The 57,440-nt window shown below is 68.1% G+C and carries 51 protein-coding genes (1 of these 51 running past the window's edge); 33 read left to right on the top strand and 18 right to left on the bottom strand.

All coding sequences use genetic code 11. From position 1 onward, the window contains the following. Window positions 1-341: 341 nt before the first annotated feature. Window positions 342-848: a DinB family protein gene (locus CFP71_RS30535; RefSeq protein ID WP_093937413.1), complete on the bottom strand. Its 507-nt coding sequence runs from the start codon at window positions 846-848 to the stop codon at window positions 342-344. 7 nt (window positions 849-855) lie between these two features. Beyond that, a complete protein-coding gene (locus CFP71_RS30530; RefSeq protein ID WP_093937412.1) occupies window positions 856-1,896 on the bottom strand; it encodes a DUF2891 domain-containing protein in 1,041 nt (346 codons plus the stop codon). A 10-nt stretch (window positions 1,897-1,906) separates the two neighbouring features. Between CFP71_RS30530 and CFP71_RS30525 the strand changes: the two genes are divergently transcribed. Continuing rightward, on the top strand, window positions 1,907-2,617 hold the full coding sequence (locus CFP71_RS30525; protein ID WP_093937425.1) for a class I SAM-dependent methyltransferase: 711 nt from the start codon (window positions 1,907-1,909) through the stop codon (window positions 2,615-2,617). A gap of 1 nt (window position 2,618) precedes the next feature. Here CFP71_RS30525 and CFP71_RS30520 read toward each other — a convergent pair whose 3' ends face one another. Then, window positions 2,619-3,080 carry a nuclear transport factor 2 family protein gene (locus tag CFP71_RS30520; protein ID WP_093937411.1) on the bottom strand — a complete coding sequence of 154 codons (462 nt, stop codon included), beginning with the start codon at window positions 3,078-3,080 and terminating at the stop codon, window positions 2,619-2,621. Window positions 3,081-3,166: 86 nt separating this feature from the next. On the opposite strand from CFP71_RS30520, the gene CFP71_RS30515 reads away from it, so the two are divergent. Next, a complete protein-coding gene (locus CFP71_RS30515) occupies window positions 3,167-3,745 on the top strand; it encodes a TetR/AcrR family transcriptional regulator (protein ID WP_093937410.1) in 579 nt (192 codons plus the stop codon). Here CFP71_RS30515 and CFP71_RS30510 read toward each other — a convergent pair. From CFP71_RS30510 to CFP71_RS30500, 3 genes are all read right to left on the bottom strand, one after another. Then, window positions 3,726-5,735 (bottom strand): acyltransferase family protein, encoded by a 2,010-nt coding sequence (locus CFP71_RS30510; RefSeq protein WP_093937409.1) that lies wholly within the window; start codon window positions 5,733-5,735, stop codon window positions 3,726-3,728. The two genes, CFP71_RS30515 and CFP71_RS30510, sit on opposite strands and share 20 nt — an antisense overlap. Before the next feature lie 73 nt (window positions 5,736-5,808). Then, window positions 5,809-7,095 (bottom strand): ArsB/NhaD family transporter, encoded by a 1,287-nt coding sequence (locus tag CFP71_RS30505; protein WP_093937424.1) that lies wholly within the window; start codon window positions 7,093-7,095, stop codon window positions 5,809-5,811. 136 nt (window positions 7,096-7,231) lie between these two features. Beyond that, a complete protein-coding gene (locus CFP71_RS30500) occupies window positions 7,232-7,756 on the bottom strand; it encodes a CBS domain-containing protein (RefSeq protein ID WP_208636071.1) in 525 nt (174 codons plus the stop codon). 203 nt (window positions 7,757-7,959) lie between these two features. On the opposite strand from CFP71_RS30500, the gene CFP71_RS30495 reads away from it, so the two are divergent. The 4 genes from CFP71_RS30495 to CFP71_RS30480 are packed head-to-tail and all read left to right on the top strand — an operon-like array spanning window position 7,960 to window position 11,021. After that, window positions 7,960-8,907, top strand: coding sequence for a HAMP domain-containing sensor histidine kinase (locus CFP71_RS30495; protein ID WP_093937408.1), 948 nt, complete (start codon window positions 7,960-7,962; stop codon window positions 8,905-8,907). After that, on the top strand, window positions 8,904-9,563 hold the full coding sequence (locus CFP71_RS30490; RefSeq protein WP_093937407.1) for a response regulator: 660 nt from the start codon (window positions 8,904-8,906) through the stop codon (window positions 9,561-9,563). Before CFP71_RS30495 ends, CFP71_RS30490 begins: the two co-directional genes overlap by 4 nt. Window positions 9,564-9,576: 13 nt before the next feature. Further along, window positions 9,577-10,032, top strand: a complete 456-nt coding sequence (locus tag CFP71_RS30485) for an NfeD family protein (protein ID WP_093937406.1) — start codon at window positions 9,577-9,579, stop codon at window positions 10,030-10,032. Then, complete coding sequence (locus CFP71_RS30480) at window positions 10,011-11,021, top strand: SPFH domain-containing protein (RefSeq protein ID WP_093937405.1); 1,011 nt, start codon at window positions 10,011-10,013, stop codon at window positions 11,019-11,021. Before CFP71_RS30485 ends, CFP71_RS30480 begins: the two co-directional genes overlap by 22 nt. Window positions 11,022-11,031: 10 nt before the next feature. On the opposite strand, the gene CFP71_RS30475 is transcribed toward CFP71_RS30480, so the two are convergent. After that, the gene (locus CFP71_RS30475; RefSeq protein ID WP_093937404.1) at window positions 11,032-11,637 is read right to left on the bottom strand and encodes an SMI1/KNR4 family protein; all 606 of its coding nucleotides are present in this window, start codon (window positions 11,635-11,637) and stop codon (window positions 11,032-11,034) included. A gap of 287 nt (window positions 11,638-11,924) precedes the next feature. After that, complete coding sequence (gene aztA, locus CFP71_RS30470) at window positions 11,925-12,638, bottom strand: zinc ABC transporter ATP-binding protein AztA (protein WP_093937403.1); 714 nt, start codon at window positions 12,636-12,638, stop codon at window positions 11,925-11,927. Between the two features lie 49 nt (window positions 12,639-12,687). Here aztA and aztB point away from each other — a divergent pair, with 49 nt between their 5' ends. Genes aztB through aztD form a run of 4 tightly spaced genes read left to right on the top strand, consistent with a single transcriptional unit; the run spans window position 12,688 to window position 16,821 of the window. Further along, the gene (aztB, locus tag CFP71_RS30465; protein WP_093937402.1) at window positions 12,688-13,539 is read left to right on the top strand and encodes a zinc ABC transporter permease AztB; all 852 of its coding nucleotides are present in this window, start codon (window positions 12,688-12,690) and stop codon (window positions 13,537-13,539) included. Further along, a complete protein-coding gene (locus CFP71_RS30460; RefSeq protein WP_093937401.1) occupies window positions 13,536-14,732 on the top strand; it encodes a hypothetical protein in 1,197 nt (398 codons plus the stop codon). Before aztB ends, CFP71_RS30460 begins: the two co-directional genes overlap by 4 nt. After that, window positions 14,729-15,628: a zinc ABC transporter substrate-binding protein AztC gene (gene aztC / locus CFP71_RS30455; protein WP_093937400.1), complete on the top strand. Its 900-nt coding sequence runs from the start codon at window positions 14,729-14,731 to the stop codon at window positions 15,626-15,628. Before CFP71_RS30460 ends, aztC begins: the two co-directional genes overlap by 4 nt. A gap of 26 nt (window positions 15,629-15,654) precedes the next feature. Beyond that, complete coding sequence (aztD, locus tag CFP71_RS30450) at window positions 15,655-16,821, top strand: zinc metallochaperone AztD (protein ID WP_093937399.1); 1,167 nt, start codon at window positions 15,655-15,657, stop codon at window positions 16,819-16,821. Between the two features lie 505 nt (window positions 16,822-17,326). On the opposite strand, the gene CFP71_RS30445 is transcribed toward aztD, so the two are convergent. Both CFP71_RS30445 and CFP71_RS30440 read right to left on the bottom strand, forming a co-directional pair. Then, window positions 17,327-17,962, bottom strand: a complete 636-nt coding sequence (locus tag CFP71_RS30445; protein ID WP_093937398.1) for a response regulator — start codon at window positions 17,960-17,962, stop codon at window positions 17,327-17,329. Then, window positions 17,959-19,134 carry a sensor histidine kinase gene (locus tag CFP71_RS30440; protein ID WP_208636070.1) on the bottom strand — a complete coding sequence of 392 codons (1,176 nt, stop codon included), beginning with the start codon at window positions 19,132-19,134 and terminating at the stop codon, window positions 17,959-17,961. Before CFP71_RS30440 ends, CFP71_RS30445 begins: the two co-directional genes overlap by 4 nt. 169 nt (window positions 19,135-19,303) lie before the next feature. Here CFP71_RS30440 and CFP71_RS30435 point away from each other — a divergent pair, with 169 nt between their 5' ends. From CFP71_RS30435 to CFP71_RS30410, 6 genes are all read left to right on the top strand, one after another. Then, window positions 19,304-20,386, top strand: a complete 1,083-nt coding sequence (locus CFP71_RS30435) for an ABC transporter permease (RefSeq protein ID WP_093937396.1) — start codon at window positions 19,304-19,306, stop codon at window positions 20,384-20,386. Beyond that, window positions 20,383-21,066 (top strand): ABC transporter ATP-binding protein, encoded by a 684-nt coding sequence (locus tag CFP71_RS30430; RefSeq protein WP_093937395.1) that lies wholly within the window; start codon window positions 20,383-20,385, stop codon window positions 21,064-21,066. Before CFP71_RS30435 ends, CFP71_RS30430 begins: the two co-directional genes overlap by 4 nt. A 65-nt stretch (window positions 21,067-21,131) precedes the next feature. Further along, entirely contained in the window at window positions 21,132-22,016 is an 885-nt protein-coding gene (locus CFP71_RS30425; protein ID WP_093937394.1) for an ANTAR domain-containing protein, read from the top strand. Between the two features lie 153 nt (window positions 22,017-22,169). Continuing rightward, on the top strand, window positions 22,170-23,096 hold the full coding sequence (locus CFP71_RS30420; RefSeq protein ID WP_093937393.1) for a universal stress protein: 927 nt from the start codon (window positions 22,170-22,172) through the stop codon (window positions 23,094-23,096). Between the two features lie 13 nt (window positions 23,097-23,109). Beyond that, window positions 23,110-23,715, top strand: coding sequence for a CBS domain-containing protein (locus CFP71_RS30415; protein WP_093937422.1), 606 nt, complete (start codon window positions 23,110-23,112; stop codon window positions 23,713-23,715). Next, the gene (locus tag CFP71_RS30410) at window positions 23,712-24,611 is read left to right on the top strand and encodes a universal stress protein (RefSeq protein WP_093937392.1); all 900 of its coding nucleotides are present in this window, start codon (window positions 23,712-23,714) and stop codon (window positions 24,609-24,611) included. The genes CFP71_RS30415 and CFP71_RS30410 overlap by 4 nt, the downstream gene beginning before the upstream one ends. On the opposite strand, the gene CFP71_RS44365 is transcribed toward CFP71_RS30410, so the two are convergent. Both CFP71_RS44365 and CFP71_RS30400 read right to left on the bottom strand, forming a co-directional pair. Beyond that, entirely contained in the window at window positions 24,601-24,801 is a 201-nt protein-coding gene (locus CFP71_RS44365) for a hypothetical protein (RefSeq protein WP_093937391.1), read from the bottom strand. The two genes, CFP71_RS30410 and CFP71_RS44365, sit on opposite strands and share 11 nt — an antisense overlap. 133 nt (window positions 24,802-24,934) lie before the next feature. Then, window positions 24,935-25,984, bottom strand: coding sequence for a hypothetical protein (locus CFP71_RS30400; RefSeq protein WP_093937390.1), 1,050 nt, complete (start codon window positions 25,982-25,984; stop codon window positions 24,935-24,937). A gap of 348 nt (window positions 25,985-26,332) precedes the next feature. On the opposite strand from CFP71_RS30400, the gene CFP71_RS30395 reads away from it, so the two are divergent. Then, a complete protein-coding gene (locus tag CFP71_RS30395) occupies window positions 26,333-28,069 on the top strand; it encodes a sensor histidine kinase (protein WP_093937389.1) in 1,737 nt (578 codons plus the stop codon). Here CFP71_RS30395 and CFP71_RS30390 read toward each other — a convergent pair. Continuing rightward, on the bottom strand, window positions 28,066-28,728 hold the full coding sequence (locus CFP71_RS30390) for a response regulator transcription factor (RefSeq protein ID WP_093937388.1): 663 nt from the start codon (window positions 28,726-28,728) through the stop codon (window positions 28,066-28,068). The two genes, CFP71_RS30395 and CFP71_RS30390, sit on opposite strands and share 4 nt — an antisense overlap. A 235-nt stretch (window positions 28,729-28,963) precedes the next feature. Between CFP71_RS30390 and CFP71_RS30385 the strand changes: the two genes are divergently transcribed. From CFP71_RS30385 to CFP71_RS45140, 4 genes are all read left to right on the top strand, one after another. Further along, window positions 28,964-29,959, top strand: coding sequence for an Acg family FMN-binding oxidoreductase (locus CFP71_RS30385; RefSeq protein WP_244199896.1), 996 nt, complete (start codon window positions 28,964-28,966; stop codon window positions 29,957-29,959). 142 nt (window positions 29,960-30,101) lie between these two features. Next, on the top strand, window positions 30,102-30,626 hold the full coding sequence (locus CFP71_RS30380; RefSeq protein WP_093937387.1) for a flavodoxin family protein: 525 nt from the start codon (window positions 30,102-30,104) through the stop codon (window positions 30,624-30,626). 40 nt (window positions 30,627-30,666) lie between these two features. After that, window positions 30,667-32,103, top strand: a complete 1,437-nt coding sequence (locus tag CFP71_RS45660) for a universal stress protein (protein WP_425266639.1) — start codon at window positions 30,667-30,669, stop codon at window positions 32,101-32,103. Beyond that, entirely contained in the window at window positions 32,100-32,270 is a 171-nt protein-coding gene (locus tag CFP71_RS45140; protein ID WP_244199895.1) for a sigma 54 modulation/S30EA ribosomal C-terminal domain-containing protein, read from the top strand. The genes CFP71_RS45660 and CFP71_RS45140 overlap by 4 nt, the downstream gene beginning before the upstream one ends. Before the next feature lie 4 nt (window positions 32,271-32,274). Here CFP71_RS45140 and CFP71_RS30365 read toward each other — a convergent pair whose 3' ends face one another. Next, window positions 32,275-34,833: a helix-turn-helix transcriptional regulator gene (locus CFP71_RS30365; protein WP_093937386.1), complete on the bottom strand. Its 2,559-nt coding sequence runs from the start codon at window positions 34,831-34,833 to the stop codon at window positions 32,275-32,277. Between the two features lie 210 nt (window positions 34,834-35,043). On the opposite strand from CFP71_RS30365, the gene lanL reads away from it, so the two are divergent. From lanL to CFP71_RS44360, 9 genes are all read left to right on the top strand, one after another. Continuing rightward, window positions 35,044-37,794, top strand: a complete 2,751-nt coding sequence (lanL, locus tag CFP71_RS30360; RefSeq protein ID WP_093937385.1) for a class IV lanthionine synthetase LanL — start codon at window positions 35,044-35,046, stop codon at window positions 37,792-37,794. Window positions 37,795-37,958: 164 nt separating this feature from the next. Next, complete coding sequence (locus CFP71_RS30355; protein ID WP_244199894.1) at window positions 37,959-38,141, top strand: DUF3105 domain-containing protein; 183 nt, start codon at window positions 37,959-37,961, stop codon at window positions 38,139-38,141. A 744-nt stretch (window positions 38,142-38,885) separates the two neighbouring features. After that, window positions 38,886-40,151 (top strand): aspartate kinase, encoded by a 1,266-nt coding sequence (locus tag CFP71_RS30350; protein WP_093937384.1) that lies wholly within the window; start codon window positions 38,886-38,888, stop codon window positions 40,149-40,151. Continuing rightward, window positions 40,148-44,212, top strand: coding sequence for a Pls/PosA family non-ribosomal peptide synthetase (locus CFP71_RS30345; RefSeq protein ID WP_093937383.1), 4,065 nt, complete (start codon window positions 40,148-40,150; stop codon window positions 44,210-44,212). The genes CFP71_RS30350 and CFP71_RS30345 overlap by 4 nt, the downstream gene beginning before the upstream one ends. Beyond that, the gene (locus CFP71_RS30340; protein ID WP_093937382.1) at window positions 44,209-45,573 is read left to right on the top strand and encodes a diaminobutyrate--2-oxoglutarate transaminase family protein; all 1,365 of its coding nucleotides are present in this window, start codon (window positions 44,209-44,211) and stop codon (window positions 45,571-45,573) included. Before CFP71_RS30345 ends, CFP71_RS30340 begins: the two co-directional genes overlap by 4 nt. Window positions 45,574-45,983: 410 nt before the next feature. Then, complete coding sequence (gene map / locus CFP71_RS30335) at window positions 45,984-46,805, top strand: type I methionyl aminopeptidase (RefSeq protein ID WP_093937381.1); 822 nt, start codon at window positions 45,984-45,986, stop codon at window positions 46,803-46,805. 181 nt (window positions 46,806-46,986) lie between these two features. Next, window positions 46,987-47,337, top strand: coding sequence for a beta/gamma crystallin domain-containing protein (locus tag CFP71_RS30330; protein ID WP_093937380.1), 351 nt, complete (start codon window positions 46,987-46,989; stop codon window positions 47,335-47,337). A gap of 77 nt (window positions 47,338-47,414) precedes the next feature. Continuing rightward, window positions 47,415-52,289 (top strand): DUF6531 domain-containing protein, encoded by a 4,875-nt coding sequence (locus tag CFP71_RS30325; protein ID WP_093937379.1) that lies wholly within the window; start codon window positions 47,415-47,417, stop codon window positions 52,287-52,289. Window positions 52,290-52,402: 113 nt separating this feature from the next. Then, entirely contained in the window at window positions 52,403-52,552 is a 150-nt protein-coding gene (locus tag CFP71_RS44360) for a hypothetical protein (protein WP_167406331.1), read from the top strand. A 16-nt stretch (window positions 52,553-52,568) separates the two neighbouring features. Here the strand turns inward: CFP71_RS44360 and CFP71_RS30320 are convergent, their stop codons facing one another. Continuing rightward, window positions 52,569-53,249, bottom strand: coding sequence for a hypothetical protein (locus CFP71_RS30320; protein ID WP_093937378.1), 681 nt, complete (start codon window positions 53,247-53,249; stop codon window positions 52,569-52,571). A 298-nt stretch (window positions 53,250-53,547) separates the two neighbouring features. Here CFP71_RS30320 and CFP71_RS30315 point away from each other — a divergent pair, with 298 nt between their 5' ends. After that, window positions 53,548-53,913 (top strand): ArsR/SmtB family transcription factor, encoded by a 366-nt coding sequence (locus CFP71_RS30315; RefSeq protein ID WP_093937377.1) that lies wholly within the window; start codon window positions 53,548-53,550, stop codon window positions 53,911-53,913. 13 nt (window positions 53,914-53,926) lie between these two features. Here CFP71_RS30315 and CFP71_RS44355 read toward each other — a convergent pair whose 3' ends face one another. Both CFP71_RS44355 and CFP71_RS30310 read right to left on the bottom strand, forming a co-directional pair. Continuing rightward, window positions 53,927-54,088 carry a hypothetical protein gene (locus CFP71_RS44355; RefSeq protein WP_167406330.1) on the bottom strand — a complete coding sequence of 54 codons (162 nt, stop codon included), beginning with the start codon at window positions 54,086-54,088 and terminating at the stop codon, window positions 53,927-53,929. A gap of 296 nt (window positions 54,089-54,384) precedes the next feature. Beyond that, a complete protein-coding gene (locus tag CFP71_RS30310; protein WP_244199892.1) occupies window positions 54,385-55,383 on the bottom strand; it encodes a GlxA family transcriptional regulator in 999 nt (332 codons plus the stop codon). A 120-nt stretch (window positions 55,384-55,503) separates the two neighbouring features. Between CFP71_RS30310 and CFP71_RS30305 the strand changes: the two genes are divergently transcribed. Further along, the gene (locus CFP71_RS30305) at window positions 55,504-56,094 is read left to right on the top strand and encodes an isochorismatase family protein (protein ID WP_093937375.1); all 591 of its coding nucleotides are present in this window, start codon (window positions 55,504-55,506) and stop codon (window positions 56,092-56,094) included. 99 nt (window positions 56,095-56,193) lie between these two features. Here CFP71_RS30305 and CFP71_RS30300 read toward each other — a convergent pair whose 3' ends face one another. After that, entirely contained in the window at window positions 56,194-56,772 is a 579-nt protein-coding gene (locus tag CFP71_RS30300) for a TetR/AcrR family transcriptional regulator (protein ID WP_093937374.1), read from the bottom strand. A gap of 96 nt (window positions 56,773-56,868) precedes the next feature. Here CFP71_RS30300 and CFP71_RS30295 point away from each other — a divergent pair, with 96 nt between their 5' ends. Next, a protein-coding gene (locus CFP71_RS30295) for an NADH:flavin oxidoreductase/NADH oxidase family protein (RefSeq protein WP_093937373.1) crosses the window boundary here: on the top strand, window positions 56,869-57,440 show its beginning. Its footprint extends 709 nt past the window's final position; the window shows 572 of its 1,281 coding nt (coding positions 1-572); its start codon is at window positions 56,869-56,871; its stop codon lies beyond the right edge, outside the window.

The following is a 57,440-nucleotide window of genomic DNA, read 5'->3' as shown; positions in this document are numbered from 1 at the left end:
AGTAGTCGATGGCGCTGAACGGACGAGTGCCGTCAAGCGGGCTCGCTGGTCCGGTGGCTTGCCTTCGTGGTGTCGGGCCAGGTCACCGCGACGTGCGTCTCCGAATTGATCTGCGCAGGTGGGGAGGCGCATCGCGGAAGTCGTGCGCGATGCTTTCGCAGTATGAAAGATGCTGTTCGCAACGGTCGGCTACGGTCAACTTCGACCAGATCCGAGCAATCGTGCTCACGGTGAGTTCACCTGATCGGGCGGTCGAGCTGCCGCTGCTGCGGCACTTGGCTCACCAACAGCGAGTGACTGCTCTGTTCGGGTGGTCACAGTCCGGACATGTTCGCCTGGAACTACCGATCGCCCCGCGCGACGGGATGCTCGATCTGCTCGCGGAGGATGTCGCCGTGCCCGGCGTGCCGCGCGAAGTCCTCGATCAGGAGCAAATGGACGAACCGCAGGCTGACGTCGCCGACTCGCGGGTGGATCTTGATCTCGTCGAGGTCGAAGCCGGCGGCGATCACGCGGGAGCGCGCACTGGCGCGTTCGAATTCCGCGATCACTTCGGTCAGAGTTTCGTCGTCGCCGACGACGAAACTCGCGTCGCCCGGCGTCGTACCGCCGTCGCATTCGCTCTCGGGGATACCGCCGAGGACGTGGTGGAACCAGATTCGTTCGGCGACAGCGGCGTGTTTGAGCAGCCCGATCGGTGTGGTCCGCGACGCGACGAGCCGGCGGCGCGCGTCTTCTTCGGGCAGGCCTCGCACCGCGTTGACCAGTTCGGCGCGGTTGCGGTCGAGCATGGCCTCCAGCAGACGGCGTTCGGAGCCGAGGGTGATGTGCGGTAGTGACCAGGTCATCGTCGACTCAACTCAGTAGGAGAAGTGCGTAGTAGGCCAGGAAGTGCTCGACCATGTACGCGCCGCCGGTGGTCTGTGCGAGTGAGGCATGGGTGTGAGCGTGCGCGGTTTCGAGTATGGCGGGAATCCTGGCGTCGCCGTCGGGGAGGGTGCGCGCGAGGCGGTGCCAGCACCAGGCACGGTGCAGGTTGAGGCCGTGCAGGTGGGCGATCTGCCCGTCGGTGGGATCGCTCACGGACGCCGGGGTGAACAACGTCGCGGGTTCCCGGTCGGCGATGCCGGGCAGGAACCCGTGCAGCCAGCCGGCGAACTCGCTCGCGGACAGCAGGTGGGTCATGAGTTCGGCTTCGGCGAGGGCGGGGGACAGGAAGTCGGCGCCGGAGGGTTCCCAGGAACCGGGGTAGTCGCGATCGGAGCCGAACCACCGCCAGGCTGTCTCGATGGCGACCTGGCGTAGCCGCGGATCGCCCTGCGCGGCGAGGTGGTCCGCGTACGGCAGGGCGCGGGACAACCCGAACGCGCCGTTTTCGTGTATGCCGTACCGGATCGGATAGGTGGCTCGCGGCAGCCAGTCGAGATAGCGGGATACGAAGACAGCGCTCAACTCTCGCAGTCCTGCCGACCAGCGAGCGGCGTCAGGGTCGTCCCAGGTGGCGGTTTCGTGGGTCAGGTCCAGCAGCGCGGACCAGCCGTAAGGGCGTTGAGTGTTGCGATGCTCGTCGGGAGTGAAGAAAGCGACTTCTCCCGCGAGTGCCTCGACGGTCAGGTGGTCGTCCAGGACGCCGCGGATCTCCTCGGCGGGCACGAGTTCGGGGTGATGTCGCAGCAAGCGCACGAGCACCCAGAACATCTCCACAGAGGAATGCCAGTCGAAACTGCCGTAAAAGCACGGATGCGACAGTTTCGGGGTGGGGATGGGTACGCCTTCGTGATGCCAATGGCTTTCGTGGTGCGGATACTCGCGTACGACGTTGGTCAGCGCCGTCCTGGCCAGTGCTTCCGCGTTCGCCTTCAAGAGGCGGGTGCGCTCGGCTTCCCATTCGGTCATGGACTCGAGGATGCCCGAATCGATCTACGATGAAAGCGTGGACGAACGACCGATCACCACCGCGCAGGTCAACTTCCGTCGGGTCGCCGAAGAGCTCGAAAGCATGGGGACCCAAGATCGTTTCACCTACATCTTCCGATCCCGATTGTGGACTTCCTCCTCGGTGTCCGGGCCTGGTTCCGAGTCCGTCCAGACCCAGGGGCTCCGCGAGCAGTTGCCCGCTCTCCTGGAACGTTTCGGCGTGCGCACCCTGCTCGATCTGCCGTGCGGGGACTTCGGCTGGCTCAGCGAGGTGGACCTCGACCTGGACCGGTACATCGGCGCCGACATCGTCACCGATCTGGTCGAGGCGAACGCCGCCCGGTTCCGGGACGATCCGGTGCGGGAGTTCCGGACCCTCGACCTGACCGGCGATCCGCTCCCGGCCGCCGATCTCGTGCTGTGCCGGGATTGCCTGGTGCACTTGAGTTTCGCCGACATCGAACGGGCGTTGAGCAACCTCCGGCGCAGTGGCTCCCGGTACCTGCTGACCACGACTTTCACCGAGCTGGGCGCCAACAACGACATCGTGACGGGGGACTGGAGGCCGTTGAACCTGTGCCGGGAACCGTTCGGGTTCCCGGAGCCACTGGCCGTGCTGGTCGAGGGCTGCACCGAAGAGGGCGGCGCCTACGCGGACAAGTCCTTGGGGCTGTGGGAGATCGCCTCGATCGTCGATTGAGCTACTGGAGCGGGAATTCGACTCCGTGTTCCTCCGCCGGACGCGGGCCGCGGATCCGCCGCTCGCTTTCGGGGATGGCCACATCGTTGATGCTCGCCTCGCGACGGCTCATGAGACCGTGCTCGTCGAACTCCCACAGTTCGTTGCCGTAGCTGCGCCACCATTGTCCGGCCTGGTCGTGCCACTCGTACTGGAAACGGACGGCGATCCGGTTCCCCTCGAACGCCCAGAGGTTCTTGCGCAGTGCGTAGTCCTGTTCCCGCTCCCACTTCCCGGTCAGGAAGGCGACGATCTCCTCGCGCCCCTGGACGAACGTGTCCCGGTTCCGCCACACCGAATCCGGCGTGTACGCCGAGGCCACCCGGTGGGGATCGCGAGTGTTCCAGCCGTCCTCGGCCGCTTGGACTTTCCGCAGCGCCGTCTCCCGGGTGAACGGCGGGTAAGGCGGGCGATCTTCCGTCATCGTGACCTCCTCAGATCGAGAACGTGCGTTCTCTACGTCTGGTGACTAGGATAGGGAACGACCGTTCTCGACGTCAAGGAGCCCCGATGCCTGCCGCTGTTACCGACGAGCGGAACCGGGTGGACCGCGAGCTGCTGCTCGACGCCGCCGAGAAGCTCTTCTACGAGAACGGGATCCAAGCGGTCGGTATGGATCAGGTCCGCGCGGCGTCCGGCCTCTCGCTGAAACGGATCTACCGCTTCTTCGAGGCCAAGGAAGACCTCGTCGTGGCGATGCTCCGACGTCGCGACGGGCGGTGGAGGGGCAGTTTGGCAGACCGAGTGGAGCGGGTGACGGATCCCCGTGAGCGGGTGCTCGCGATCTTCGACTGGCTCGCCGATTGGTTCGCCGAACCCGGTTTCCGTGGCTGTGCCTGGATCAACGCCCACGGCGAGTTCGGGCCTTCGTCCGAGGCGGTCCTGGCCGAGGTGCGGGCGCACAAGCGGGCGTTCCACGAGCAGGTGGACGCCTGGGTGCGGGCCACCGGCCTCAGGGTGACCGAACCGGTCTACCTGCTCGCCGAAGGAGCGATCGTGACGGCGGGCATCAGCGGCGACCCCGCTCCGGCCCACCAGGCGCGCGACGCCGTCGCGGCACTGCTCGGGATCACCAGCCGAGGGCGCTGATCATCCCTCGTTCCAGCACCGGGGAGAGCGTGGTCATGAAGCTGGCGGTGACGTGGTTGTCGTCCATGTACACCAGCACGTTGCCCACCACCGGACGGCAGAGGCCCCGCCCGCAGAAGTAGTCGCTGAAGTCGAGCAGCGAGACGTTCGCGGGGATGTCGGTGAGTTTCTCGTACGGCGGGTCGGCGAGCAGCTTGTTCCGCGGCACACTGCATTCGGGCGCTTTGACCCCGTTGGCCTCGATGCAGGCAGGGGGAGAGAACCCGGGGCGCGGGCTGTCGCGGAGCGCCACGACCGGGATCCCGGCACGATCGAGGACCTTCCATTGGTCGACGAAACCCTGCGGCGTCTTCTCGGTGGGGCCCACCCGGACGTCGCGAGTGGACAAGGTCAGGACGGCGTCGGGGCGCATCGCCAGGATCTCTTTCTGCGCCGCGGAGTTCCACGCGAGACAGCCCGCGTCGCCCGGCATCGCGTCCGACGTCGTGGAGAACGGGCAAGCTCCCTTGAGCATGAAGGTGACCTGGTAGCCGTTCTTCTCCGCCATCGGTTTGATCGCGGCGAGATACTGCTGCATATGCGAGTCGCCGACGGCGACGATCGTCTTCACCGGCGTTCCCTCCGGGCGCGAAGTGCAGACGTCGAGGATCTTGTCGAACCGGGAAGGTGTGCACCGCGCGTCGGGAAAGCCGCCCCAATCGTTCGGCACGGCGATCAACGGCGGCACGGCTTCCTTGCCGGGTACGGGTTTCTTCGGTGTCTCCGGGTCGCGGGCCATCGCGCCGGGGTGGTGGTCGTCATCGAGCGCGATCGAGAAGTCGGCCTTTTTGGCGCTCACCACCTGCCAGGTGCTCGCGACCAGCAGCACCGGGAGCAGCGCGAGCACGGCGAACCGATAGGAACCCCAGCGCGTCCGCTCGCCGACCGCGGACTTCCGCACCGGCTCTTCGACGAACCGATATGTGGCGGCCGCGAGGAACAGGGACACCCCGATCACCACCGCCCCGCCGAGCAACCCGACGGCCTCGCGTTTGCGGGCGATCAAGTAGAACAGCAGCACCGGCCAGTGCCACAGGTACAGCGAGTAGCTGAGGTTGCCGAGGTACACCAGCGGCCGGGACGAAAGGATCCGATCCGCGCCCGCCCGGCTGGCGGTCGCGCCCGCGATGATCACCAGCGCGGCGGAGACGGTGGGCCACAGCGCCGCCCAGCCGGGGAACACCTGGCCGACGTCGAGGATCATTCCGCAGGTCACGAGCCCGGCCACGCCGATCCAGCCCAGCAGGATCCGGATCAGGCGGGGAAGCAGGAACCGGTCGATGGCCAGCGCCAGCAGCCCGCCGAGGGCGAACTCCCAGACCCGGGTGAGGGAGTGGAAGTAGGCCAGCGGCTGGTTGGTCGCGGTCAGCCGCACCGAATAGGCGAGGGAGACGGCGAACAGGACGCCGAGCGTGATCGCGACCGTGCCGTTGAGGGAGCGGCGCAGCCGGGTGGCGGCGAAGGCCACCAGCCCGATCAACAGCGGCCATACGATGTAGAACTGCCCTTGGATGGACAGCGACCAGTAGTGCTGGACGACGCTGGCCGTGTTGTGCTGCGCGAAGTAGTCGACCGAATCGGCCGCCAGCCGCCAGTTCTCGACGTAGAGGGCGGAGGCGAAGACCTCCTTGATCGTCTGGAACCACCGGTCCTGCGGGAGCAGCCAGATCGCCAGTGCGAGCACCGCGAGCAGGACGGTCAGCGCGGCGGGGAACAGCCGTTTGATCATCCGGCCCCACAGCGGGCGGAACTCGATCCTTCCGCGGCCGGCGGCCCGGACCAGCTGGCCCGTGATCAGGAACCCGGAGATCAGGAAGAAGACGTCGACGCCGCCGGAGATCCGGCCCAGCCAGACGTGGTAGACGACGACCAGCAGTGCCGCGACCGCGCGCAGTCCCTGTAACTCGGGCCGATAGCGGCGGCGCGTTTCCGCTGCTTCGGCGGTTGTCATACGCGATTTCCTCACTGACGGTCGGATGTCCTGGCAGCCTAGGTGGTCACTCTGGGTGATTCGGCTCCCGCCATCAGGTGAAGTAGCGCAACCAGACGTAGCCCCATGCCATCACCGTGCTCAGCACCGTCACGACGATGCCGTACTTGGTGAACTGCCAGAACGTGATCCGATGCCCGGAGCGGGCGGCGATCCCGAGCGCGACGACGTTGGCGCTGGCGGCGACCGCGGTGCCGTTGCCGCCGAAGTCGGCCCCGAGCGCGAAGGACCACCAGAGTGCCTGCCCGGTCTGCGGGTCCGGCACGTCGGCGACCATGCCCTCCACGATCGGGCTCATCGTCGCGACGTAGGGAATGTTGTCGAAGAAGGCGCCGAGCACACCGGAGCCGAACAACAGCGCGGTGGCCGCGACGAAGTGGTTGTCCCCGAAGCCTTGGATCACCCAGCTGCCGATGGTCTCGATGACCCCGGTGTGGACCAGCCCGGCGACCATCACGAACAACCCCATGAAGAACACGAGGGTGCGCCATTCGACCTCGCGCAGGACGTCGCCGACGTCGGCCTTGGTGACCAGGAGCATCAACCCGGCGCCGACCATGGCGATGACGGCCGGATCGAGGTGCGCCACGGCGTGCAGGCTGAATCCGGCGACCACGATCGCGAACACGATCAGGCATCGGCGGAGCATGGCGGGATCGGTGATCGCGCGCCGTTCCTGCAACGCCATCACGGCGGCGACGTGCTCGGGGTTGTACTGGAACGAGGACCGGAAGAGCACCCTGGTCAGCAGCACGAAGACAGCGAAGATGATGACGACGACGGGCGTCATGTGCACGAGGAAGTCGGTGAAGGTCAGCCCCGCCCGGCTGCCGATGATGATGTTGGGCGGGTCGCCGATCAGCGTCGCGGCGCCGCCGATGTTGGACGCCAGCACCTCGGCGATGAGGTACGGCTGCGCGGGGATGCGCAGGCGGTTGCAGAGCACGATGGTCACCGGCGCGACCAGCATGATCGTGGTGACGTTGTCCAGGAACGGCGACGCGACCGCGGTGATGCCCATCAGCATCACCATCAGCCGGTACGGCTTTCCCTTCGCCTTCTTGGCCGACCAGATGGCGAGGTAGTCGAAGATCCCGGTCTGCTTGACGATGCCGACGATGATCATCATGCCGAACAGCAGGAAGATGACGTTCCAGTCGATCCCGGCGTGCTCGGAGAAGAACACCTCGGCGCCGGGGATCAGCTGAAGGATCGCCATGAGCGCCGAGGCGATGAGCACGACCTTGACCTTGTCGGCCTTCTCGGTGGCGATGAAGTAGAAGGCGACCAGGAAGATCGCGAGAGCGAGGACGGCGCTCACCGGCCGCACCCCGGCGGCCCGGCCTGGCCGGTCGTGAGGTGACAGGCGCCGCGATGGCGGGCAGGTGAGGACGAGCGCACGGAACCGACCTTTCGAACGTGGAGGTGTCCGGGCCGGGGCCCGCGGAAGAAGCCGGTCAGTCGCCGACGCCGAACACGGCGAGGCCGGTGATCAGCCGTTCGAGGGTGACGGCGCCGATCAGGACGCCGTGGTCGTCGACGACCGCGACGAGCGGGCTGTGCTGGCGGGCCATGAGTGCCGCGATCTCCAGCAGGGTGGCGTCGGCGCGCACGATCACCGGTTTCACGGCACGGTGCTGGGCGCAGTCGCGCACGGTCAGGTTGCCGAGCTCGCGCCAGAACCGGTCGGCGTGTTCCTCGTCGACGGCCCGGACGAGCGCCGGATCGTCCTGATAGGACCCGGGGACGGCGAGTCGCAGCACCTGCGTCCCCGGGAGCACCATGCGCGGCCGTGACACGTTGTCGACCACGATCAGCCCCGGCAGCCTGCTGACCGCCATCACCCGGATCGCCTGCGTCACCGGGTCGTCCGCGGTGACGGTCGGCACGGTGACCGCGATATCGCTGGCGCGCATGGCATCAACCCATTCGGCGTGGCTGGTCAGGGGTTCGCCTTCCCCGGTCTTCGAGCGGGTGACCACGGGATTCACCTCGGTTCCCTGATCTCGGTGCTGGGACGGGAAACAGTCTTTCGGCGCCTCCCACCGGGAACCATCGGTGCCGACACCCATTTACGGCGGGGGACACCATGTACGCGGATGGGTGTCAGCCCGGATGGACACGGCCACGGCACGCCCGGCAACCTGGCGGTAGGCGATCACCGCGAGTGAGAAGGGAGGGTGTCGTGTCCCTGTTCTGGCGGATCTTCCTGCTCAACGCGGCCGTGCTGCTCGTGGCGATGCTGCTGCTTCTGCTCGGCCCGGTGACCGTCTCCACACCGGTGCTGTTCACCGAAGCGATGATCATGATCGGCGGGCTCGCCGCGATGCTCGTCGCCAACGCGGTGCTGCTCAGGGTCGGGCTCGCCCCGCTGAAGCGGCTCACCCGCGCCATGACCACCACGGATCTGCTGCGACCGGGACCGCGTCCGGCGGTCACCGGGCACGGCGGGATCGCCGACCTGATCGAGACGTTCAACAGCATGCTCGACAGGCTGGAAGCCGAACGGGGCGACAGCGCGGCGCGTGCGCTGACCGCGCAGGAGGACGAACGCCGCCGGGTCGCGCAGGAACTGCACGACGAGGTCGGCCAGACCCTGACCGCCGTCTTGCTGGAGCTGAAGCGGGTGGCCGACCACGCGCCCGCCCCGGTTCGCGACGAGCTTCGTCAGGTGCAGGAGACCACCCGCGGCAGCCTCGACGAGATCCGCCGGATCGCACGGCGGTTGCGGCCCGGCGACCTCGAACAGCTGGGGCTGATCAGCGCGTTGAAGGCGCTGACCACCGAGATCTCCGGGCACAGCGACCTGACGGTGCGCCGCCGGTTCGACCCCGACTTGCCGGAACTGGGGGAGGAGGCCGAACTGGTCGTCTACCGGGTCGCGCAGGAGGCCATCACCAACACCGCCCGCCACGCCGGCGCCCGCAACCTCGAACTCGCCCTCACCCGGACCGACGACGGGGTCCGGCTGCGGATCCGCGACGACGGCCGGGGGCTCGGAGCCGCCACCGAGGGCGCCGGCATCCGCGGGATGCGGGAACGAGCCCTGCTCGTCGGCGCCGAACTCGTCGTCGGTCCCGGCCCAGAAGGCGGCACCGAGGTCCGCCTGCACGTTCCGACCGGGAGCCGATGACCATGCCACCGACCACCCGAGTGCTGCTGGCCGACGACCACTCCCTGGTCCGCCGGGGAGTCCGCCTGATCTTGGACAACGAGCCGGATCTGACCGTGGTCGCCGAGGCGGGCGACGGCGCCGAAGCGATCGAGCGCGCCCGTGCGGAACGGCCCGACCTGGCCATTCTCGACATCGCGATGCCACGGCTGACCGGCCTGCAGGCCGCGCGGGAGCTTTCCCGGCTCCAGCCCGACCTGCGGATCCTCATCCTGACCATGTACGACAACGAGCAGTACTTCTTCGAGGCGCTCAAAGCCGGCGCTTCGGGTTACGTGCTCAAGTCCGTCGCCGACCGGGACCTGGTGGAGGCCTGTCGTGCCGCCATGCGCGGCGAGCCCTTCCTCTATCCCGGAGCCGTCAACGCCCTGATCCGCAACTACCTCGACCGGGCCCGCGACGGCGCCGAACTGCCGGCCAAGGCCATCACCGACCGGGAGGAGGAGATCCTCAAACTCGTCGCGGAAGGCCATTCCTCCAAGGAGATCGCCGACCTGCTCGTCATCAGCGTCAAGACCGTCGAGCGGCATCGCGCCAACCTGCTGCACAAACTCGGGCTGAAGGACCGGCTCGAACTCACCCGCTACGCCATCCGCGCCGGGCTCATCGAGCCGTGAACGGAGGTCGCTCATGGATGACTGGGTCGTCTGGCTGATCTTCGCCGTGATCCTCGGGGTCGCGGAGATCTTCAGCGTGACCGCGGCACTCGGCGTACTCGGCGGAGCGGCGCTCGTCACCGCGGGCGCGGCCGCCGTCGGCTTGCCGCTCACCGGACAGCTCTTGGTGTTCACCGTCGTCTCGACGGTCGGCGTGGTGCTCGTCCGGCCGATCGCGCTGCGGCAGCTCCAGCGTCCGCAGCGCGAAAGGTTCGGATTCGACGCCCTGATCGGGAAACCGGCCACCGTCCTGACGGAAGTGTCCGAAATGGACGGCCGGGTCCGCCTGGCCGGGGAGGAATGGACAGCCCGCGCCTTCGACGGAACGCTGGTGATCCCGGCCGGAGAGGTCGTGGACGTCATGGCGGTCCAAGGAAGCACCGTCCTCGTCTACCCACGGGAGGGACCATGGAAATCTCCGCCGCCCTGATCGCGACCATGGTGGTCGCCCTGCTCGCCGCCGTCACCGTGTTGCGGACCGTGCGGATCGTGCCGCAAGCCCGCGCCCGCAACGTGGAACGGCTCGGCCGCTACCACCGGACGCTGTCGCCAGGCCTCAACTTCGTCATTCCCTACATCGACCGGGTCTACCCGAAGATCGACCTCCGCGAGCAGGTCGTCTCGTTCGAGCCACGACCGGTGATCACCGAGGACAACCTCGTCGTCGAGATCGACACCGTGCTGTATTTCCAGGTCACCGACCCGCGTGCGGCCGCCTACGAGATCGCCAGTTTCCTGCAAGCCGTGGAACAACTCACCGTCACGACCCTGCGCAACGTGGTCGGCTCGATGGACCTCGAACGCACCCTGACCTCTCGCGACACCATCAACAGCCAACTGCGGGGCGTCCTCGACGACGCGACCGGTAAATGGGGGCTGCGGGTGAACCGCGTCGAGATCAAGGCGATCGATCCGCCGGCGACCATCAAGGACGCCATGGAGAAGCAGATGCGCGCGGAACGGGCGAAACGCGCCGCGATCCTGGCGGCCGAAGGGCAGCGGCAGTCCCAGATCCTCACCGCCGAGGGTGACAAGCAGGCCGCCGTCCTGCGCGCCGAGGGCAACCGGACGGCGGAGATCCTGAAGGCGGAGGGCGAGGCCCGCGCCATCGATCAGGTCTTCCAGGCCGTGCACCGCAACGACGCCGACCCGAAACTGCTGGCGTACCAGTACTTGCAGACGTTGCCGCAGCTGGCTCAAGGCGAGGGCAACACCTTCTTCGTCATCCCGAGCGAGGTCACGTCCGCGCTGCACAACGTTTCCCGTGCCTTCGCGGAGAACCTGCCGCAATCCGCGGCCGTCCGGGAAGCCGAAGTCGGCGATGCCCCGGTTGCCGCGGCCCAGGAAGACGCCGCGAAGGCCGCGGAAGCCGTCGCGGACGCGGTGGCCGTCGCCGTTGCGACCGAGAAGACCAGGTAGGTGTGGTGGGTCAGGGCCAACTGAGCTCGCCGTCGTCGATGGCGGGGTGCCTTTCGCGATAAGGCAGTTCGCGGTCATGGACGTAGTCGTCGAGGCGCTCGGCGATCTCGTCGAGGATCTCGGTGACGCTCGTCCAATTCGAGTCGTAGATCCCTTCGCTGGCATACCACCGCATGACGCTGCCATGGCTTTCACCGTGCCTGAGATCGACGCAGAGCAGGCCTCCGCCGATGTCGCGGCCGATGGGGAGAACCGCGGAGCAGTAGGGAAAACTGTTCTCACCGGCCTGCTTGCGGTGTGTTCCGTCAGGAGTGCAGCAGCCTTCGTCGGGATACTGCGACTGCCTGGCGTACTCGTCCTCGGCCCGCTTCACCGCGAGCGGCACGTAGTTGTTCGGGATCAGGTAGCCGGATCTGTTCCCGGACCCGTGGTCGCGCTGGTCGTCGACGCCGTCCATGAGGGCCCACCAGGTGCGCAGTTCCGGTGGGAACTCGATGCCGACACGGTCTTGCAGGCGCTCGACCTGGGCGGCCGGGGCAGGTGGCCGGATCTCGCGGGCAGTGGCGGGTGCGTGCTCGGACAGCAAAGCCATGATCCGTTGCCATGCCTGTTCCATCGGTCCCCCTTCGCTCGGCGACCACCGTAGCGAAGATCGGCTGCCTGCGAACCCGCGTTCAGAGGACTTTGCGTTCGGGAGACGTGAGTGAGGTGAAGGGGCCTTTCCTCTTATCACATGAGAGGAAAGGCCCCTTCACCTCGGGTCTTGCAGGTCTCGTGGGTGGCGGAGGCTCGGCGGTGTTTCGAAAGCCACGTTCGCAACGTTGAGCGTTGCGAACGTGGCTTTCGCAACACCCCGAACCGGCAGGTGGGCAGGCCAGGTACACGCCACATTTGCCTTACCCCTCAATAAACGCGGGTTCGCAGGCCCCAGGCGGCGGACACGCTTTCCGGTGTCAGCACCGAGGCTGGAGGGCCGTCCCCGACGAGGCGCCCGTCCTGGAGCAGAAGGCAGTGATCGGCTCGGCCCGCCACTTCGAGGTCGTGCGTGACGCGCACGACCGTCGTGCCCTCGGCGAGGGTGGTGTGGAGTGCTTCGTCGATCAGACCGCGGGCGTGCAGATCCAGACCGGCCGACGGCTCGTCGAGCAGCAGCAGTCCGGCTCGCTGGGCCAATCCCTGCGCCACCAGCGCCCGTTGACGCTGCCCGCCGGAGAGGGTGCCGATCAGCCGGTCCGCTATCGACATGATGTCCAGTCGCTCCAAGCATTCTCCGACGATCTTCCGGTCCATCTTGGATAGTCGTCGCCAGTGCCCGCGGTGCGCCCAGCGCCCCATCGTGACGGTGGCGCGCACGGTGATCGGCAGCGACTGGGACACCTCGCTCTGCTGGGTCACGTAGGCGACGCGGCCCGGGTCGCGGCGGGTCACCGAGCCGCTGGTCGGTGGCAGTACACCGGCGACGAGGTTGAGCAGTGACGACTTGCCGGCGCCGTTCGGGCCGGCGATCGCGGTGAGCCGTGCCGAGGGCAACTCGGCGGTGATCCCGCGCAACACCTCACGGGGCCCGTAGTGGGCGTGTGCGCGATCGATCTCGAGCGCCGCTGTGTCCGGGGTCATGCCCGACCTCCTTTAGATAATGACAATCATTACCACTATAGTGTGACGGGTGGAGTGGTTGCTGATCCCCTTCGAGGTGTCGTTCGTGCAGCGTGCGCTGGTGGCGGGAGTGCTCGTTTCGGCGGTGTGCGCCGTCGTCGGGACCTGGGTGGTGTTGCGCGGCATGGCCTTCATCGGGGACGCCATGTCGCACGGGATGCTGCCCGGCGTGGCGATCGCCTCGCTGACCGGCGTGAACCTGCTGATCGGCGCCGCGATCAGCGCCGGGGTGATGGCGCTCGGCGTCACGGCCCTCGGACGTTCACGGCGGCTGTCCGAGGACACCACGATCGGGCTGCTCTTCGTCGGAATGCTCGCGAGCGGCGTGATCATCGTGTCGCATTCGCGGTCGTTCGCGGTCGATCTCACCGGATTCCTCTTCGGTGACGTGCTCGCTGTCGGCTCCGGTGACCTGGTCGGCCTGGTGATCACCCTGGTCGTCGTGGGAGTGATCGCTCTGCTGGGGCATCGCTCGTTCACCGCGCTCACCTTCGACGTCCGGAAGGCGCACACGCTGGGTCTTCGGCCACGCCTGGCCAACGCGGTGCTGCTCGGGCTGGTCACCCTGACGATCGTCGCGTCGTTCCGCGTGGTGGGGACGCTGCTGGTGTTCGGGCTGCTCATCGCCCCTGCCGCGGCGGCGTTGTTCTGGTCCCGGCGGATCACCACGATCATGCTCGTCGCGGCGTTGCTCGGTATCGCCGCCACGGTCGGCGGCCTGCTCGTGTCCTGGCATTGGGGCACCGCGGCGGGCGCGACCATCGCCGCCGGCGCGGTCCTGCTGTTCTTCCTTTCCGCCCTCTTGTCGTTCGTACGACAGCGATTCCGTCCCCTGACACCGGAGATCGAGAGCTCACGATGAAACTGAAAGCAGTGACGGCGGTCGTCGCGGCGCTGACCTTGGCGGCGTGCGGCGGGGAGCAGCCGAAGGAGGCGCCCGCGGGTGTCCCACACGGCTACGTCGAAGGTGCGGAAGAGGCGGCCGAGGCCCAGTCGCGGCTGATCGTCGCCGACGCCGAAACGGGTGCCGTGCGTGTGGTGGACCTGATCACCGAGGAAGTGCACGAAACCGGGCGAGTCGACGGGGTGCGCGCCCTGACCAGTGACGGCCGCTTCGGCTACCTGACGGCGCGCGACGGGACGATCCGCGTGATCGACAGCGGTGCCTGGATGGTCGACCACGGTGATCACGTCCACTACTACCGGGCCAAAGTCCGGGACGTCGGTGTGGCGCCGGGTAAACAACCTTCGTCGGTGTACAGCGATCCCGCCGTTTCGGCACTGTCCTATGCGGACGGTACGACGACGTTGCTCGACCGGGCCCAGCTTGACAAGGGCTCCTTGGCTGAACTGGGAAAGATCACGCGTGACCCACACGCCGGTGTCGCGGTTCCGTACGGCGGGCACATCCTCGCTTCGGTGGCGGACGCCGGACGGCCGCTGGCCCGCGGAGTGCGCGTTCACGACCGTCAGGGCAAGGCCGTGGCGGAGATCCCTGAGCCGTGTCCGGATTTGCAAGGGCAGGCGGTGACCCGGCGAGGGGTCGTGTTCGGTTGCGCGGACGGCGCGTTGCTCGTGACCGAAAAGGACGGTGTTTTCACGGGGTCGAAGATCCCGTACCCGCGCGATGTCACGACACAGGAACGCGCTACCGCCTTCTTCCACCGGCCGGGCGCCGCGACGCTCGCGGCACGGGCGGGGGAGATGGCCGTGTGGTTCCTCGACGTCGGCCGTCGCAGCTGGCAGTACGTCGAAACCGGGCCGGTCGCCGCGGTGAACGCCGTGGGGGAGGGCGGTTCGCTGCTGGCCTTGACCCGGGACGGAACGCTGCGTTCCTTCGACGGCACGGGAAAGGAACAGGCGGCGATCCCGCTGCTGGCACCGGAAGCGGCCAGGACCGACGGCGTCTCCATCCAGGTCGACACGACCCGCGCCTACGTCAACAACCCGCTCTCCGCGGACGTGTACGAGATCGACTACAACGACAATCTTCGTCGCGCCAGGACGTTGAAGGTCGGCGGCAAGGCTGGCCACGTCGTGGAGACCGGCCGATGAGGCGGCGGGTACTAGCCCTGTGCGTCGCGGCGCTGCTGACGGCGGCCGGATGCTCCGGAAGTGGCGGAAACAGCACCTCGGTCGTCGTGACCACGAACATCCTCGGCGACATCACGCGCGCCGTCGTCGGTGATCAGGCCGAGGTGACCGTCCTGATGAAGCCGAACGCCGACCCGCATTCCTTCGGCATTTCCGCGCAGCAGGCAGCCCAGGTCGAACGCGCCGGTCTGATCGTCTACAACGGGCTCGGGCTCGAAGAGGGCATGTTGCGCACGGTCCGCACCGCCGAAGAGAACGGTGTGCCGGCACTGCCCGCGGGAGACCGGGCGAATCCGATCAGCTACTCGGGGAACAAGCCGGATCCCCATTTCTGGACGGATCCCGCTCGGGTACGCGACGTGGTGAAGGCGATCGCCGACGAGGTGGTCGCCCACGTCGGCGGCGTCGACGAAGCGGTGATCCGGGCCAACGCCGAACGCTATCGCGGGGAGATCGACGCACTCGACAAGATGATGACCGGGAAGTTCGGCGGGATCCCGCCCGAGCGCAGGAAACTCGTCACCAATCACCACGTGTTCGGGTACCTGGCCCAGCGGTACGGGTTCGAAGTGGTCGGTGCGGTGATTCCCGGCGGAACCACACTCGCTTCGCCCAGTTCCTCGGATCTGAAGGAACTCGCCGACGTCGTCCGCGCGGCTGGCGTGCCGGTCGTCTTCGCCGATTCCTCCCAGCCGGACCGGCTCGCACGGGTCCTGGCCGAACAGGCAGGGCTGCACGTCGCGGTGACCCCGCTGTTCTCGGAATCGCTCAGCGAACCAGGCCAGGGCGCGGCCACCTACCTGGAAATGATGCGCGCCAACACCGAATCGATCACCACCGGTTTGACCCGTTCCTGACCGGAACAGACGAAAGGCACAAGGAAATGGCACGAACCACCCGATACGTCGCGCTGATGGCGACGACGGTGAGCACACTCGCGCTCGCCGCCTGCGCGACCGAGCAGCCCGCGGCGGAAGCCCGGAAGGACGCGGCGCCTGTCGTCGCGGACCCGGTGGCCGTCACCTATGACGGCGGAATCCTCCTGCTCGACGGAAAGACCTTGAAGGTGGCGAAAAATCTCCCGCTGGAGGGCTTCAACCGGCTCAATCCGGCCGGGAACGACCGGCATCTCATGGTCTCGACGTCCACCGGGTTCCGCGTGCTCGACGCCGTCGGCGCCGTGCTGACGGACAACGAGGTGAAGGCCAGCAAGCCGGGACACGTCGTCCGGCACGCCGGCAAAACGGTGCTGTTCGCCGACGGGACCGGCGAGGTGACGGTGTTCGATCCGAAGACGATCGGCACCGCGGCACTGCCGTCGCCGAAGCACAAGACGCCGGAAGCGCATCACGGCGTGGCCGTCGAACTCGCCAACGGCGAACTGGTCACCACGGTCGGGAACAAGGACAAGCGGTCCGGGATCGTGGTGCTGGACAAGGACAAGAAGGAGATCGCGCGCAACGAGCAGTGCCCGGGCGTGCACGGTGAAGCCGCCGCGCGTGGCGAAGCGGTCGTGGTCGGCTGCGAAACCGGTGTGCTGATCTACCGCGATGGTGTCATCACCAAGGTGACCAGCCCGGACGCCTACGGGAGGATCGGCAACCAGGCGGGCTCGGACGTCTCTCCGATCACCCTGGGCGACTACAAGGTCGACAAGGACGCCGAGCTCGAACGCTCGAACCGAGTCACGCTGATCGACACGGAGAAGGCCACGTTCAAGCACGTCGACCTCGGGACCAGCTACACGTTCCGGTCGCTGGCCCGTGGGCCTCAAGGCGAGGCGTTGGTGCTGGGCACCGACGGCCAGATCTACGTGATCGACCCGGTTTCGGGTGTGGTGACGCGGAAGATCGCCGTACTCGGTTCGTGGCAGGAACCGCTCGAGTGGCAGCAGCCGCGCCCGGCGATCTTCGTCCGGGGCGGGACGGCCTACGTGACCGATCCCGGCAAGAAGGAGATCCACGCGGTCGATCTCGCCTCCGGCACCAAGACCGTGACCGGCGCGCTTCCGGGTACGCCGAACGAGGTCAGCGGCGTGCTCGCCGGGTGACGCCTTCCGAGTGACAGGCTGCCTGTCGACGGGTAGGGCAAACGTGGCGTGTCGCGGAACGGGTCAGTGACTCCGCGCGACATCAGACCTCGGGCGCCGACTGTGTGGATTTCGGTGCGTTGGACGACCAGAAATCCACACAGTCCCGGAGGAGCGGACCGGTCAGCACAGCAAGGTGGCCCGAGAGGCTTGAGGGGGTGTGTGGAAACAGGGACATTCAACGTCCCTGTTTCCACACACCCCCAATAGCCCGAATCGCCACTCACGAGCCCTTGACCCGATGCGTACCGGCAGGATCTAGCTTCGTGCAAGCCACTTTTCGGAACCTCAGGCGTCCCGAAATCCCATAAACCGGAAGCACAACCGTCGCTAAAGGTCCGCTGTGGACACTCGGGGTGCGACTGCTCGCCGGCCAGTCCGGAACCATGCCCTCGGGCAGCGAAGAAGGCCTGCTCAGCAGGATCGATCCTGCCGTATTCGCCTCACCGCCCGAATACGAGAGCCGTCAGCGGCGGATGAGACCGAGGTCGGTCGCGGTGGCGACGGCGGCGGTGCGTGAGTCGACCCCGAGTTTGGTGTAGCTGCGGGCCAGGTGGGATTTCACGGTGCCCTCGGTCAGGTGGAGCCTGTCGGCGATCGCCCGGTTGGACAGGCCGTCGGCCACCAGGACCAGCACTTCGATCTCGCGCCGGGTCAAGGCCGTGGTGGGCATGCGCATACGGCTCATGAGCCGGTCGGCGACGGTCGGTGCCAGCGTGGTGCGCCCGGCCGCGGCGGTGCGCACGGCGGCCGCCAGGTCTTCGGGAGGCGCGTCCTTCAGGAGATAGCCGGTGGCTCCGGCTTCGATGGCGGGCAGGGTGTCGGCGTCGGTGTCGTAGGTGGTGACGATCAGAACCCGGGGTGCGTCCGGCCTCGCCGTGATCGCCGCGGTTGCTTCGGCTCCGGTCATTCCTGGGCCGAAGCGCAGATCCATCAGCACGACGTCGATGTCGCCTTCCGCGGCGCGGGCCACCGCGTCCTCCGCTGTCGCGGCTTCGGCCGTGACGACGAGGCCGGGTTCGGTTTCCAGCACGGCGCGCAGTCCCGCCCGGACGATGGGGTGGTCGTCGGCCAGCAGGAGACGGATCGGGGGCTCGGTCACGGGCGTTCCTTGGGTTCGACGGGCAACCGCACGGACAACGTGGTGCCGTGGCCGGCGGCCGATCCGACGCTCAGGGTTCCGTTGAGGGCCTCGGCCCGGGAGCGCATCGCGGTCAAGCCGAAGCCGCTGTGCCCGGGATCGAAGCCGATCCCGTCGTCGGCGACGACCAGGGCGACGTGCTTGTCCAGATAGCTCAAGGCGACCTCGGCGGTGGACGCCTCGGCGTGCCGGACGGTGTTCGCGAGAGCCGCCTGGCCGATGCGCAGCAACGCGACCTCGTGCGTGGTCGGCAGCGGCGCGGGAGTGCCGGAGAGATGGAAACTCGCGGTGATCCGGTGCCGGGCGGTGGTGGTGGCGCACAGCCGTTTCAGTGCGTCGGCCAACGTGGTGTCGTCGAGCGCGGGAGGGGACAGGGCGACGACGAAACGGCGGGCTTCGGCGAGGTTGTCCGCGGCCGCCTGGCGGGCTTGCTCGACGTAACGGGCGGCGTTCCCGGCGTTTTCGGGAAGCGTCCTTTCGGCGGCGACCAGCAGGAGCTGGATACTCGACAGCCCCTGGGCGAGGGTGTCGTGGATCTCGTGGGCCAGCCGCTCCCGCTCGGCGAGCACCCCCGCTTCGTGCTGGGCTTCGGCGAGATCCACCCGGGTCTCGGTGAGCTTTTTGATCAGGTTCCGGCGACGTTCGCTTTCGCGGTACAACGCCTGATACCCCCAGACGACGGCGACCGCGACGGCGGCGCCGAGCGCCGGGCCGATCGCCGCCGCCGGGACGAAGGCACCCTGATGGACGGCGAACGCGGTGATCGCCGCCAGCGCGGTCGCGATCACCGCGAACAGGCCATGGCGGCGTGGCAGCAGGTGCAGTTGCAGGAAGTACAACGGGAAGGCGACCCACACGCCGTCCGCGGTCAGCACCAGCAGGGCCACCCACGCGACGCCTACCGCGAGCAACCACCACGCGGCGGCTCGCACTGACGCCCTGATGTGGGGGAGAAGCGGGCCGGCCGCGTACACCGCACCGCAGACCACCGCCATCGCGACGACCGCCGCCGCTCGGGGCGAGCCTGCCGCCACCGCCCGCACGGCCGCCAGCGCGAGCAGGGCGAAGAGCAGCAGGTGCAGACACCAGGTCAGCAGCTTGCTGGTCGGGGTCAAAACGGGCGCGGTGATCACAATGCGTCCAGGCTACGTAGCCGGATTGGGGAGCGCCTCTATCCAAAGGTAGAGGCGGCGTGCCGTCTTCCGGCCCGCGAAGTGTGGTCTCCGGCCAGATGTCCTCGACCGGGCAGGCGGCGATCGTGGAGAGGTACCAGCCACCCGCCGGAAAGGACAGACCAGAGCCGTGTTCGTCGCCTGGAGAGACCTGAGATTCGCCAAAGGGCGATTCGCCCTGATGGGTGCCGTAGTCGTGCTGATCACCCTGTTGGTCGGCCTGTTGTCCGGACTCACCGCCGGGCTGGGCGAGCAGAACATCTCCGCGATCACCGGCCTGCCCGCGGACAAGATCGTCTTCGCCGCTCCTGGCGACGGACAGAACCTCTCCTATGCCAATTCCGCTCTCACCGAGACACAGCGGCGGCAGTGGGCCGATACCCCGGGTGTCACCGATGCCGAGCCGCTGGGCATCGCCACCACCAAGGCCACCGCGGGAAACCGCAGCGCCGGGATCTCCGTGTTCGGCGTCCCGCCCGGTTCGGCGCTCGCTCCGGACAGCGGCGCGATCAAGGACGACTCGGTGGTCCTGTCCACGTCCGCGGCCGACGACCTGGGCGTCCGGACCGGAGACACCTTGTCGGTGGCCGGACGTCCACTGACGGTCGCCGCGGTGTCGGGGGACGCCTGGTTCAGCCACACGCCGGTGGTCTGGGCGAGCCTCGACGTCTGGGCGAGGACGGTGCCACCCGCGGGCGGCGCGCAGAGCGCGACCGTGCTCGCGCTGACCACCGGCGCCGACGTCGACGTCGCGGCCACTGACAGTGCCTTGGGCACGAAGACGGTTTCGAAGAACGACTCGTTGTCCGCGATCGGCTCCTACACCTCGGAAAACGGTTCGCTGCAACTGATGCGAGGCTTCCTGTTCGCCATCTCGGCTCTCGTGATCGGCGCCTTCTTCACTGTCTGGACCATCCAGCGTGCCGGCGACATCGCCGTGCTCAAGGCGCTGGGGGCCAGTACCGGGTTCCTGCTGAAGGACGCGCTCGGCCAGGCTGTCGTGCTTCTCGTCGGCGGCACCGCCGTCGGGACCGGACTGGCCGTCGGCCTCGGTGCCCTGGTCGCCAGCTCCGCGGTGCCCTTTCTGCTGACTCCTGCCACCGTGCTCGTCCCGGCCGCCGTCATGATCCTGCTCGGCGCGTTGGGGGCCGCCCTTTCCGTTCGCCGCATCACCTCCGTCGACCCGCTGACCGCACTGGGGAGTGCCCGATGAGTTTGAACCTGACCGGCGTCACCCTCACCTATCCCGACGGCGACGCCCGCCTCACCGCTCTTGACGACGTCACCCTGGATGTTCCGGCGGGTGGGCTCACCGCGGTCGCCGGACCGTCCGGCTCCGGCAAATCCAGCCTGCTCGCCGTCGCCGCCACCCTCATCAGCCCGGACGACGGGGCCGTCACCGTCGACGGCACGGTGACCACCGGCCTGACCCGTGGCGAACTCACCGAACTGAGGCGTCGCAAGATCGGAATCGTGTTCCAGCAGCCCAATCTGCTGCCCTCGCTCACCGCCGTCGAACAACTCCAGGTCATGGCCCGGATCGATGGCCGTTCTCCGGCAAAAGCCCGTGGCGCGGCCATGGAACTCCTTGACGCCGTCGGGCTGGCGCCGCAGGCAGGACGACGTCCGCATCAGCTCTCCGGCGGTCAACGGCAGCGGGTGAACATCGCCCGCGCGCTGATGAACGAGCCCACCGTGCTGCTGATCGACGAACCGACGAGCGCCCTCGACCACGATCGCGGTGCCGCGATCGTCGACCTGATCACCCGCCTCACCCACGAACGCGCGACCGCCACCGTCCTGGTCACCCACGACCGAGCCCACCTGGCCGCGGTGGACCGGATCGCCGAAGTCCACGACGGGAGGTTGAGCATCCCCGCACCGGTCGGCTGAGCTCGTGATGCCTTCGCAGGGAAAACCATCTTGTCCGCTGATAAGGGAGAGCGGATAGTGGATCCGTGGCGTGTCTCGACGCGGCTGCCGCCTGGATGCCGCGCGACAGCGAACCGCCTGGAGTGATGTCGGGCGACAAGGGGACCCAGCGGATATCGACTGCCGTGCACGGGCAGCCGATCGACATTGATGCCCTTCTTAGGCATTTGCGTGACCGGGCGACCTTGGAGCACGCGGCCGGCGTGCTGATGGCCCGGTACGAACTGGCCGATGCCACGACGGCGATCCACGCACTGCGAACCGCCGCGCTCCGTCACCACGTGGGCCCGAACGCGCTGGCCAGGGCGTTGATCGTCGCGCCTCGCCCGTGGCGGGAAGGCCCTTGGTTTCCGCCACGGGTCTGGCGGAGCGCGCCGGAACTCGATTTCCTGCCCGCCTCGTCCACGATCCGGCCGACGGGACTGCTGTGGGCGGCCTTGGACCGCGTGACCGACCGGGCCCAAACCGCCCAGGGCGACATCCAATCGGTGACCAAGAACCGGACGGGCCTGAAACTGGAACGTGCCGAAGGATTCTCCGCCGAGTTCTTCCAGCACTTCGCCCATGTCGAGGGTGATGCCACCGCGTGCGGTATCGCCATGCGGGTGCGTGAACCGATCACGGTCGCCGAAGTCACCAAGTCCGGCATTTTCGATCGGCCGGCGCTCGAAGCCCTAGTCGCGGAGAAGGTCCGGGCCGTGTACAGCCTGCCCTTGTGCGGTCCGGACGGATGTGAAGGCGTGGTTTCCGTTCACTATCACCGCCCCGGGCAAGGACCGTCGAAGGCGACTCGCGACGAACTGTCCCGGATCGCGTACCAGACGGCGACCTGGCTGCACTGGTACCGCCGGACGGCCACCCTCGACGCCCTCGAAGACCTCCATCTCCACCGGGCCCGCTTTCCGGGCTGAATCCCGACGATAGGGACTTTCGCCCTTTCGTCCCGGGCTGGACCGCCAAGGGAACGGGACGGACGGCCAAGGGCCGCGGGACTTCATCCTCTGCGATCAGATCGACCCCTCGTTCGAGACTGAGGCCGTCGAAACACGACGAGAGGAGCAGGGATGCCGGTCGCCACGGACGGGACGATCGTCGCCGGGATCGACGGTTCCAGGTCCGCGAGGACGGCGGCGTCGTGGGCGGCGGACGACGCTTCACGACGAGGAGTGCCGCTACGGCTCGTCCATGTCTACCGGGTACCGGTCGCGAAGATGCCAGGGATCCTTCCCCCGGAAGAAACGATCCGCGCGGGGTTCGCACATTTGGGCCAAGAGTGGATCGCCCGGGCCCGGGACGGGGTCCTGAGCCGGTTTCCGAAGCTGGTCGTCGAGACCGCGGTCCGGGAGTGGAGCGCCGTTCCCGCGCTGATCCAGGAGTCGACGACGGCGGCGATGGTGGTGTTGGGGTCACGAGGTTTGGGCGGATTCACCGGACCGTTGATCGGCTCCACGGCGGTCTCGCTCGCCCGGCACGGCCATTGCCCGATCGTGGTGGCTCGCGGACGGCGGCCCGACGGCCCGCTGCCCGACGAGGGCCGGATCGTCGTGGGTACCGACGGATCTCCCACCAGCGAAGCCGCCCTCGGGTTCGGCTTCGACGAAGCGAGGTTGCGGGACAGCGGCTTGACCGTTGTCCGTACCTGGTCCGAAGTGCTGGACCACGGTTCGCTCCGGCCGCATCTCCTCGACGTCGACGCTGTGGAAATCGAGGCGGACGAGTGGAAGTCGGTCGAGGAGCAAGTGGCTCCCTGGCAGGACAAGTACCCGGACGTTCCGGTCGAGGTCGTCGTGCGACGGGGGCGCCCCATCCGCACCCTGCTCGAGTTCGGCACCCGGGCACGCCTGGTCGTGGTCGGCTGCCGGGGACGAGGCGGGTTCGAAGGCATGCTCCTCGGCTCGACGAGCCAGGCGCTGGTCGCCCATTCGGAATGTCCTGTCGCCGTCGTCCGGCCCGCGGTGCCGAGCGAGGCCGATGGCGGCACGCGACCGTGAGACGGGAGGCGACATGCGGGCAAGAGACCTGATGACGAGGCCGGTCGTCACCGTCGCACCGGAGATGACCGCAAAGCACGCCGCCGGACTGCTGACCGAACACGGCTTCACCGCTCTTCCGGTGGTGAACGACGACGATCACTTGATCGGCATCGTGACCGAGGCGGACCTGATCCGGGACCGGTTCCCCGAGGACATCCGGTCGGCGCGGCACCCGGCGGGCCAGACGACGCCGGGAGTCACCGTGGCCGAGGTGATGACGACGCCCGTCACCGGGATGAGCGCCGGGGCGGATCTCGCGGACGTCGGCAGAGCTCTGCTCGACGGCAAGATCCGCGCGATGCCGATCGTGGACGGTGCGAAGGTGGTGGGCATCCTCACGCGGGGCGATTTCGTCCGCGCGTTCGCCCGGGCCGACGACGCGATCGCCGCCGACGTCCGGCATCACCTCGCGATCTACGGCGGGCCCGGCCGATGGACGGTGGAGGTCCAGGACGGGCTGGTCCGCATCGGTGACCGATACGGGAACGACACCGACCACCACGTGGCGAAGGTCATCGCCGAAGGGATTCCCGGTGTCGTACAAGCGAAGGTGACTTACCAGGAGGGCGAGGAATGACAGCCGCGCTGAACAGGATCGTCGTCGGGGTGGACGGGGCGGAGCCGGGACGCGCGGCCGCTCGATGGGCGGCGACCCGCGCCGCCGAACGGGGCCTGGGATTGCTGATCGTGCACGCCCTCCACGTGGAGCAGCGGGCCTACGGTGGTGGGCTCGCCGGCCCCGCGCCGTGGTTCGACCTGCTTGCCGCGGACGGGCGGCGAATCCTCGACGAAGCGGTGGAAGAGACTGGGACGGCGGCTCCCGGCGTCCGGGTGGACACCCTCATGCCCACGGGTTCTCCGGTCGCGGTCCTGGCCGACGTGTCGAAGTCGGCGGCGATGGTGGTGATCGGCGGCACGGGCAAGGGTTTCTTCGGGGAGATGACCATCGGTTCGACGGCGTCGGCGATCATCGCGCACGCGTATTGTCCGGTGGTCGTGCTCCGGGCCCGAAAGGGCACGGCGAACTATCCCGAGGCCGGGCCGATGGTCGTCGGCGTCGACGGGAGCCCGCTGAGCGAACAGGCCTTGGAGGCCGCGTTCGAAGAAGCTTCACGCCGGAACGCGTCGTTGGTCGCGGTGCACGCCTGGTCGGATGTCACCTACGACGACGTCTACGGCATGGCGCGGCTGGTCACCCAATGGGAGTCCATCGAGGACGACGAACGCAGGCTGCTCGCGCAGCGCCTGGCGGGCTGGCAGGAGAAGTACCCGGACGTCGCGGTAGAACGCTCACTCGTGCGTGACCGGCCGAGACAGGTCCTGCTGGAATGGAGCGCGAAGGCGCAACTGGTGGTTGTGGGCAGCCGTGGTCGCGGTGGATTCACCGGCCTCCTGCTCGGCTCGACCAGCCAGGCACTGGCCCATCACGCCGAATGCCCGGTGATGGTGGTCCGGCCGAGGCTCACCCGGTGACCGCTGCCGGTTCCCGGACGTCGGCTGGACAGCGTGGTCGTCGCCCGAAATCGGCGACGACACCACCGTGGTGGCCCAGGCGCGCGAACGGTTGTCCACAGTGGACACTGTCGCGATCCGGTTCGTGCACGGTGGTTCGCGAACCGGTCCGGAACGGCTCGACGGGATCACGGCGGTCGCGTCGTTCCACGCCACTCTCCCTCCCGCCACGCGGTGCACCGCGCCACGTTTGCTGTGCTGTCACCTGGGCGCGGGGGCTTCGGTGACCGCGATCCGCGATGGCCCCGAGATCCGGCGCGCCGGACCCCGGCGAGGGCCGGGACTCAGGTGCGGTACCAGGCGATCCCGCGATAGGTGGCTTCAGCGGGGTCGTAGCCGTAGCCGATGATGACGTTGCCCGTCATCGTGATGTGCTGAGCCACGATGGCGTCGAGGCCGGCCGGTGAGGGCAGCGGGTGCGGTGTCGCGTCCTCGTCCCACCAGACCGGACGCACCTTCGTGCCGCCGGCCGACTCGCCGACGACCACGCCCGCGTCGTCGATGTCGAAGCAGGTACTAGTGGTGTCGGGCGGCAGCGGAGGCAGCACGGTGGGTTCACCCGACCGGTTCCAGCGGATGCCGATCTGCTGCCCGTCCGTCGTCGCGCCCCAGCCGATCGTCGCTCCGTCATTGGTGAGTTTCAGCGTCTGCCCGGTCCGGAAGACCGGGCCGCCGGTCAACAGCGTGGCCTGGCCGTCGCGGTTCCACGACACTCCGTCGGCGGCCACCACACCCTGGTCGTTGATGCAGTGGGCGGTCGCGCGACGTGGCGAGGGCAACCTGCTGACCTCTCCCGTACGGCTCCAGCGCACCGCGGTGCGGGCACCCGAGCCGTCCTTGGCTGTCCCGGCGACCTCGTCGAGCTCGTTCAGGTCGTGCGCCTGGGTCTCGCCGTCGGCCGTCAACGGTTCGAGCTCCGCGAGACGACTGTCCGGAGTCCACCGGACCGCGCGCCAGCGATAGCCGGGTTCCATCGCGCCGCCCAGCATCGAGCCTCGGTCGTTGATCCGGTTCACCGCGCCCGAGATCGTGCCATCGGGCAGGTCGAGACGCTGGACGCCGCCGGCGGGATCCCAGCGCACCGGGAGGAGGTGCTCGCCGTCGTGAAGGATTCCCGCGGTGACTCCGGTTTTGTTGACACCGCAGGCACGGCCGCCCGAGTAGCCGTCGAGAACGGCCAAGGCGGACGGGACACCCTCGCGGTTCCAACGAGCCGGTGTGGAGCCTGACTCGCCGACGACGAATTCGGTGTCACTGACCGAGTACGCGCTGGTGCCCTCGCCGCCGGTCAGCGGCCGCAGGTCGATCGCGGTGTAGCCGGTTCGCTCGAGCATCGCTACCGCCTGGGTGGTGGACGGGGCTGGGCACGAATGCGCAGCTTAATGCGTTCCGGGTGCGCGGCGGCGAAAGGTGGACTGACCGGGTGAACACCCGGCTGTCATCTTGTCATCGCTGTCTTCTTCGGCCCCGATCGGCCACTGTCCACAGAGGAGCGGCTCGATCATGCGTTTGGGCTATCCGGCTGGGTGACTCGGGCGCATTCCGGCCGTGGCCGGTGCGTCCGGCCGGGTCGTCCCTGAGCGGAGATCGCGTCATGTCTTGGCAGCGGGTCCGCTGAGTGGAACGCTGAGGCCGGTCCTGACGATGAACGAGTCGTCATTCCCTACCGGAAGGAGGCGGCGATGTCGGCCGAGCCGCGACCGGCTGGCAGCCGGCCGCCCAGCGCGGCGGTACTGACCGGGCTCCGCCTGGACGAGTTGCTGCACGAGGTCCAGGAGCGGCTCTCGGAGATCGTCAAGACCCGGGACAGGCTGCAGGGGCTGCTCGACGCGGTCCTCGCGGTGGGAACCGGGCTCGAACTCGATTCGACCTTGCAGCGCATCGTCCAGGCCGCCGTGGAACTGGTCGACGCCCAGTACGGCGCGCTGGGCGTGGTCGGTGACGAGGACGGGCTCTCGCAGTTCGTGTACGTGGGCATCGAGCCGGAGGTCCGGGCGACGATGGGACATCTGCCCGAGGGAAGAGGGCTGCTCGGCCTGCTCATCGAAGAGCCGCATCCGGTCCGGGTCCCGGATCTGTCGGCGCATCCGGCCTCGGTCGGCTTTCCCGCCAACCATCCGCCCATGCACAGTTTCGTCGGGGTTCCGGTCCGAGTGAGGGACGAGGTGTTCGGGAACCTGTATCTGACCGAGAAACGCGGAGCCGCCGAGTTCACCGCGGACGACGAGGTCGTGCTGCAGGCGCTCGCCGCCGCCGCGGGCGTGGCCATCGACAACGCCCGGCTGTTCGAGCGCTCACGGACGAGGGAACGGTGGCTGGAGGCGGTGGCGAAGGTCAACGGCGAGCTGCTCGGCGGTGCTTCGGTGATCGAAACGCTGGGCCTGATCGTCCGGAGCGTCCGGGAACTGGCCGGGGCCGACGAGGTGATGATCCTGCTGGCCGAGGACGGGCCGAAGGGAACGCGACCGCTGACGGTGACCGCGATCTCCGGCGAACGGCACGCTTTCCTGCAAGGGAAGTCGATCTCGGGCGAGCATCCGTTGCTCGACGAGGTGTTCGATGACGGGCCTGCCTGTCTCATCGCGGACCTCGGTACGGTCTTCACCTCGGCCGACAAGGCTCTTTCCGGCCCCGGGGTGGTGGCGCCGCTGACCAGCGCGGCGGGCGTCGGCGGCGTACTGGTCGCCAGCCGGGAGAAGGGCACCCAGCAGTTCAAGGCCGACCAGATCCCGATGCTGTCCTCCTTCGGCGACCAGGCCGCGGTGGCACTCGAATTCGCGGAGAAGCAGCGCAACCAGCGCTTGCTGGACGTGCTCGCCGACCGTGACCGGATCGCGCAGGACCTCCACGATCACGTCATCCAACGGCTTTTCGCCACCGGCATGAGCTTGCAGAGCATCCTGCCGAGGGTGCCGGACGACTTCGCCCGCAACCGGGTCACCCAAGCCGTCGAGCAGCTCGACCGGACCGTCCGCGAGATCAGGACCTCGATCTTCGACCTGCACACCGCGGGAGCCGACGAGGCGACCAGCCTGCGTCGACGGCTGCTCGACGTCGTCACCGAGCTGACGACGGCTCCGGCGGTGACCCCCTCGGTCCGGATCGCCGGCGCAGTGGACACGCTCGTCCCGGCCGAGTTGTACGAGCACGCCGAAGCCGTCGTCCGGGAGGCGCTGAGCAACGCTATCCGGCATTCCGGCGCGGACGAGATCTCGGTGACCGTCGAGGCCGATACCGAACTCGCCATCGAGGTCAGCGACAACGGCGTCGGACTGCCGTCGACCGGTAGGCGCAGCGGGCTCGACAACCTTTCGCAACGAGCCGAACGGTGCGGGGGACATGCCGAGTTCACCGACCGCGCGGGCGGCGGGACCAGGATCGTGTGGCGGGTCCCGCTGTCCCGCGGTGACCGGGCCTAGTGATCACCGAACAGCGGGATCCGGTCCTCCTTCTTGAGCTCTGTCGCCAGTACGGCGGCCTGTGTCCGGCGCTGGATGCCGAGTTTGCCGAGGATCCGGGAAACGTAGTTCTTGATGGTCTTTTCCGCCAGGAAGAGCCGGTCGCCGATCTCGCGGTTGGTGAGGCCCTCACCGATGAGTTCGAAGACCGCTCGTTCCTGCTCGGACAGCCCGGCGATCGGATCCTCGCGGTCGTTCTCCCGGCGGATGCGATTCATCAGCGCCGCCGTGGTGCGGCTGTCGAGCAGTGAGCCGCCGTCGGCGATGGTCCTGATCGCGGAGACGAGGTCGTTGCCGAGCACCTGCTTCAGGACGAATCCGGACGCGCCCGCCATGATCGCGGTGAAGAGGGCTTCGTCGTCGGCGTAGGACGTGAGCATCAGGCAGCGCAGACGAGTCCCGGTGGAGAGCAGTTCGCGGCACAGTTCGATGCCGGTGCCGTCCGGGAGGCGGACGTCCAGCACCGCAATGTCGGTGTCGCTCGCGGGGATCCGGGTGAGGGCCTCCGAGACCGACGCGGCTTCTCCGGAGATCTCGATGTCCGGCTCGCTGCCGAGCAGATCGAAGAGGCCGCGCCTGACGATTTCGTGATCATCGACCAGGAACACCTTGATCGTCATGGCTCGTCCTCCTGCCGCAGGGTCCTGGCCGTGTGCCGAACGTACTCCGGCGGCCGTGGTGACACACCGGTCTGGACGTCCTGCCGTGGAAGGGCTTTGGTCCCTCACCGGACAGCGCCGTGGTTCGAGGCCGGGGCTTAGGTCCCGCCGATCCGAGCCTTCCGCACCTGCGCACGGACCCCCGGCTCGGCGCACGGTGGGATCCCGGCACGGCACGAGCGCGGAGGACGGGAACATGATGCGGCGAAAGCAGCGAGAGGTCTGGTCCACGGCGGAGACCGAGGTACTGGCGCGGACCTTGCTGCGGGCGCCTTCGGTGCACAACACCCAGCCGTGGCTCCTGGAGTTCGAGCGGGACCGGCTGCTGCTGGTCGAGCGACGGGACCTGCTTCTCCCGGAACACGATCCGCTGGGCCGCGACCGCGTGATCTCCTGCGGCGCCGCGCTCGCGAATCTGGAAATCGCCATCCGCGTGCTCGGGTACGGGCCACGCACGGAGACCTTCCCCGACCCGGAACGCCCGGAAGTGGTCGCCTCGCTCGCGCCGGGAGAGCGGGCGCTGCCTTCGGCCGACGACTTGCACCGGTACTCGGCCATCGAGCGGCGGCGCAGCTATCGAAGGCGCTTCTCCGGACTGCCGGTCTCACCTCAACGGATCGGTGAGCTGGTGGTCGCCGCCTCTTCGGCGGGCGTCGAAGCCAAGCCGATCCGCGACGAACTCGAACTGACCCGCGTCGCCGAGCTGCTCGAATTCGCGGCGGAAGCCCACCAGCACGACCATGGGTATCAGCGCGAGCTCGCCTTGTGGACGATCCGCGACGAGGTCTCCCATCGACACGGTGTGGGCCTCGCCGCGACGGCACTCCCACCGGGGTCGTTGCCGTGGGCGGGGCTGGTCCGGCCGTCCACGGCACTGCCGGACAACGCGGTCCTGATGCGACGGCTGGCCGAAGAGACGCTGCTCGTGTTCTTGACCCTCGACGACACCCGGTACGACCATCTGGCGGCCGGTCACGCGGTGCAGGCCACCTGGCTCGCCGCGGTCGACGGTGGTCTCGTCGGCTCGGTCCTGACTCAGCCGTTGCACCTGCCCGAGGTCCGTTCCGCGTTGTGCGAAGACCTCGAACTGGCCGGTTTCCCGCAGGCGCTCATGCGGTTCGGCCACCCCTCCGGGTCGGTGTCTTCCAGCCCTCGCCGCGCGGTCGACGAAGTACTCGGGCGCGGCTTTTGAGCGAGAGGTCCCATGGTTCTTGCGACCCGTGACGCCGAGGAGGGCCGGAGGACCTGCCTCGCAGGGCCCTTCGTTCCTGTCCATGCGGCGCGGAAACCCGGATCGTCGAGCTGTCCGCTCCGTGCCGAGGAGGAGAACGCTGATGCGCGTGATGCTGGTGTACGAGTCGATGTTCGGGAACACCGAACGCGTGGCGAAGGCCGTGGGGGACGGGCTCATGCCATTCGCGGAGGTGTCCGTGGTCAACGTCGACGACGCCCGGTCCGCGCCGGACACCGACCTGCTGGTCGCCGGTGGGCCGACTCACGTGCACGGGCTGTCGTGGCCGTCGAGCCGGAACGAGGCGGGAAGGCAGGCGGAGGACGACGTGCGCTCGAGTACGGGTCTCCGCGAGTGGCTCGGCACCCTGAACCGGGTGTCCGGCGGCAGGCCGGTCGCGACCTTCGACACCCGGCTGGGAAAGCCCCGCTGGCTCACCGGATCCGCCGCGGTCACCGCCGCGCGCAGGTTGCGGCGGCTCGGCTTCGTGCCGCTGGTGCCCGCGGAGAGTTTCTTCGTCGAGATGGACGGACAACGGACGGTGCTGCGCACCGGTGAGGTGGAACGCGCCCGCGAGTGGGGTGCGGCGCTCGGCAGAAGGTTCGTAGCGGCCCCGAAGATCGGCTGACCGGAAAGCGGTGGTGATGGTGGGCAAGCGTGAACCCGTCATGACGGGAGTCGACGGCTCCGAAGCCGCGTTGCGGGCGGTGCGCTGGGCGGCGGGCGAAGCCGTCCGGAGCGAACGGCCGTTGCGGCTGGTCCACGCCTGTGTCCCGCCGGGTCACGACTATCCCAACCTGGAGGTCACCGCGGCCGAGGTGCGCGAGGCCATGTGGGCGACCGGTGCCAGAAGATTGGAGATCGCGGCCGAGGTGGCCCGGACGTCGGAGCCGACACTGGAGATCGAAGCCGAGACCAGGACCGGGGACCCGCGTGCCCTGCTCGTCGACGAGTCGTGGCGGGCGGCGGTGGTGGTGCTGGGGTCACGCGGGGTCACCGGTGGCGGACGGTTGCTGCTGGGATCGTCGGGGCTCGCGCTCGCGGTCCACGGTCACTGCCCGGTCATCGTCGTCCGAGGCGATCGGACCAGGTCGGGGCCGGTACTGGTCGGCGTGGACGACTGGGGCGGCTCGGCCGCCGCCGTGCGCTTCGCGTTCCTGGAGGCTTCGACGCTCGGCGTGCCGGTGACCGTGCTCAAGACCTGGCGCGAGATCGATCCCGGCGGTTCGAGCGGCGCGCGAGTTCTTCCTGCGCTCCCTGGAAAAGCACATCGACCGTGTCGCCGCGGAGTTCCCGCACGTCGTGTCGGAGTGCCTCGTGGTCAAGGGGCGTCCTGGCCGCGTGTTGATGGAATACGGCGAGCGAGCCGGCCTGATCGTGGTCGGGACGCGTGGCGACAGCGGGTTCGGCGGACTCCTGCTCGGCTCGGTCGATCAGGGCTCGTCAGGGCGCGCGCCGTGCCCGATCGCCGTCGTCCGTCCGGGGGTGGTTCCCGCGTTCGGTATCCGCGACGAGGAACCGCTTTCGGTGAAGGGAGAACGAAGATGACCGGGATCAAGGTGACGCCGGATGTGCAGGTGACGGTGCGCGGTGACCTTCCGCCCGTCCTCGCCGAACGTGCCGGGCGGAAGGTGAAACGGCTTTTCGGGCTCGCCCATCGTCCCGTGCTCGCCGCGTCGGTTCGGCTGAGCGAGTACGGGAATCCGCCAGTGGTCGCCCAGGCGAACCTCGATGTGAGCGGGCGGCGGCTGCGAGCCCAGGTCGCCGCGCCGACCGCCGAAGAGGCGATCGACCGCTTGGACGCGAAGTTGCGACGCCAGCTGGAACGGAGCGTGCTCCACTGGGAGGCCAGGCGCGGACGGCGGCCGGGTGTCGACCCTGACGAATGGCGGCACGATCTCCCAGCCGGCGGGACGGCCCTCTGGCCGGAGGGCGTGCGGGAGATCGTCCGGCACAAGTCCTGCTCACTCGCTCGCTCCACTGTGGACAACGCGTTCTTCGAGATGCACCTCCTGTGCTTTACCACGCCGGCCCCATCCTGCACCGGTTGGCGCAGTCGACGCCGCCGGGACCGCATCGGCTCAGCCCGTTCAGGCTCGCGGTGACCGTCAGCGGGCAACCGGCGCCGGTCCTGACGACGGAGGACGCGGTGGATCGGCTCGGCCTGCTCGGTCTGCCGTTCCTCTTCTTCCTCGATCTCGAACGCGCCCGGGGCAACGTGCTCTATCGTCGGTACGACGGCCGATACGGCCTGATCACACCGGCCGTCTAGGCGCTCACCGGAACAGTGTGGCGAGTTCGATCCTGCCGGAAATACCGAGTTTGTCGTACACATGGGCCAGATGGTTGTCCACGGTCCGGACGGACAACCGCAACCGGCGCGCGATCTCCGGGCTCGTCGCCTGCCTCGCGGCCAGCCGGGCGATCTCACGCTCCCTCGGGGTGAGCTGCTGGGTGCCCTCGACCCCGAGGAGCCCCGGTGTCCGCGCGGTCGGGCTGCGTCGTGCCAGTTCCCGTGCCCTCGCGAGGGCGGCACCCGCTCGCCGTGAATACCCCGCGGCCTGGGCCACTCGCCCGGCCGCTGTCAGCATCTCTGCGGCGAGCAAGGGAGCGGGCAGCGCGGCGAACGCGTCCGCCGCGGCGAGCAGACCGGGTTCGTCGCCCGCGGCCAGCGCGGCGGCGGCGTCACGGTAGGCGACGGCAAGGCCGCCTTCGACAATCTCAGCGAGTACCGTCAGGCGCTTCTCCACTTGCCTCGCCGCACCGAACCGCGCGGCCTCGTACAGCACGACCGCTTCCATGCACGGAATTCCGACCTCCCTGGCGAGCGCCGCACCGGCGAGCGCGATCTCCGCGGCGCCCCGCACGTCACCGCGGGCGGCGGTGACCCAGGCACGATGAGCTTCGGCGTGCGGCCGGAAGAGCCGTTTCACCGCCGTTCCCGAGTCTTCTTCATGAGCGCGGTCAAGGATTTCCGCCGCTTCGTCACCCGCGCCGTTCATCGCCAGTGTTCCGGCGAGGAGCGTCTCGTGCAGGTGAAGGCTGCCGGTCGGATCCTGCACCGTTTCGATGGCGACGGTTTCGCGTAGAGAGGTCACGGCGGCACGGAGTTCACCGCGCAGCTGGGCGATCAGCCCGGACAGACCGGACCAGACCGCGATCAGACCGGGATCGCCGAACCGCACGGCCGACTGGCCACCTTCTTCGGCGACGTCCTGTGCCTCGGAAGGCCTGCCCGCGAACAACAACGTGTACCCCTCGGCGAGGCGGAGGTACGGCAATCCGGTGCGGACCAGGTCGTCGTGACGTTCCGCGAGCCACCTGCCGCGGCGCGCGAAGGAGAGCGCCGTCGAAGCCCTGCCGAGCATCGCGTAGGCATTGACCGCCGTGGTGAAGGCCCAGAGCCGCGCGTCGATCGGCGCCGACTCCAGGTCGGTGATCTTGAGCGCGATGTCGAGCGCGTCCTGGCAGTTCCCCTCGGCGAGCAGGATCAGCGCCCGGGTCACCGTCGGGTCGTCCGGGAGCATCGTCGTGGCCTCGTCGTGCCGGGCGAGTCCCCAGTACAGGAGCCTCGCCCTGGTCGTGGTCCAGTCGCTCGGCTCGGACCGGCCGCTCTCCGCGAGCACCGCGATTCCGTCCTGATGCCGCCCACACCAGCTGAGTACTTCGGCGAGCAGGGTCCGCGCCTGATCGGAACCCGCGTCGACGGCGGCGCGCGCGAGCCGTTCCGCGAGCACGAGGTCGTGGCGGGCAAGGGATTGCCGGGCCGCGGCGAGCATGTCGGGGACGCTCGGTCGCAGACCGGCGGAGAGCTGCGAGGTGGTGAGTCGCAGCAGATCGTCCCGGCGCCGCAACGAGGTCGCGCCGAGACGCTCGGCCAAGGTGCGGTGGATCTCTCTGGTGCGCAGAGGTTTCAGGCCCGAACGGAGCACTTCGCCGTAGATCGGATGGGTGAGCCGGGCCTCGGAGCGACGTCCGTCGCCGGTGACCTCGAGCAGTCCGGCGCGTTCGGCCGCGAGCAATCCGGGTTCGGGTTCGACCAGTTCGAGTGGCAAGGGTTCACCACAGGCCACCAGCTCGACGACCGCTCGCACGTCCGCGTCGCAACTGTGGAGCCGTGCCTCCACGAGTTCGTGCAGCCGCCACGCGCCGACCACCGGCCCCTGCCATCGCCAGGTCCCGCTTTCCTTGGTCAGCGCACCGGATTCGAGTCCGTCGAGCACCAAAGCCTGCAGGTGCAACGGGTTGCCGTCGGCCAGTCGGCGCAGCCGGGTCCGGACGGACGCCGGGACGTGGCCGTCGAGGGCGTGTCCGATCAGGTCGTCGACGAAACGGTCGGACAACGGTGGGATCTCCGTGCGGCGGGCTTGCCCGTTCTTCCACAAGGTGAAGATCGCGTCCGGCGCACTCGCCCCGGTCACCACGGTCGCCACCACGACGACCCGCCGGTGAGTGCACAGATGATGGACCAGCGCCGCCGACCCCTCGTCGAGCAGATGGGCGTCGTCGACTGCGAGGACCGCGCCGTCCTCGTCCCAACCTGCGGAAGCCCACCGGAAAAGTGTCGTGCGGTCGGGTTCTTCGTCGGGCGACGGGGTGACGGGCAGGAGATGGGAAACCGCGCCGAGCGGGATCGACGATCCCGCCCCGGTCGCGGCCAGAAGTTCGACACGGCGCCCGGCCGCGGCCGCGCGGTCCATCGCGACCCGCAGCAACCGGGTCTTCCCGACGCCCGGCGCCCCGGCGAGGACGAGCCCACCGGTGGTCCCCGCCAGCGCTTCGTCGATCGAGGAAAGCTCTCTCCGCCGACCTACCAGCGGCCACGTCGAATCCAAGGTGGCACCCCCCTCAGATGTCCTCCGCGGATACGCTTTCGTCCCAGCGTCGATGCGGTACCGGGATACGTCAAGCGACGATGCTCCATTCGCATTGAGTAATCCGGCGGTCCGTCCGAATAGGGACCTGAGTAGTTGTTCTGCTCTGTCGGAGTGGTTTCGTCACGCCCTACGTTCGTGTCCTCAAACCGCCCACGTCGAGGACACGCAATGGCTCTCCCGCTTGTTCGTGAAGAAGACGATCTCCAGGCCATGCCGCGAACGGTGGCGCTGTCAGTGGATTTCCCGGAACCCGGCGAACTGGTTGCCGATTCCCTGGCGGACAGTGTGCTTTCCGGCTGGCTGCTCGAACGTTCCGACAACTGGACCTGCCTGCGCCCGCCGGTGGAAGAGCCCCGTGTCCAGGGCTGGAAGCTGCACGTTTCGGCCACGGTGCTGTCCGCGCCCTGGGTGTTGCAGGCCTGTTTGCCGATCCTGCTCGCCTCTTCGGCGCAGTTCAAATTCGCCTCCACGTCGGCCGACGTGCTGAAACTCAACGACTTCCGGTGCCCTCGTGGCAATTCCGGTAAATTCATCACCGTCTATCCGCCGGATCGTGATTCTTTGCTGGAACTCGCCGAGAAGCTGCACGAAGCGACTTCCGGTCTGTCCGGTCCGGCGATCCTTTCCGATGCCCGGTATCGCCCGGGAAGCCTGGTCCATTACCGCTATGGGGCTTTCGACGGTTACCGGATGCTGACCCCTGACGGTGGCTATCGCGATTGCGTCCTCGACGAGAACGGTGCGCCGGTGGAGGACCGGAGCCAGGGTTTCTTCCAGGCCCCGTCCTGGCTCCCGGACCCGTTCGGCAACGAGGACTCCACCACGGTGACGTCGGTGCTGCCGGAAGGCCGGTACGAGGTCACGCGGGTGGTCCGCCACGCGAACAAGGGCGGCGTCTACCGCGCGCTGGACCGGGAGACGAGCCGCGAGGTCATCGTCAAGGAAGCTCGGCCACACGTCGGCACGGATCGCGAAGGGCTCGACGCGCGTGACTACCTGCGGCACGAGGCGTTCGTGTTGCGGCACCTCGCCGGTACCGGACTCGTTCCGGAATACGTCGACCTTTTCGAGCAGCGGGAACACGTTTTCCTGGTCGAGGAATTCCTGGACGGCAAGGGATTCCGTGAGCGGGTCGACGGCGTGCTGCGCGACGGCGAAGGACAGCTCGGCACTGTCGAAAGTGCCGCATTGGCAGGAAAGCTCGCGCGATTGCTGCGCGGCTTGCACCAACGGGGCGTGGTCGTCCGCGACTTCACCCCGAACAACCTGCTGACCATGCCCGACGGCTCCGTGCGGCTGATCGACCTCGAACTCGCGGCCGTCCGCGTCGGGAAACCGGCCGGGTGGGTGGTGCTCGGCGCCGGCAGCGGAACCCCGGGGCTCAGCGCTCCCGAGCAGTTCGCCTGCGCGGACCCGCAGCCGTCAGCGGACCTCTTCAGTCTCGGAGCCACGCTCCTGCATCAGATCGCCCATGTGAATCCCGACTTCGCCGAGGATCTCCCCGAGGTACGTCCGCTGGAGGAACGAGTGGCCGAATGGCTCGCCCCGCCGTTGTCCCGGCCCGTCTCACGGACGTTGAGCCGGGTGATCAAGGGGCTCGTGCGCACCGACCCCGCCGAGCGGATGAGCCTGGCGGAGGTCATCGCGCTGACCGAAAGCCCCGCACCGGCGCTCACCAGGTCGAGGGAACTGCTCTGGTCCCCGGAGCAGTGGGACGAACTCGTCGAGGGCGCACTCGGGTACCTGGTCGAGACGGCCGCGTCCGAAGCCGCCCCGAGACCTTGGCCCGAGACCGGGTTCGGGGAGCTGAACGAACCCTGTTCCGTCCAGCACGGTCTCGCGGGCACGCTCGCCGTCCTGGCGAAGCTCAGCGAGAACGACATGCACGTCGAAAGGCTTTACGACATCGTGCTGCCCCGGATACTCCGGCATCTCGACGATCAGCACCATCGTCTTCCCGGCTTGTACTTCGGTTTCTCCGGGACGGCTTGGGCGTTGTTCGACGCGGGCCGGGCACTGGGCCGCTCCGACCTCACCGACCGGGCCCTGCGGCTGGTCAAGAACCTCATCATGGCCTGGCCGAACCCCGACATCACCCACGGGCTCTCGGGGCTGGGCACTTGCTTCCTCTACCTGGCCGGTGAGACCGGCGACGCGGAGCTGGCACGGCGCGCGGTCCACTGTGCCGAGTCCGTGCTGGCCGCCGCGAATCCGGGCTCCGACGGTCTCTTGTGGACGATCCCGATGTCGTTCGACTCGGACCTCGCCGGCTATCGGTCGTACGGCTTCGCCCACGGCGTGGCCGGGATCGGCGCGTTCCTGCTCGCCGCGGCGGGAGCAGCCGGACGTGAAGACTTCGCCGACGCCGCCCGACGCTGCGGTGACACGTTGCTGACCGCGTCGAGTGTCGACGCCGGGGCGATGCACTGGCCGGACTGTCCCGGGGCGTCGCGGGCGCCGGTGTGGTGGTGCAACGGTTCCGCGGGAATCGGCACGTTCCTGTGCCGTCTCTACACCGTGACCGGGGACGAGCGTTATCTCGAAGCTTCGATCGGCGCGGCCCGTGCGGTGATGGCGACCCGGCAGTGGGCGGGAACCGCCTACTGTCACGGGCTTCCCGGCAACGGCGACTTCCTGCTCGATCTGGCCGGGGCGACCGGCGACCCGGCCTACCGGGCCTGGGCGGAGTCGATCGCGCAGTTGATGTGGGCGCGCCGGATCTACCGGAACGGCCGGGCCGTACTGCCGGACGAAGGCGGCAAGGACGTCACCAGTGGCTACGGAGCGGGGATCTCCGGCCAGCTCGCTTTCCTCATCCGCCTGAAGTTCGGCGGACGGCGGCTCTTCCACCCCGACCCTTCCACCTGGCGTGACGGCCGCTCGCCGGAGCGCTCCAGAACTCATTCCCAGAGGCGATGACCGATACGGCCGTTCAAGCCGCCGGCAAGGACCGGTAGCGACCGCCATCCCGTAGACGAACTCGCCGGAGGCGTCGACGAGACTCCGCCTCCGGCGGGTTTACCACGCGAGGAGACCCAGGCCATGCCTATCGCCCCTGCCTGAACAAGGGAAAGCACCACGCTTTGCCCGGTCCGTACCACGGTTCGTCCGCCGTCGCGGCAGCGACCGCGTGGGGGAGACAGTTCGCCGTGGACGATCCGGAGGACCCGAGGATCGCGCGATTCGTCGATGTTTATCGGGCCGGTCCGCAGTCGGTCGAGAAAGGAGCGCCGTGCGACGGCGGCGTCCGTAACCCATTACATTAGGGGGGATCAGTTCTTTGGTGGCGTATCCAGCGGTAAGTCCCATTGGTGGAGTTTGTGATCACTGAACCGGTTTCCGGCGTGGTTCGCGAGACGCTGACCGGTCGGCTCCGAACAAGAATGCCGTCCCGGTGAGTGAGGCGTTCACATCCGGTTCGACCGCGCGTTGGCGGACTGCAAACAACGCCAGGTGTCGCAACTCGACCCGCATTATGGGATTGACCTGTCCGAAGATGCCGTATGTCCTGTTCCTGAACGGCGCTGACGCCCGGGTGTCTCCGCGCTGAACGACGGCAAAAATGCCGGGGTTTGTACTTCGAGGGCGCCATGGCCTCTTTGACGGGTTCCTCCCGGCTGGTGGAGAGATAAAAGGATCTCGTAACTTCCGATGGGTGGTTAAATTCGTTCCGTCTTGCCGATCGACCGTTTTCTCGAATTTCGAAGTGAATCCGAATACGTCATTCGTCTGACCTAATTCCATCGAAGTGGGCTGTTCGTACGTATGCCCTTGCGCATTGTCGTCGACTTATGTCGTGCGAACCCAATGGTTGACCTTTCGTACGGATGGAGGTACCCGTTCAAAGTTTCTCGCACTACTTTCCAATGCTGTCATCACGACTGCGCGACGCGCTTGGCTCGCTCGTTGCAGTGCAACCCGTGTCGAATGCGTGTATTCGTCACGGTCTATTCGAGTGCTGCTCATTGTCCGAATGCAAACCCGGCCATAACGGCGTTCTATTAAGGAAAATGGTGAATTCGACCCAAGATCTTGAAGTCAGCTTGGACCCGCCTTTACGAAAGGTGCGAAGCGAAGGGCTGGTCGTACGGAAATACGGTGGATCATCGCTGGCCACACCCCGGATGGTGGGTGATGTGGCCACCGAGGTGGCCTCGCTGGCAGAGGCGGGGGCTCGGGTGGTCCTGGTGGTGTCGGCCATGGGGGACACCACCGACCGGCTGATCGCTTTGGCCGGGGAGTTCGCCGAGCCGCCGTCTCCACGTGAACTCGATCAGTTGATGGCGACGGGGGAACAGGTTTCCGCGTCGGTGCTCGCCATGGCGCTGGCGGAGCGCGGCGTGGAAGCCGTTTCGCTGTCCGGTGACCAGGCCGGGATCGAGGTGAGCGGTGACCCCGGGGCGGGGACGATCGTCCGGATCGACCCGGAGAAGATCATCACGCGGCTGCGTGACGCGCAGGTCGTCGTGGTCGCCGGGTTCCAGGGACGTGACGCGAACGGGGAACTGCTGACCCTGGGAAGGGGCGGCTCCGACACCACCGCGGTGGCGCTGGCGGCCGCGCTCGGCGGTCCCGAATGCGAAATCTGCACCGACGTGCACGGCGTCCGCACCGCCGACCCCCGGATCGTGCCGGACACCCAGCCGGTCCAAGAGATCTCCTACGACGCCATGGTCGAGCTCGCCGGCGTCGGTGCCCGGGTGCTCCACCCCAGGTCCGTCGAACTCGCGCGCCGTCACGGGGTGGCCGTGCGGGTGACGCATTCCTCGGATCCCGGTCCTTCCACCGTCGTCACGGGAGAGCCGTCCCTGGAAGGCACTCCCCGCGTCATCGGCATCGCCCACGAACGCGACGTGCGGCTGGTCAGGGTCGAGGTTTCGGCGTCGGAGCCGGACCAGTACGCCCGCGTGCTCACGACGCTCGCCGGATGCGGGGTGAAACCGGAGAACCTGAGCTGGCCCGATCCCGGCGAACTGCGATTCACCGTCCGGGGCTCGGAGCCGCTCGGACAGCCGATCACGGAACTCGCGGTGGCACTGGACGCCCGTTCCACCGTTTTCGAGGAACTGGGCTCGGTTTCCGTCGTCGGCACCGCGTTGCTCGACGCACCCGGCTTCCTGCCCGAGCTGCTGCGAGTCCTCGCCGATCACCGGGTCACGGTGCCGGCGATGACGACCTCGCAGTCTCGCCTCACCGCCGTGATCCCCGCCGATGCCGTCGACACGACCGTCCGCGCGCTGCACGAGTCGTTCGGCCTCGCGGAGGACAGGACATGAGCCCGTACGGCCAGCCGTCGGGTCTGTTCACCACCGACGGCCTGGTCCTGACGTGCGACGGTCACGAACAGCGGGTTCGCTGGAGCGTCGGCGATCGGCTCGAGCAGTTGTACGAGCGGCTCTGCGACCGGTTGCACGCCGACGGTCTCGACGATCGTCTCGCGGTGGACACCGGGGGCACGAAGCTCACCTTCGCCGGACTGGACGAACGGGCCAATCGTCTCGCCCGCCACCTGCGGGCGCACGGGGTCCGGCCCGGTGACCGGATCGGGCTGCTGTTCGACGAACCGGTTCATCCCTACGTCGCGATGCTGGCGGTGCTGAAGGTCAACGCGGCGTACGTGCCACTGGACGCGGGCTTTCCCGACGACAGGCTGGCCTACATCGTCCGCGACGCGGGCGTCCGGCTGGTGCTGTCGATCTCGGGTCTGCGAGATCGGTTCGAGCCGGGCAGCGTCGACGTGCTCTGTCTCGACGAGGACGCGGACCGGATCGAGGCTCTGCCGGGTGATCGGCTCGGCGCGGCCGAGAAAGGCGCGCCGGCGGACGAACTCTGTTACATCGTCTACACCTCCGGCTCGACAGGGCGGCCGAAAGGCGTGACGATCGACCACGCCGCGATCTGCAACTTCGTCAGTGTCGCCGCCGACGTCTACGGCATCCAGGGCACCGACCGGATCTACCAGGGCATGACGATCGCGTTCGACTTCTCGGTCGAGGAGATCTGGGTCCCGTTGCTGTGCGGTGCGACGCTCGTGCCGAAACCCGGCGGCACCAGTCTCGTCGGCCACGAGCTCCTCGAATTCCTGCGGGACAACAGGATCACCGCGCTGTGCTGCGTCCCGACCCTGCTCGCCAGCCTGGACGAGGACCTGCCGTTGCTGCGGTTCCTGCTGGTGTCCGGTGAGGCGTGTCCGGAGGACCTGGTCCGTCGCTGGTACCACCCGGACCGCAGATTTCTCAACGTCTACGGTCCGACCGAGGCCACGGTCACCGCGACGTGGTCGGTGCTGAGACCGGATCGGCCGGTGACCATCGGGGTACCCCTGCCGACCTATTCGGTGGTCATCCTCGACCCGGACGAACCGAGAGCACTGGCCGCCGGGGAACTGGGGGAGATCGGGATCGCCGGGATCGGGCTCGCCGGGGGCTACCTGAACCGGCCGGACCTCACCGAGCGCGCGTTCATCCCGGACTTCCTCGACATCGGGCACAACCCGTCGCAGCGCATCTATCGCACCGGTGATCTGGGCCGGATCACCCCGGACGGCGAGATCGAATACCACGGCCGCGCCGATACGCAGGTGAAGATCCGCGGTTACCGGGTCGAGCTCACGGAGATCGAATCGGTCCTGTTGCAGATACCCGGGATCGCCCAGGCGGTGGTCGAGACCCACCACCCGGAGGCCGGTACGACCGAACTGGTCGCCTACTACAGCCTGCGACGCGACAAGACGACCGTCGACGCCGGAGAACTACGCCGCCGTCTGGGGGAGCTGCTGCCGGGCTACATGGTGCCCGCCTACCTCGAACAGCTCGATCACATTCCCCTGACGCCGGCGGGCAAGGCGGACCGGAAGAACCTCCCGGCGCCGACGAATCCGCGAAGGGCGGCGAGTGACGTCGACTACGTGGCGCCGGCCACCGAGACCGAACAGCACCTGGCGGAGGCGTTGGGCGGGGTCCTCGGGATCGAGCGGATCTCGGCGACGGGACACTTCTTCGACGACTACGGCGCGGACTCGCTGCTGCTGGCCAAGTTCTGCGCCCGGGTGCGGGAACGCGGCGAAGTCGCGCCGTTGTCGGCGAAAGACGTGTACCTCAATCCGACCGTTCGCGCGCTGGCCGGACTGGCTCCCGCTTCGCCCCGGGGCGGGGTCGCCCGCGCCGAGGAACCACGCCGGGCGTCCACCAGGGCCTATGTCCTCTGTGGCCTGTTCCAGCTCGTCATCTTCCTCGCCTACGCCGCGGGTTCGGGATGGATCCTGGACAAGGGGTTCGCCTGGATCACCGCGACGACCGGGACAGTCGAAGTCTACCTGCGCGCGGTCGCCTTCGGGCTCGTCGTTTTCGTCGTGCTGTCGGTGGTGCCGATCGTGGCGAAGTGGACGATCGTCGGACGGTGGAAACCGGGGGAGATCCCGCTGTGGAGCCCTGGCTACCTGCGCTTCTGGACGGTCAAGACCCTGGTCAGGTTCAGTCCGCTGATGCTGTTCACCGGCACTCCGTTGTACTCCTGGTACCTGCGGGCGCTCGGCGCGGACATCGGTAAGGGGGCCTTGATCCTGTCCCGGAACCCACCGGTCTGTACCGATCTGCTCCGTGTCGGAGCGGGGGCCGTCATCCGGAAGGACGTTTTCTTCTCCTGCTACCGCGCCAGGGCGGGCCGGATCCAGACCGGCAGGGTCACTCTCGGCGACCACGCCTTCGTCGGTGAGATGACCGTGCTCGACATCGACACCGCGATGGGGGACGACGCGCAGCTCGGTCACTCGTCGTCCTTGAACACTGGTCAGGCCGTACCCGACGGCGAATCCTGGCACGGCACCCCCGCCCGCCTCTCCACAGTGGACTATCGGGCGCTGGGGACGGTGACGCGCAACGGGTTCCGGCCGTTCGTGTTCTGCTTGTCCAGCCTGCTGCTTCTGCTGCTGGTGACGCTTCCCGCGACTCTGGGCGGCACGGAACTGGTCGTCGACCGCCTGTTCACGGCGACGGCGGACTTCACCAGCTGGGCCTTCTATCGAGACCAGATCGCTGGTTCGGCGCTGCTGTACTTCGGGGGATTGTTCGCCGGGCTGGCGGTCTTCCTCACGGTCCCGCGCCTGCTCAACCTGTTCATCCGGCCGGGCCGGGTCTACCCCCTGTACGGAACGCATTTCGGGATCCAGCGGCTGATCGCGCGGCTGACGAACCTGCGGGCGTACACCTACCTGTTCGGTGACAGCAGCTACATCGTGTACTACCTCCGCGCACTGGGGTACGACCTGTCGAAGATCCACCAGACCGGATCCAACTTCGGGGTCGAGGTCAAGCACGAGACCCCGTTCCTCAGCACGGTCGGCACCGGGACGATGGTCTCGGACGGTCTTTCGATGCTCAACGCGGACTTCTCCGCCTCGTCGTTCCGGCTGCGCCGGACCGCCATCGCGCCACAGGCGTTCCTGGGCAACGAGATCGCCTTCCCGCCGGACGCGCGAATCGGGCGGAACGTCCTCCTGGCCACGAAGGTACTCGTGCCCTTGGACGGGCCGATCCGGGAGAACGTCGGCCTGCTGGGGTCACCGGCGTTCGAGATCCCCCGGAACGTCCGCCGTGACAGCGGGTTCGAGCACCTCAGCACCGGAGACGGTTTGCGCCGGAGCCTGGTGGCGAAGAACCGGCACAACATCGGCACCATCCTCGTCTACGTGCTGGTGCACTGGCTCCATCTGTTCGGTGTCGCCCTCGTCGGGACGGCCGCCGGCGTCGCGCACGACAGGTTCGGGCCGCTCGCCGTCGGCGGTGGCATCGTGGCCTCGCTTCTGTTCACAGTCGCGTACTTCATGTTCGCCGAACTCGCCGTGCAGGGCTTCCGGTCGCTACGACCGCGGTTCTGTTCGATCTACGATCCGGTGTTCTGGCGGCACGAGCGGTACTGGAAGCTCAGCCCCGCCCGTTATCTCGCGTTGTTCAACGGGACACCGTTCAAGTCGTTCCTCTGGCGGTGCCTCGGCGTCCGGATAGGACGGCGCGTCTTCGACGACGGATGCGCCATCCCGGAGCGGTCCTTGGTGAGCATCGGTGACGACTGCACGCTCAACCTGCACACCGTCCTGCAAGCGCATTCGCTCGAGGACGGCACGTTCAAATCCGATCACATCGCCGTCGGCCCGGCCTGCACGCTCGGCACCGGCGCCTTCGTCCACTACGGAGTGACGATGGCGGAGGGCGCGATCGTCGAGGCGGACGCGTTCCTGATGAAAGGCACCGCCGCCCCGGCGCGAACCCGCTGGCAGGCCAATCCGGCGGTCGAACTCGACACGGCGGAAATCATCACCGCGGCAAGGAGGCTGCCATGACCTACACCCATACAGCGAAACCGGCGCCCCGTGTCGACGGCGATCTCCCCGGCCCTCGCTCGGCCGAGTTCCTCGAACACCAGCGACAGTGGGAATCCAGCGCGCGGGCCTATCCGCGCAACCTGCCGATCGCGATCGCGGGCGGGGAGGGCAGCTACATCCGGGACATGGACGGGAACGTCTTCATCGACTTCCTGGCAGGCGCGGGTGTGCTGTCCCTCGGCCACAATCATCCCGAGCTGGTGCAAGCGGCCAGCGAGCAGCTGAGCGTGCTCACCCACGGCCTGGACTTCCCGACACCGGCCAAACGGGAGTTCGTCGACGCCCAGCTGTCCATGCTGCCACCCGGCATGCGCTCGCGGATGCGGATGCACTTCTGCGGTCCGGGCGGGGCCAACGCCGTGGACGCCGCGATCAAGCTCTGCAAGACCGCGACCGGACGCGGTGATCTGGTGTCCTTCCAGGGCGGGTTCCACGGATCGAGTCACGCGGCGATGGCGTTGACCGGTCTCGTCTCCCAGAAACGGCCGATCACCAACGGAGTGCCCGGGGTGCACTTCTTCCCCTATTCCTACTGCGCACGCTGTCCGGTCGGGCTCTCGCGGGAGACCTGCGAGACCAACTGCGTGGGCCTGCTGGAGCGCTCCTTGCGCGATCCCAACGGCGGGATCCCGCTTCCCGCCGCCGTGATCCTGGAGATGGTGCAAGGCGAGGGCGGTGTGATCCCGGCGGACCGCGATTTCGTGCGGCGTGTCCGCGAGCTGACCGCGGAACTGGACATCCCGCTCGTCGTCGACGAGGTGCAGACCGGCTGCGGTCGCACCGGGACCTGGTTCGCGTTCGAGCACTACGACATCGAACCCGACGTGATCGTCGCCTCGAAGGCCTTGAGCGGGATGGGGTTGCCGGTGGCGGTCATCCTCTACGACGAGCGGCTGGACGGCTGGGCACCCGGTGCGCACACGGGGACGTTCCGCGGCAACCAGGCCGCCTTCGCGGCGGGTACGGCGGCCGTCCACATCGTCCGGCGTGACGACGTGCTCGGCAACGTCCGGGACCGCGGGCGGCAGCTCGAAAGACGGCTCGGGGTGCTGCGAGGTCACCCCTGGGTCCGTGAGTTCCGCGGCCTCGGCCTGATGTGGGGGATCGAACTGGCCGATCCCCGCGACGGCCGACCGGCGAGCGGGTTCGCCCGTGCCGTCCAGGCGCACGCGCTGCGGCAGGGCCTGATCGTCGAACTCGGCGGCCGCGACGACAGCGTGATCCGGCTGATGCCCCCGCTCACCGTGAACGAGGAGGAGGTGGAGCTGGCCTGCGTGATCCTGCTGGACGCCGTCGAGCACTGCGTCTCGGCCCGGTAGAGGTAGCGAGAGCCCCCTTCCTTGCGCCTATCGCAAGGAAGGGGGCCTTCATGTACTTGGCAACGCGTGAAGGTCGAGTTCCCTCGGCTGAGCCGCGTGAAGGGGGCCTTCACGCGCAGCCGCTGTGGCTGCCGGTGCACGTGGGAAGAACGTTGGCGATTGCCGATTCCGTGAAGGCCTCCTTGAGGGACTCTGGGTCCCTCAAGGAGGCCTTCACGGAAAGCGGCTTCCGCAACGCCGCCTTCCCGGCGGATCGCATCAGGTCGAGGTGGTCGTGAGTGGCAAGTGGGGTTAGAACGACCCAAAACACTCACGACACCGGGCCCACTCAGGAGACACCGTTGGTATTATTATACCGCTCCATGCTAGGCTGCCGGTATGATAATACCAACCCTGGACGTGAGGCTCCCGTGATCGAACTGAAGACGCCCGCCGAGATCGAGCGCATGCACGTGACCGGGCGTTTCGTGGCCGAGGTGCTCACCGAGGTCGGCGAACTCGCCGACGTGGGCGTCAACCTCATGGACCTGGAACACCACGTACGCGGGATGATCGAACGGCGCGGGGCCGAGTCGTGTTACTGGGACTACGCGCCGTCCTTCGGCAAGGGGCCGTTCCGTAACGTCATCTGCCTGGCGGTCAACGACGCGGTCCTGCACGGCCTGCCCCACGACTACGTACTGCGGGACGGCGACGTGCTCACCGCGGACTTCGCGGTCACGATCGACGGCTGGGCGGCCGACTCGGCGCGCACGGTCATCGTCGGGACGGCCGCCGAGCAGGACCTGCGGATCGTCCGAGCCACCGAGGAAGCTCTGGAGGCGGCGATCGACGTGGCGCGTCCGGGCAATCGTCTGGGTGACATTTCGGCGGCCATCGGAGCGGTCGCCCGTGACCACGGCTATCCGGTCAACACCGAGTTCGGCGGCCATGGCATCGGCCGCACCATGCACGAGGAACTCCACGTTCCCAACAAGGGCAAAGCCGGCCGCGGCCTGACGCTCCAGCCGGGGCTCACCCTCGCGCTCGAACCCTGGTTCGCCCGCACGACCGACCGGATCGTCTTCGACCCCGACGGCTGGACCATCCGATCGGCGGACGGCTCGCGTGCGGCGCACACCGAGCACACGGTGGCCGTCACCGAGGACGTCCCCTTGGTGCTCACCCGTCGTGAGCAGGAGGAACCCGTGGCGCGGGCCGGGTCCGATCGGCTGTCCACAAAGGATTCTTGAGTCCTTCGAGTCAGCCGTACGAGTGATCTCGGGCACCTTCCTGCCTCTTCGGTCAGTGTCGGGACGCACAACAGGCAGGGTCACGGACTTTTCGTTCCTCGTCGTTCCAGCGTGGATAGGCTCGCTCCCGCCCCGTGAACGAATGGGCGATCATCCCTGCGAGGAAGGAAATCCAGCCATAATGCGAAAGAGTCTCAAGAGGCTTTCGGTCGTCGGTGCGGCCGCCCTCGGCCTGCTCGTCGCGATTCCGGCGAGCCCCGCCTTCGCCATCGGTGAGGTCGCCTGCGGCAACAGGGACGACTTCGTGAAGCTGGACATTTCGTTCGGCAACGGCATGGGGACCAACAAGTGCTTCGCGAACGCCGGAGTCACCGGCACGAACATCGGCGGCGTCTACAACGTCTTCTCGGGCAACAACAAGGTGACCGTCAACTACGAGCGCAACGGCCGGTACGAGACTTCGACGCTGGGCTACTGGCAGGGTGTGGGCTTCTCCGGCACCGTCCGCGTGTACGAGGTGCGCATCTGGTGACAGCCCGCTGAGCTGTGTCATCCGATGGCCAGGCGGTGTGACGCCGTCCGGCCATCGCTCCATGCTTGAATCAAGTCATGAGCAATCCCCTCGTCGCGCCGGTCAAGGACTCGACAACGGCGGTGTCGGGCGTGCCGTTGCTGGAGGGCGCGCTCGACCTGAAGTCCGCGATCGAGAGTGGCGACTGGGCATCCGTCGCGATGGGCGCCGTGGGGACCGCGCTGGACGCGCTGACAGCGGTGATGGACCCGTTCGGGGCGGTGTTCGCCGCCGGTGTCGGCTGGTTGATCGAGCACGTCGGTCCGTTGAAGGAGGCCCTCAACGCGCTGACCGGCAACGCCGACGAGATCGCGGCGCAGGCGGAGACCTGGACCAACATCGCCAAAGAGCTCGGGGAAGTCTCCGTCGAGCTGGTGGATCTGGTCGAGAAGGACCTCGGCAGCTGGTCGGGTGAAGCCGCTGACGCGTATCGGAAGCAGGCGAAGAACACGGCGACGCTGATCGAGAGCGCGCAGAAGGGCAGCGAAGGCGCGGGCAGCGGGGTGAAGACGGCCGGGGAGGTCGTCGCCGCGGTCCGGACGCTGGTCCGGGACATCATCGCCGAACTCATCGGACATCTGATCTCGTGGGCGTTGCAGGTGGTGTTCACACTCGGGATCGGGCTGGCGTGGGTGGTGCCGCAGGTCGTGGCGGCGGTGGCGAAGACGGCGTCGAAGATCACCGGTCTCACGACGAAGCTGGTGAAGGCGCTCAAGGCCCTCACGCCGTTGCTGAAGAAGGTCGACGATCTGTTCGGTGACGCCGCGAAGGCGTTGAAGAACCTCAAGGGCGGAACGGTCAAGCCGTCCGGCAAGCCCAAGGACATCAAGACCAAATCGCCCGATTCGAAGCCCAAGCCCAACCCGAAGGACGAAAACACCAGCCCGTCGGGAGACCACACCAATCCCTCCGGCGATCACGGTCCGTCCGGGGACAAGGGCAACACCGGTGGCGACAAGGGCGGTTCCGGCGGCGGGGACAAGAACGGCAACACCAACCCCACCGGCGATCACGTCACTCCTTCGGGTTCCGGCGGAGGCTCAGGTGGCGGGACCAAGAGCCCGCCCCCGGGACGCGGGGAGAACCCGCCGAACAAGCCGGCCGCGCCGGACGAACTGAACCTCTGTGGCGACCCGATCGACATCGCCACCGGCGAGGTCGTGATGGTGCAGGACGACCTGTCTCTGGCGGGCCCGCTGCCCATCCGTATCCGCCGTACGCACATGTCGAGCTACCGGGAGGGCACCGGTTTCGGCCCGTCCTGGGCGTCGACCGCCGATCTGCGGCTGGAATTCACCGCCGATCACGCCCATTTCTTCTCCGACGACGGCACGGTCATGATGTTCCCGCGGCCCTTGCCGGGACTGCCGATGGAATCGCTCGCCGGGCCCTCGCGTGTGCTGATGGTGGACGAGGCGGGGCTGTATCGGCTCGTGACCTGGGATTCCGGGATCACGCTGTGCTTCGCGCCGGTGTCCGGCGCCCCGGCGGGAGTGCTGCCGCTGACCGCGTTCGAGCTCGGCGAGGACGGCCCGCGGATCGAGGTGGACCACGACGCCGACGGCGCCGGCGTGCGCTGGCGGCATTCCGACGGACGGGTGCTGGAGATCGACCGCGCACGCGGCCGGATCCACGCGGTGCGGATGACCGATCCGGGCCAGGGCCAGAACGTGGTCGTCATGCGCTACGGCTACGACGACGCCGGAAACCTCACCGAGGTGACCAACTCTTCGGGGCGGGCTCTGCGCTTCGACTACGACCCGCAAGGTCGCCTGGCGGAATGGCAGGACCGCAACGGGATCTGGTACCGCTACATCTATGACGCGGCCGGGCGCTGTGTCCGCACCGTCGGCGATCGGGGTTTCCTCGACTGCGCTTTCGAATACGAGCCGCGGCGGACCCGCTACACCAACTCCCTCGGCCACGTCACGGTCTTCGAGCTCGACGGGGCGCACCACGTGGTGCGCGAGACGGATCCGCTCGGCGCGTCCACGGTTTTCACCTGGGACGACAGGGGCAGGATGCTGTCGAAGACCGACCCGCTCGGCCGCACCACGCGGTTCACCTACAACGCCGATGGTGAGATCTCGAAGGTCACCCGGCCCGACGACACCGTGGTGCTGGTGAACCGCTCCGAGGACGGCGCGGTCGACGGGCTGGTGGCGGACGAGGGTGACCACACCCGTTACCGGGCGTACCCGGATGGCCTTGGGCCGGATCCGCGGCAGGATCCGGTCGGTGTCTCCGGCGGGATCACCATCGACACCGGCCCGGAATCGGACGACCCGGGCACTGAGGACCACGATCTGTTCGGCAGGCCGCGCTCGGTTCCGCACGGCAGGGGACGGGCCCGGATCGGCTGGACCGTCGAGGGGCTTCGGGCCTGGCGGGTCGGCTCGCTGAGCGAGCGGCAGAGCTGGCGCTACGACAGCGAAGGCAACGAGATCGAGCACGTCGATCCGTCGGGGCGCGCGACGCGGCGCGAGTACGGCCCGTTCGACATGCTGACCGCGGAGATCGATCCGGCGGGCGGGCGGACCCAGTACGCCTACGACACCGAGCTGCGGCCTGCCACGGTGACCAACCCCGCCGGGCTGACCTGGACCTACGAATACGATCCGGCGGGTCGTCTCGTCCGGCAGACCGACTTCGACGGCAGGCCGACCACCTACGCCTACGACGCGGCGGGCCAGCTCGTCCGGTCGGTCGACCCCGCCGGCCGGGCGACGGAATACGGCTACGACCTGATCGGCAACCTGGTCCGGATCCGCACCGACGACGCGGAGACCACTTACGCCTACGACGTGGTGGGCGAACTGGTCCGTGCCGATGACGGCGAGTCCGTCGTGGAGTTCGAACGGGACGAGAACGGCCGGACGGTCCGCACCGTCACCGACGGACTCGAAGTGATCTTCGAGTACGACTCGGCGCAAGGCGCCATCAGCCGCCGGACCCCGTCGGGCGCGACCAGCGTCTGGTCCTTCGACAAGGAAGAGCGGCCGAGCGCGTTGTCGACCGCCGATCACCTCGTCGAATACGCCTATGACACCGAAGGCCGCCCGATCGACCGCCGTGTCGACGGAGGTGCCCGGCTTCGGCAGCAGTTCGACGCCGACGACCGGATCGTCGGCCAGACCCTCACCGACGCGACCGGCACCGTACTGCGGCACCGGGAGTTCGCGCGGTCCGCCGACGGCGATCTGACCGCCATCCGCGACGCCGCCGGAGGCGAGTCCTTCGGACGCGACGCGGCCGGACGGATCACCACCCATCTGGTCGACGGCGTGCGCGAAGACGTCGCCTACGACCGCGCCGGGAAGGTCGTGCAATGGGCCACCACGAACGTCGCTTACCCCGAAGCCGGACAGCGCACCTACGAGCGCAACACAGTCACTAGCGCGGGCGTGGTCCGCTACGAACACGATGTGAGCGGTCGCCGTACCGCCCGGCACGAGGGTGACCGGATCTGGCGGTACGAGTGGGACGCGCGTAACCGGCTGACCGGCCTCACCACGCCGGACGGACGCCGCTGGCGGTACCGCTACGACCCGCTCGGCCGCCGCACGGCGAAGGAACTCCTCGGCCCGGACGGCCAGGTCGTCGAGGAGGTGCGCTTCGTCTGGGACGGCAACGCACTGATCGAGCAGGCGCACACCGGGCCGTCAGGCGTCACCGTCACCACCTGGGAGCGGCGGCCGGACACCGAGGAACCGGTCACCCAGACCGACCAAGCCGCCGGATCGGTGCGATTCCAGGCTTTCGTGAACGACTCCATCGGCACGCCGACCGATCTGCTCGACCCGGTCGGCATCCCGAACTGGAGCGGCCGCTGGACACTGTGGGGCCTGCCGTTGCCAGGGACGCCGTTCCCCGGCACACCGCTGCGGTTCCCCGGTCAGTACCTGGACGCGGAGAGCGGGCTCCACTACAACCTGCACCGCTACTTCGACCCGGCCACCGCGCGGTACCTCAGCCAGGATCCGCTCGGCCTCCCCGCCGGGCCCGATCCCGCCGGCTACCCGCACGACCCGACTTCGGGCTCGGATCCGCTCGGCCTGGTGTGGTGTCCCAAGAAACGCAAGTTCGTCGACGGCCCTGGAACCTCCGGAACCGGGCACAACGCGGGCAACACCGGGGGCAGTGCGAAGCGCCCTCGGACCGAGAACGACAACGCCAACCGCGGTGGCCGCACCAAGAACCAGGCGGGGACCACCGAAGAGGTCACGGCCACCTACGACAAGAACTCCACGCGCGGGAAGGATTTCGTCAACCAGCCGGACAAGAACCAGGTCACCGACGTAGACAAGCTGAACGAAAACTCGGTCATCCACAACAAGGTGGACACGGACGGGTCGGTGTACGGGGAGAACAAGCTGAGCGACGAGCTCGTGGAGACCCTGGAGAACACCCGAAGGAACAAACCCGACGCGGACGGGAACCAGTTCCTGAGGGCCGACGAGAAGTGGATCCGCGGGCACCTCGAGAACGGCGACATGGGCGGACCTGGCACCGCCGACAACATGATCCCGCTGACCCACACCGCGAACATGAACTACAAGAAGCTCGAATCGAGCCTGCACACCTTCGTGGACATCAACCCCGCCCTGGCGAGACGGGACGCCTCAGACATCGCCATCGACTTCAAGGTCAAGCCCAGCGACGAGGTGAAGTTCCCCAAATCCGACAACGACTTCGAACGCGGCATCCGCGATCACGTCGAGATCAACACCCAGTACACCGGGATCACCCCGGACATCGCCAAACGGCTGATGAACAGCAAGATGGACGTCCCGCTGCCGGACCTGCCCCCGCTGGGCACCAAGTTCGACACCATCAGCGGCAAGTTCACCAAGCCCGACGGCACCGAGTGGATCAAGAACCCGAAGGGGCACGACCTCAGCCAGTACCTGTGAGCGCCGCTGTGACGGGAAATTCGGCCGAAAAACCCGAATTACGCCCCGTCACTGTGATGCGGCCGTTAGAGTGATGGGTCGCAGTAGCCGTCACTCTTGAGGAGCAGCAGTTCATGATCGCCGACAGTGCGAATCAGCAGAGCGTGACCTTCCCGCAGGAAGCGACGCCGATCTTCGATCTCGTCGCGAAGATGGTGTTGCGGAAGCAGGCAGAAGACGAGCGCGACCTCGACCGCGAAGCCGGTCTCGCGACCTCGGCGTAGCTTCGGCTCGCCGAGGTCATTCGGCGGATCTGCCCGCCGCGCGGAGTTCCGCGGCGGTACGGCGGGCGTGGGCAAGGCCGTCGAGGATCCATTGTGGCGGTTGCCGGTCGTTGGTCGCGATCCGCTCGTAGGCGGCGACCAGCCTTTCCGCGATCTTCAGCCTGGTGTCCGCGGCCGCCGGTTCGCGTTCCGTCTCGGTCTCGCCCTGCTCGGACGGGATCGTGACGAGGGCGAGGTGCGAGGCAGGCGGGGGAGTCGCACCCGCTCCGGCCTCGGCCGGAGCTTCGGGTTGCCGTTCCGGGACAAGCGAGCGGCGCAGCCTGAAGGACGTCTGCCGTGTACGCCCCGGCACGCCTTCGCGGCGTGCGTCTTGTGAGGGAAAGGGATCCGCCCGGAACCGCGCGACCGCGGGCCAATACCGCGTACGCGCGGACTGCGGTGTCGCGTCGTCGAGCGAGCGGGAGATCTCCTGCCAGGTCTTTCCGTCGAGCCTCGCGGCGACCACGGCCGCGTCGAGGATCTGCTGAGCCATCCCGATCAGGTCCGAATGGTCCGGTGTGGCCCGCGTCGTCTCCTGATCGGCTGCCGCGCCCGCCCGGGCGGCGTTCGCGGCGAGGTCGGCCAGTTCTGCCGCGTGGGCGGCGAGCATCAGATGGGCCCGGGTGGCAGCGGCGGGCGCGGGGCGGCGTGTCGTCACCGTGCGCTCCTCGCGACGGGCCGGGCGGCGCTCGTGCGCCGGTAGGCCGACAAGGGGCTCGCGGAATCCCGCATGCCGTGGCTCACAGGTGTTCTCACCTTCTCTGGGTGTGCAGACTTGCATAAGTATGCAATTCAACGGTGTGTGCTGAGGTTGAAGAAAACGCAGGCTATGCCCTGATCGGGTGCGGTCCCGCCGGTTCCGCGCGGGGTGTTGTTTCGCGGGCGGCCTGGTCGGGCACGATTGTTGTCATGCGGACGGCCGGACCGATCCTTCCCCGTGCAGCGGAGGGATACCGATGAGCAGACCCCTGTACCAAGTGAAGGCGGAATTCTTCAAGACGTTGGGGCACCCCGTCCGGATCCGCGTGCTCGAACTCCTCAGCGAGCGGGACCATCACGTCTCGGAACTGCTCGCTGACCTCGGCATCGAGCCCGCCAACCTCTCCCAGCAACTCGCGGTGCTGCGCCGGGCTAAACTGGTGGTGCCCCGCAAGGACGGTACGACCGTGTCCTACTCGCTGACCAGTCCGTCGGTGGCCGAACTGCTCGCCGTCGCGCGCGGAATTCTCACCAGTGTCATCACCGGCCAAATGGAATTGCTCGACGATCTGCAGAATTCCGCCGCGTCTTCCGATGGTCCGAATTCGCCGGAAACGGGATGAATGGCCACAAGGATTACCGGGGCGCGCGATCGTTGTCGATTTCCTGACCGGTGTCGGCATGCTTCCCGGTCAATTCCGAATTGCCGTCGCCGCCTCGTGAGGCCGCTCGCCTGGTTTCCTCGACCAGCGAGTCGAAGATGGGGGTCCCGCACTGCTCCACATGGTCCTCCGTCATGGCAGTTCGTCGTGCCCGGTCATCTTGCCCCGGAGCGGTTGCTCGATCCAGTCACGCCGGGCAATGCACTCGATAGAGCTCACCCTCGGGGGTGAGCTATTCACTCATGTGAAAATCAAGTGTAGGACACGCCTCGGTTCGCCCTCTTTCCGGACTCGTGGGCGTCCGTTTGCGGAAATAACGGTTCCGGTTCGTGATGTGGTGCGGGAAAAGGATTTCCGGGTGTCCGACGGAGGCCGCCGGGACCCAAGGTCGCAAAAGCCGCTTTCGGGGCGCCTAACGCTGTGAAGGTGCCTTCACAGACCGGGCCTGAGGCCGACCGCGGCCGGCTCGGCGTGCGACGTCGGCCCGGCGAACTCGACCCGGTAGCGCGTCGGCGTGGTGCCCAGCGCGGTGGCGAAGTGCTCGCGCAACCGGGCCGGAGTGCCGAAACCGGACTGCGCGGCGACGGCGTCCACGCCGAGCGCGGTCGTTTCGAGCAGGTGACGGGCTCGCGCGAGGCGTTGTGCCACCAGCCAATGGTGAACCGTGGTCCCGGTCCTGGCGCGGAAGGCGCGGGTGAAGCTGCTCCGGCTCATATGTGCTCGCGCGGCGAGCCCGTCGATGCTGTGCTGAGTGTCCAAACAGGACTGGACCCAGTTAATCACCTGGGTGAGAGGGTCGTCGTCCGGGGCGGGCACCGGAAGTTCGATGAACTGGGCCTGGCCGCCGGGGCGGTGCGGCGCGGCGACGATCCGGCGGGCGACGCGGTTGGCGACGACCTGACCAGCCGTGCGAGCGAGCAGGTGCAGACAGGTGTCGATTCCGGCGGTCGCGCCCGCGCCGGTCACGACGTCGCCTTCGTCCACGTACAGCTCTTCAGGGCGCAGTTCCACTGAAGGGAAGCGCCTCCGGAACGTTTCGACCCATTTCCAGTGGGTGGTCGCGGCGCGCCCGTCGAGGATGCCGGCGTCGGCGAGGGCGAAGACTCCCAGGCAGAGCCCGACGACGAGCGCCCCGCGCTCGTGCGCGGTCCGGAGCGCGGCGGACACGGGGGAAGGTGTCGGGGACTCCGGGTCGGACCACCACGGCACGACGACGATATCGGCTTCAGCGAGCGCGTCGAGCCCTGCGGGGACGTCGATGGCGTAGCCGGCGCTCGTGGGCAGGCTGCCCGCGTCCAGGGCGATGACTGTGATCGGCCACGGTTCCATGTCTCCCGCCGGCGATTCCGGTCCCCACACCAGCGACGGCACGGCGAGATGGAACGGGCTGATCCCTTCGAACGCCAGGACGGCCACACGCGGAGCGCTCATCGATCTTCCTTCTCGCGGATGTCGGCCGATCTCGACCATGGCTGACCCGAAACCGTATCTCGATATCGGATCGGGTCAGCCATCATGGTAGCCGTACCCACCGAAAGCGAAGGAAACACGATGACCAGCACCACTCTCCGCGAAATCAGCACCTTGCCGACGACTCCGGCGACGCTCTCGGACTCGACGGTGATCCTCGTCGATTACCAGAACACCTACACCCGCGGCGTGATGGAACTCGACGGCTGGGAAGCGGCGCTCGACGAGGCCGCCACCCTGCTGGCCCGCGCACGGGCCGAGGGCGCGACGGTCATCCACGTCATGCACGACGGTGGCGAGGGCAGCCCGTACGACCTCAAGCAGGACATCGGCCGGATCCACGAGCGCGTGGTCCCGGCCCCGGGTGAGCAGGTCGTGGTGAAGACCGCGCCGAACTCGTTCGTCGGAACCGAGTTGGGGGAACTGGTCGACGCCGCCGGGCATCAGAACGTCGTCGTGGCCGGATTCATGACTCACATGTGCGTCACCTTCACCGCGGAAGGCGCGTTCCTGCGCGGAAACGCCCCGACCGTGGTGGCCGCCGCCTGCGCGACCCGCGCGCTTCCGTCCGCCGCCGGACCGGTGACCGCGGCCGAGCAGCACCGTGCCGCGCTTGCCACGATCGGTGATCTCTACGCCGTCGTCGTCCCGTCCACGGCCGAACTCGGCTGATCGGCCTCAGCCGATCCCGGTGCGCTTTCGGAAGGACACCTGGAATCTGTCGGTGTGTCTCGCTACCGTGCCCACGTTGTCGAACTGGGCCGCGAGTAGTCACCTGCCCACGGACAACAAAGCTCGAACAGCGCCGCGGACGCGGCTCGCGGCTTCTTCGGGGGTGGTGGCGTCGAGCTTGCCGTCGAGTTGCAGGAACGCGAGACCGTGGACGACAGCCCAGACGGCGATCGAGAACGCGTCCGGATCGGCGTCCGGGAACACGCCGCCGACGATGCTCTTGAGGTAGCCGTTGATGGCGGCGGTCGCGGCGGCGCGCTCCTCGTCTCCGGGATCGCAGGGCTCGGTGAACATCACCTTGAACAGTGCCGGGTGATCGATGGCGAAGGTGACGTAGGCGACGGCGATCTCGACCAGGTCTTCGGGTGTCTCGGGTGCCGGATGGGCTGCGGCCAGCTTGACGGCAAGTTCGCGGTAGCCCTCGGCCGCGACAGCCGAGGCAAGGGCGTCGCGGTCCGCGAAATGCCGGTACGGGGCCGTCGCCGAGACACCGGCGCGTCGCGCCACCGCCCGCAGCGACAGGCTCGAGTCGCCGGTTTCCTCCAGCAGCTCCCGTGCCGCGCGGATGCAGGCTTCCCGTAGGTCGCCGTGGTGGTACGACGCGTTCGCTTGCGACACGGATCACCCTCCCTGATGTTTACAGTGCACACATCGTCTGGTTAATGTGAGCACTGCACACATTGTAGGCGAGGGAGATCCGAGAGGAGAAACGGGATGACGAGCGCGCTGTTCTCACCGCTGCGGCTGCGATCCGGCCCGGTACTGGGCAACCGGATCGCGAAGGCGGCCATGGAGGAGAACATGGCCGGTGATGGGCAGCTGCCCGGCGAGTCCCTGCTGGAGTTGTACCGGCGCTGGGGCAAGGGCGGCGCCGGGCTGCTGATCACGGGAAACGTCATGGTGCACGCCGAGGCGCTGACCGGCCCGGCCGGTGTGGTGCTCGACGCCGCGGCCCCGTTGGAGCCGTTCGCCGAATGGGCCGCGGCGGGCAAGGCGGGCGGCGCGGCGATGTGGATGCAGATCAACCACCCCGGTCGCCAGGTGCAGGCCGACATGCCCGGCGTCGTCTGGGGTCCGTCGGCGGTCGGCGTCGACCTCGGACGGCACAGCAGCCGCTTCGGGCGTCCCAGCGCGATGACCCCGGCGCAGATCGAGGCCACCGTCGCGAGGTTCGCGGTCACGGCTGCCCGGGCCGAAGAGGCGGGTTTCGACGGCGTGGAGATCCACGCCGCGCACGGCTACCTGCTGTCGCAGTTCCTCTCGCCGCTGGTCAATCAGCGTGACGA

The organism is Amycolatopsis thailandensis (genome assembly GCF_002234405.1).
Taxonomy (GTDB): Bacteria; Actinomycetota; Actinomycetes; order Mycobacteriales; family Pseudonocardiaceae; genus Amycolatopsis; species Amycolatopsis thailandensis.
Note: the sequence above shows the minus strand (reverse complement) of the source record. Positions and strands in the feature narration are given on the sequence as shown.

Excerpts from the sequence above, each read along its gene's own strand:
- CFP71_RS30535 (WP_093937413.1), bottom strand. The coding sequence starts at position 848 with ATGACCTGGTCACTACCGCACATCACCCTCGGCTCCGAACGCCGTCTG.
- CFP71_RS30530 (WP_093937412.1), bottom strand. The coding sequence starts at position 1,896 with ATGACCGAATGGGAAGCCGAGCGCACCCGCCTCTTGAAGGCGAACGCG.
- CFP71_RS30525 (WP_093937425.1), top strand. The coding sequence starts at position 1,907 with ATGCCCGAATCGATCTACGATGAAAGCGTGGACGAACGACCGATCACC.
- CFP71_RS30520 (WP_093937411.1), bottom strand. The coding sequence starts at position 3,080 with ATGACGGAAGATCGCCCGCCTTACCCGCCGTTCACCCGGGAGACGGCG.
- CFP71_RS30515 (WP_093937410.1), top strand. The coding sequence starts at position 3,167 with ATGCCTGCCGCTGTTACCGACGAGCGGAACCGGGTGGACCGCGAGCTG.
- CFP71_RS30510 (WP_093937409.1), bottom strand. The coding sequence starts at position 5,735 with ATGACAACCGCCGAAGCAGCGGAAACGCGCCGCCGCTATCGGCCCGAG.
- CFP71_RS30490 (WP_093937407.1), top strand. The coding sequence starts at position 8,904 with ATGACCATGCCACCGACCACCCGAGTGCTGCTGGCCGACGACCACTCC.
- CFP71_RS30485 (WP_093937406.1), top strand. The coding sequence starts at position 9,577 with ATGGATGACTGGGTCGTCTGGCTGATCTTCGCCGTGATCCTCGGGGTC.
- CFP71_RS30480 (WP_093937405.1), top strand. The coding sequence starts at position 10,011 with ATGGAAATCTCCGCCGCCCTGATCGCGACCATGGTGGTCGCCCTGCTC.
- CFP71_RS30475 (WP_093937404.1), bottom strand. The coding sequence starts at position 11,637 with ATGGAACAGGCATGGCAACGGATCATGGCTTTGCTGTCCGAGCACGCA.
- aztA (WP_093937403.1), bottom strand. The coding sequence starts at position 12,638 with ATGACCCCGGACACAGCGGCGCTCGAGATCGATCGCGCACACGCCCAC.
- CFP71_RS30460 (WP_093937401.1), top strand. The coding sequence starts at position 13,536 with ATGAAACTGAAAGCAGTGACGGCGGTCGTCGCGGCGCTGACCTTGGCG.
- aztC (WP_093937400.1), top strand. The coding sequence starts at position 14,729 with ATGAGGCGGCGGGTACTAGCCCTGTGCGTCGCGGCGCTGCTGACGGCG.
- aztD (WP_093937399.1), top strand. The coding sequence starts at position 15,655 with ATGGCACGAACCACCCGATACGTCGCGCTGATGGCGACGACGGTGAGC.
- CFP71_RS30430 (WP_093937395.1), top strand. The coding sequence starts at position 20,383 with ATGAGTTTGAACCTGACCGGCGTCACCCTCACCTATCCCGACGGCGAC.
- CFP71_RS30420 (WP_093937393.1), top strand. The coding sequence starts at position 22,170 with ATGCCGGTCGCCACGGACGGGACGATCGTCGCCGGGATCGACGGTTCC.
- CFP71_RS30415 (WP_093937422.1), top strand. The coding sequence starts at position 23,110 with ATGCGGGCAAGAGACCTGATGACGAGGCCGGTCGTCACCGTCGCACCG.
- CFP71_RS30410 (WP_093937392.1), top strand. The coding sequence starts at position 23,712 with ATGACAGCCGCGCTGAACAGGATCGTCGTCGGGGTGGACGGGGCGGAG.
- CFP71_RS30400 (WP_093937390.1), bottom strand. The coding sequence starts at position 25,984 with ATGCTCGAGCGAACCGGCTACACCGCGATCGACCTGCGGCCGCTGACC.
- CFP71_RS30395 (WP_093937389.1), top strand. The coding sequence starts at position 26,333 with ATGTCGGCCGAGCCGCGACCGGCTGGCAGCCGGCCGCCCAGCGCGGCG.
- CFP71_RS30390 (WP_093937388.1), bottom strand. The coding sequence starts at position 28,728 with ATGACGATCAAGGTGTTCCTGGTCGATGATCACGAAATCGTCAGGCGC.
- CFP71_RS30385 (WP_244199896.1), top strand. The coding sequence starts at position 28,964 with ATGATGCGGCGAAAGCAGCGAGAGGTCTGGTCCACGGCGGAGACCGAG.
- CFP71_RS30380 (WP_093937387.1), top strand. The coding sequence starts at position 30,102 with ATGCGCGTGATGCTGGTGTACGAGTCGATGTTCGGGAACACCGAACGC.
- CFP71_RS45660 (WP_425266639.1), top strand. The coding sequence starts at position 30,667 with ATGACGGGAGTCGACGGCTCCGAAGCCGCGTTGCGGGCGGTGCGCTGG.
- lanL (WP_093937385.1), top strand. The coding sequence starts at position 35,044 with ATGGCTCTCCCGCTTGTTCGTGAAGAAGACGATCTCCAGGCCATGCCG.
- CFP71_RS30350 (WP_093937384.1), top strand. The coding sequence starts at position 38,886 with ATGGTGAATTCGACCCAAGATCTTGAAGTCAGCTTGGACCCGCCTTTA.
- CFP71_RS30345 (WP_093937383.1), top strand. The coding sequence starts at position 40,148 with ATGAGCCCGTACGGCCAGCCGTCGGGTCTGTTCACCACCGACGGCCTG.
- CFP71_RS30340 (WP_093937382.1), top strand. The coding sequence starts at position 44,209 with ATGACCTACACCCATACAGCGAAACCGGCGCCCCGTGTCGACGGCGAT.
- CFP71_RS30330 (WP_093937380.1), top strand. The coding sequence starts at position 46,987 with ATGCGAAAGAGTCTCAAGAGGCTTTCGGTCGTCGGTGCGGCCGCCCTC.
- CFP71_RS30325 (WP_093937379.1), top strand. The coding sequence starts at position 47,415 with ATGAGCAATCCCCTCGTCGCGCCGGTCAAGGACTCGACAACGGCGGTG.
- CFP71_RS44360 (WP_167406331.1), top strand. The coding sequence starts at position 52,403 with ATGATCGCCGACAGTGCGAATCAGCAGAGCGTGACCTTCCCGCAGGAA.
- CFP71_RS30315 (WP_093937377.1), top strand. The coding sequence starts at position 53,548 with ATGAGCAGACCCCTGTACCAAGTGAAGGCGGAATTCTTCAAGACGTTG.
- CFP71_RS44355 (WP_167406330.1), bottom strand. The coding sequence starts at position 54,088 with ATGACGGAGGACCATGTGGAGCAGTGCGGGACCCCCATCTTCGACTCG.
- CFP71_RS30310 (WP_244199892.1), bottom strand. The coding sequence starts at position 55,383 with ATGAGCGCTCCGCGTGTGGCCGTCCTGGCGTTCGAAGGGATCAGCCCG.
- CFP71_RS30305 (WP_093937375.1), top strand. The coding sequence starts at position 55,504 with ATGACCAGCACCACTCTCCGCGAAATCAGCACCTTGCCGACGACTCCG.